Raw genomic sequence first — 54,043 nt, 5'->3', positions numbered from 1 at the left:
ACCTCACCGAGCTGTCCGGCGAGTCCGCCGCCTGGATGCGGCCGAACTTCTTCGCCAACACCCCGGACATCCTGCACGCCTACCTCCAGCACGGCAGCCGCCCCGCCTTCGAGGTCCGCGCCGTCCTGGCCGCCACCCTCTCCCCCACCTGGGGCATCTACAGCGGCTACGAACTCTGCGAGAACACCCCCCTCAAAGAGGGCGGCGAGGAATACCTCGACTCCGAGAAGTACCAGCTCAAACCCCGCGACTGGACCCGCGCCGACACCGAGGGCATCGCCCCCCTCATCACCCGCCTCAACACCGTCCGACGCCGGCACCCCGCGCTCCAGCAGCTGCGCAACCTGAGCTTCCACCACACGGACAACGACTCCGTCATCGCGTACAGCAAGCGTGCCGGGGCGGACACGGTCCTGGTGGTCGTCAACCTTGATCCGCACCACACCCAGGAGGCCACGGTCTCGTTGGACATGCCACGACTCGGCCTGGACAGCGACTCCGCCCTGTCCATGCGGGACGAACTGACAGGTGAGACCTACTCGTGGGGCAGGACCGACTATGTACGTCTCACACCGGGCCGGGCGCCGGCGCATGTGTTCCAGGTAGGGCGACCGACACCAGCGAACGGAGGGCCCAGCGCGCCATGACTGTCAACGACCCCGTCCAGGACACCTTCGAGGACACGCCTGCCAAGGACCGGGACCCGGAGTGGTTCAAACGGGCCGTCTTCTACGAGGTCCTCGTCCGTTCTTTCCAGGACAGCGACGGTGACGGCATCGGCGACCTGAAGGGTCTGACCGCGAAGCTCGACTATCTGCAGTGGCTGGGCGTCGACTGCCTCTGGCTGCCGCCCTTCTTCAAGTCCCCGCTGCGGGACGGCGGTTACGACGTCTCCGACTACACCGCGGTACTCCCCGAGTTCGGTGACCTCGCCGACTTCGTGGAGTTCGTCGACGCGGCCCACCAGCGCGGCATGCGCGTGATCATCGACTTCGTCATGAACCACACCAGCGACCAGCACCCGTGGTTCCAGGAGTCCCGGACGAACCCCGACGGGCCGTACGGCGACTTCTACATGTGGGCCGACGACGACAAGCAGTACCAGGACGCGCGGATCATCTTCGTCGACACCGAGGTCTCCAACTGGACCTTCGATCCGGTGCGCGGCCAGTACTACTTCCATCGCTTCTTCTCGCACCAGCCGGACCTCAACTACGAGAACCCGGCGGTGCAGGAGGAGGTCCTGGCCGCGCTGCGGTTCTGGCTGGACCTGGGCATCGACGGCTTCCGGCTGGACGCGGTGCCGTACCTGTACGCGGAAGAGGGCACCAACTGCGAGAACCTGCCGCCCACCCATGAGTTCCTGAGGCGGGTCCGGCGGGAGATCGACGCGATGTATCCGGACACCGTGCTGCTGGCGGAGGCGAACCAGTGGCCGGAGGACGTCGTCGACTACTTCGGCGACTACGAAAAGGGCGGCGACGAATGCCACATGGCGTTCCACTTCCCGGTGATGCCCCGCATCTTCATGGCGGTGCGCCGGGAATCCCGCTACCCCGTCTCGGAGATCCTCGCCAAGACCCCCGCGATCCCCTCCGGCTGCCAGTGGGGCATCTTCCTGCGCAACCACGACGAGCTGACCCTCGAAATGGTCACCGACGAGGAACGCGACTACATGTGGGCCGAGTACGCGAAGGACCCGCGGATGCGCGCCAACATCGGCATCCGCAGGCGGCTCGCCCCTCTTCTCGACAACGACCGCAACCAGATCGAGCTGTTCACCGCCCTGCTGCTCTCCCTCCCCGGCTCGCCGATCCTCTACTACGGCGACGAGATCGGCATGGGCGACAACATCTGGCTCGGCGACCGGGACGCCGTCCGCACCCCCATGCAGTGGACCCCCGACCGCAACGCCGGCTTCTCCTCCTGCGACCCGGGCCGGCTCTACCTGCCGACCATCATGGATCCGGTCTACGGCTACCAGGTCACCAACGTCGAGGCCTCGATGTCCTCGCCCTCCTCGCTGCTGCACTGGACGCGCCGGATGATCGAGATCCGCAAGCAGAACCCCGCGTTCGGGCTCGGCACGTTCACGGAGTTGCAGTCGTCGAACCCGGCGGTGATCGCCTTCCTGCGCGAGTACGAAGACGACCTGGTCCTCTGTGTGCACAACTTCTCCCGGTTCGCCCAGCCCACCGAACTCGATCTGCGGGTCTACGACGGCCGGCATCCGGTCGAGCTGATCGGCGGGGTGCGCTTCCCCGCCATCGGTGAACTGCCCTACCTGCTCACCCTCGCGGGGCACGGCTTCTACTGGTTCCGGCTCTCCCGAGTCGCCTCCCGCATCGGCCGTCGGCGCTGAGCGTGCGGAGCCGAGGAAAGGACGCGTCACGATGACGAAGACCGTTGCCCTCCCCCGGAGCGCGGCAGCCACCGGCCTCGACCGGCCGCTGGCCTCGCTCGGCGGGCTGCTGCGCGACTGGCTGCCGCGGCAGCGCTGGTTCGCGGGCAAGGACCGGCCCGTCACGGATCTCTCCGTACTGTCCCTGACCGAGCTCTTTCCCGGCTGTCTGCATCTGCTCGTCCACGCCGACCACTCCCCCGGCGGGGACGGCGCCCCGTCCGGCGACTGCTACCAACTCCTGCTCGGCGTACGCGAACACCGCACGCCCCGGCTGGAGCGGGCGTACATCGGCCGCGCCGAGGAGGGCCCGCTGGCCGGACTCGCGGTGTACGACGCCCTGCAGGACCCCCGTGCGGCCGAACTGCTCCTTGACCGGCTGCGGATGCCCGGCACGGTCGGCCCGCTGCGTTTCGAGAGCGCCCCGCGGACCCGGATACCCGGTGGACTGGCGCCCCGCCTGCTGGCCGCCGAGCAGTCCAACTCCTCGCTGGTGTACGGCGATTCCTACATCCTGAAGGTGTTCCGGCGGATCCAGCCCGGCGTCAACCCGGACCTGGAGGTGCCCGGGGCGCTGGCCGCGCAGGGCTGTGCGCGGGTGCCCGCGCCGGTGGCCTGGTTCCGCACCACCGAGCCGAGTCCGGCGACCCTCGGGGTGCTGCAGCCCTTCCTGCCGGACGCGGCCGACGGCTGGACCCTCGCCCTGCGCGCGCTCGCGGCCGGGGACGACTTCGCCACCGAGGCACACGAGCTCGGCCGGGCCACCGCGGACGTGCACCTCGCGCTCGCCGCCGCGTTCCCGTCCGCGGTCCACGACGAGCACGGCCGTACCGCGGAGGCCATGTCGGCGCGGCTGGAGGCGGCCGCGCACGCGGTGCCGGCGCTGCGGCCGTACGTGCCGGGGCTGCGGGGCGCCTTCGACGCGCTCGCCAGCTGCGACGCGGGACCGCACGCCCAGCGGATCCACGGCGATCTGCATCTCGGGCAGGTGCTGCGGGCGGACCGCGAGTGGTTCGTCATCGACTTCGAGGGCGAGCCGTCCCGGCCGCTCGCCGAGCGGCGCAGCACCCAGTCCCCGGTACGGGACGTGGCCGGCATGCTGCGGTCCTTCGACTACGCGGCCCGGCAGCGCCGCCCCTGGCGCCCCGAGTGGGCCCGCCGCTGCCGGGAGGCCTACTGCGCGGGTTACGCTGCCCGCGCCGGCTGGGACCCGCGGAAGAAGCACGCGTTGCTGCGCGCCCACGAGACGGACCGCGCGGTGTACGAAGTGGTGTACGAAGCCCGGCACCGGCCGGCCTGGCTTCCGGTTCCGATGGCCGCGATCGAGCGGCTCGCCCGCTGGGGAGGCTGACCTCATGGCACTGCGCGACTCTTCGCTTCCTGAGCCCTCCGGGCCGTCCCGTCCCACGGCCCCGCCGCTGGACGCCGACGACCGCGGCCGGCTGCTCTCGGGCGCCCACCACGATCCGCACGCCGTGCTCGGCGCCCACCCGGTGGACGGCGGCACCCTCGTCCGCGCGCTGCGTCCGCACGCACGTGCCGTGAGCGTGCTCGTCGACGGGGCGCGCGTCCCCCTGACGTCCGAGGACGACGGTTTCTTCGCGGCCGTACTCCCGTACGCCGAACTCCCGTCGTACACCCTGCTCGTCACGTACGAGGACGGCGACGGCGACGGCGATGAGCAGGAAGTGCACGACCCGTACCGCTTCCTGCCCGCGCTCGGTGAGTTCGACCTGCATCTGATCCGTGAGGGACGGCACGAGCAGCTGTGGAAGGCGCTCGGTGCCGAGCCGATGACCCACGAAGGGGTGACCGGAACCCGGTTCACGGTGTGGGCGCCGAACGCGCGAGGCGTCCGGGTGGCCGGGGACTTCACCTGCTGGGACGGCACGCAGTACCCGATGCGCTCGCTCGGCGCGGCCGGGGTGTGGGAGCTGTTCCTGCCGGGTGTGGGCGAGGGTGCCCGGTACAAGTTCGAGATCACCTCCCGGTACGGCGGCCGGTTCCTCAAGGCCGACCCGATGGCCCGCCGTACCGAGGTGCCGCCCGCGACCGCGTCGATCGTGGCGGTCTCCCGCCACGAGTGGAGTGACGCGGAGTGGATGGCGCACCGGGGCGACACTCCCGTGCACGAGGCCCCGTTCTCGGTGTACGAGGTGCATCTGCCGTCCTGGCGGCCGGGATCGACCTACCGGCAGCTGGCCGAGGAACTCCCCGCGTACGTCAACGACCTGGGCTTCACGCACGTCGAGTTCATGCCGGTCGCCGAGCACCCCTTCGGCGGCTCCTGGGGCTACCAGGTCACCGGCTTCTACGCGCCGACCTCGCGGCTCGGCTCCCCCGACGACTTCAAGCACCTGATCGACGCCCTGCACCGGGCCGGCATCGGCGTGATCATGGACTGGGTGCCGGCCCACTTCCCCAAGGACGACTGGGCACTGGCCCGCTTCGACGGGGACCCGCTGTACGAGCCCGGGGACGAGCGGCGGGCCGAGCATCCGGACTGGGGGACCTACGAGTTCGACCTGGGCCGGGTGGAGGTCCGCAACTTCCTGGTCGCCAACGCGGTGTACTGGTGCGAGGAGTTCCACATCGACGGGCTCCGGGTGGACGCGGTCGCCTCGATGCTCTATCTCGACTACTCGCGGGACTCCGGGCAGTGGACACCGAACGTGTTCGGCGGGCGTGAGGACCTGGACGCGGTGGCGTTCCTCCAGGAGATGAACGCGACCGTGTACCGGCGTGCGCCGGGCGTGGTGACCATCGCCGAGGAGTCCACCGCGTGGGACGGGGTGACCCGGCCGACCGACGGCGGCGGGCTGGGGTTCGGGCTGAAGTGGAACATGGGCTGGATGCACGACTCGCTGGAGTACATCCGGCACGAGCCGGTCCACCGCAAGTACCACCACGACGAGATGACGTTCTCGATGGTGTACGCGTACAGCGAGAACTACGTGCTGCCCATCTCCCACGACGAAGTCGTGCACGGCAAGCGGTCGCTGGTCTCCAAGATGCCCGGCGACTGGTGGCAGCAACGCGCCAATCACCGCGCCTATCTGGGCTTCATGTGGGCCCATCCCGGCAAACAGCTGCTCTTCATGGGACAGGAGTTCGCCCAGGGCGCGGAGTGGTCGGAGGCCCACGGCCCCGACTGGTGGCTGCTCGACCCGGAGTACGGCGCCGAGGCCGATCACCGGGGTGTCCAAAATCTGGTCCGCGATCTCAATTCCGTGTACCGCACGCACCCCGCCCTGTGGCAGCGGGACACCGATCCGGCGGGTTTCCAGTGGGTCCTGGGGGACGCGGCCGAGGACAACGTCTTCGCCTTCCTGAGGTTCGACGCCGAGGCCCGGCCGTTGCTGGCGGTGTCCAACCTCTCCCCCGTGGTCCGTCCCGACTACCGGCTGAACGTGCCGGGGAGGGCCGCCGTCTGGCGCGAGATCCTCAACACCGACAGCGCGCGGTACGGCGGCGGGGACGTCGTCAGCCGGGGGCCGCTGCTGACCGACGAGGGCGCCGTGCGGCTGACGCTGCCGCCGCTAGGCACGGTGTGGCTGGAGCCCGTCGCCCCGTAGGCCGCCGAGGACGCCGTCACGTGTTCGGGCAGCCGGGCCGGGGCAGTTCGGGATGAAAGACCCCGCCGCGCCCGGTCGCGGCCCGGCCGGAGGGCGGTCCTCGGTGCTGCGTACCGTCGGAGTGGAGGAAGAACTTCTGCTGGTCCACCCGGACAGCGGGGAGCCGATGCCCCAGTCGGCCGCCGTCCTCGACCGTGCCGCGTTGGACGATCCCGGGCAGGCCGTGTTCCAGAAGGAACTGTTCGGGCAGATGCTGGAGCTGGCCACCAGTCCGCAGCTGCGCATGGCGGACCTCGGCGCCGAGATCGCGCGCTGCCGCAAGGAGGCGGCCCGGCTCGCCGGGGAGATCGGCTGCGCGGTGGCGGCGCTCGCCACCTGCCCGCTGCCGGTCACGCCCGCGCTCACCGCCCACGAGCGGTACCGGTGGATGGCCGGGCGGTTCGGCAGCGCCACGCTGGACCAGTTCGTGTGCGGCTGCCATGTGCATGTGTCGGTGGAGTCCGACGAGGAGGGGGTCGCCGTCCTGGACCGGCTGCGGCCGTGGCTTCCGGTGCTGCGCGCGCTGAGCGCCAACTCGCCGTTCTGGCAGGGCCGGGACTCCGGTTACGCCAGTTTCCGCAGCCGGCTGTGGGCGCGCGGCCCGTCGGCGGGACCGACCGAGCTGTTCGGCTCGGCCGAGGGGTACCGGCAACGGGTCGCGGACATGGTGGCCAGCGGGGTCATCCTCGACGCGGGGATGGTGTACTTCGACGCCCGGCTGGCCGTGCACTACCCGACGGTGGAGATCCGGGTGGCCGACGTGTGCCTGCGGGCCGACACCACCGTCCTCGTCGCCACCCTGGCCCGTGCCCTGGTGGAGACGGCCGCCCGCGACTGGCGGGCCGGCCGGCCACCGCTCGACCACAGTGTGAGCATCCTCCGGCTGGCCTCCTGGCAGGCCGCCCGCTCCGGCCTGGACCAGGAGCTGCTCGATCCGGCGACCATGCGGCCCCGGCCGGCCGTCGAGGTGGTGCGCGCCCTGCTGGCGCACACCGAGGAGGCGCTCACCGGCAGCGGTGACGCCGGCGGTGTCGAGGAGGCCGTCGCACAGGTGCTGCACAGGGGTACCGGAGCCCGCGAGCAGCGATCGTTCCTGGAGCGCACCGGCAGTCTGCGGGATGTCGTCGTCGAGTGTGTGCGCCGTACCCAGGGCTGAGCTCTGGTCACCAGGCGGAAACTAGTTGACCATTCCCGACACAGGCCGCGCTCCCCTGGGCTAGATTCGACCCGCGTCGACAACAGTACCGATCGGTGGGGTCACCCTCCGTACAACCAGGAGCAGCGCATGCGCGACTACGCCCTCGCTCCGACTACCGCTTCGACCCTGACCGGCGGGCTCGCCGACAGCATCTTCGAGACGGCGGACCGGAACCCGACCCTGCCGGTGCTGGCGCGCCGGCCCGATGCAGCCGCCGCGGGCTGGGAGGAGACCACCGCGGTCGAACTGCGTGACGAAGTGGTCGACCTTGCCAAGGGTCTGATCGCGTCGGGTATCTCGCCCGGTCATCGGGTGGCCATGATGGCGCGGACGCGCTACGAGTGGACGGTGTTCTGCCTCGCGCTGTGGTCGGTGGGCGCGGAGGTGGTGCCGATCCATCCGACGTCCGCCCGGGACCAGGTCGAATGGATCCTGCGGGACGCCCGCTGTGTGGCCGTGGTGGTCGAGGACGAGCTGGCGGTGATGACCGTCGGCACGGTGTGCGAGAGCCTGCCCGGGCTCAAGCATGTCTGGCAGCTGGACGCGGGGGCGCTGGCCGACCTGGTGCAGCAGGGCGTGTACGTCCCGCTGACCACGGTGGAGTCGCTGCGCCGGATCGTGATGCCGGACTCCACGGCGGCGATCACCTACACCTCCGGCACCTCGGGCCGTCCGCTGGGCTGCGCGCTCAGCCACCGCGGTCTGGCGTACCCGTGCGACACCCTGCTCGCGGGCTGGGGGCACACCGCCGCGCGTTCCGGCGAACAGGCCTCCGTGCTCGCCTACTTGCCGTTCTCGCACGTGTACGGACTGATGGTGATGGTCCTTTGTCTGCGCGGCGGGATCCTGATGGGCCACGAGCCGGAGATGTCGGAGATCGCGCTGGCGTCGGCGCTCGGCACCTTCAGACCGACCTACCTGTACGCCGTGCCGTCGGTGCTGGAGAGGCTGTACAAGACGTTCCTGCGCACCGCCCAGCAGACGGGCCGGGGGACCCTGTTCGAGCGGGCCGCGGAGACCGCGCGGGACTTCGCCGCCGCACAGGAGCGGGGCCGGCTGGGCACCGGGGCGGGTCCGGGTTTCGATCTGCGGCTGCAACACGCCCTGTACGAGCGGACGGTGTACCGCAGACTGCGGGCGGCGCTCGGCGGCCGGGTGCTGAGGGCCACCTCCGGCGGCTCCTCGCTCAGCCGTGAACTCACCCTGTTCTACGAGGGTATCGGCGTTCCCGTGCACGACGGCTACGGGCTGACCGAGTCCAGCGGCGGGATCACCATGCAGCCGCTGGGCCGGGAGAAGTCCGGCACGGTCGGCCAGGCCCTGCCGGGCACCCAGATCCAGGTCGCCGACGACGGCGAGATCCTGGTGCGCGGGCCGTCCGTGTTCCAGGGGTACGTCGGTGACAACTACGCGACCCGGGCCGCGCTGCGCGGCGGCTGGCTGGCCACCGGGGACATCGGGCGGCTCGACTCCGAGGGCTATCTGACCATCACGGGCCGCAAGAAGGACATCATCATCACCAGCAGCGGCAAGAGCGTGGCCCCGGCCCCGCTGGAGCAGCGGCTGCGGATGCATCCGCTCGTGCACCAGGCGGTGGTCGTCGGCGACGACCGGCCCTGTGTGGGCGCGCTGATCACCCTGGACCCCGACTTCCTGGCGCACTGGCGGGGCGCCCTGTCGCTGCCGGGCGACTCGCCCGGGCGGGAGGCGCGCGAGGAGAACGCGCTGCGTGAGGAGATCGCCCGGGCCATCGCGTCCGCCAACAGTGTGGTGTCCCGTTCCGAGTCGATCCGGGTCTACCGGGTGATCCAGGAACCGTTCGCCCCGGGCAACGGCATGCTCACGCCGTCGATGAAGCTGCGCCGGGACGCCATAGCGCGCCACTACGCGGCCGAGATCGATGCCATGTACCAGGCCCGCTCGCGCGCCGTACGCCGGCCGGGCACGGCGGAGCCGGCCGAATGGGAGGACTCGGACGACGTGTTCCGCTGAGTAGGGCACGCTTAGCCGGTGCGGCAGTGGGAACTCGCCGCGAGGGGAGAGATCCGAAAGAGAGCACGGCCCTGAGATCCCCCGGGGCCGGGAGAGACGACATGTCGACCGGGCCACGGCGCGACCGCGGACGCTCCACGGAGGAGACCCTTGAACGCACGGTCTCCTTCGCCGGTGAGCTGCGCAATGTCACCGGCGCCCGGCTTGCCGCGGACGGCTACCTCGCCGATCTCGCCCGCACCTCGCCGCCCACCGCCCCCGAGTGCTGGGACGACATCCTGCTGGTGGTGACGGAGCTGGCCGCCAATGTCGTCCAGTACGCGCCGGGGCCGTTCCAGCTGCGCATGCGGCGCACGTACGACGGTGTGCACATCACCATGCACGACACCAGCCGGGTCCAGCCCGAGCCGCGCCCGTTCCATCCGCGGCACGGCGGGGGCGGCGTCGGCTGGCACCTGCTGCACACCCTGTGCGACCAGGTCAGCGTGGTCGTCACCGAGACCGGCAAGGACATTCACGTCTTCCTGCCGTGGTGAGCGGCGGATTCCGGCCCCGGTGAGCGGCGGGCGCGGTCACTCGGGACGGTGTGCGACCACCCCGAACATCGTCACCGACATGTGCAGCGCCCCCTGCTCGGCGGCCTCGGTGAGGTCGGCGTACAGGGTGTCCCGCTGTTCCTCGGTGAGGGCGCCGCTGCGCACGGCGGACTCACCGAGCATGCGGATCAGCGGCCAGGCGACCGTACGGTGGTCCTGGAGCAGAGCCTGCGAGCCGCGGTCGTCCACCACGAACCCGGCCGCGCTGAGCTGGCCGACCAGGCGGCGCCCGGAGTAGGGGTTGGCGCCGTTGAGGGCGGCCGCCATCAGCGCCCGCACGACCGCCGGGTCGCCGGGGTGCAGCAGAGTGGTCCCCCAGTCGGTGTCCAGCAGCGCCACCCGGCCGCCGGGCCGCAGCACCCGGGCCATCTCGGCGACGGCCCGGTCGGGGTCGGTGAGGTGCTGGAGCACCCGCTCGCACCACACCAGGTCCATCGAGCCGTCGGGGACGGGCAGCTCGGCCGCCTCGCCGTGGACGAAGCGGGCCCGGCTGCCCGGGGACCGCTCCTCGGCGACCGCACGCAGACTCGGGTTGGGCTCTACACCGATCGCGACGCCGTCCGGGCCGACGGCCGCGGCCAGCGTCCGGGTCTGCGAGCCGGTGCCGGAGCCGACGTCGAGGAGCCGCTCGCCGAGCCGCACCGCCAGCGCCTCCTCGGCCCAGGCGCGCAGCCTTCGTACGCCCGGATTGGCGTCCTGGGAGTCCAGGGCGCCCACCAGCGGGGCCACGCGGTCGGGGTCGATGTGCCGCTGCTGGAAGCCCGTTCCGGGCTGGGTGTGCGCCATGGCGGGCACTCTACTGGCGTACGTGATCGCCGTGGACGACCTTGTACCGGACGGAAGTCCGGCGCATATCTGTGCGACAGCCGGTTACTCCTCTTGATCGAGGGGCATGCTGGAGCCCATGCGTTCGTCTGCCTGCGCCGCCCGGCTGGCGGAACGGCGTCGGGCACGGTGGGATCGAACTGGTGCGAAGCAAGCGTTCCAGGGCATGCGTACGGCGTGACCCGGGCCCCTGGAGCAGCGGAAAGGGATGGACACCGTGACACGACCCAGGATCCTGGTGGTGGGCGCAGGCTTCGCCGGAGTGGAATGCGTCCGCCGCCTGGAGCGGAAACTCGCCCCCGACGAGGCCGACGTCACCCTGGTGGCGCCCTTCGCCTACCAGCTCTACCTGCCTCTGCTGCCACAGGTCGCCTCGGGCGTACTGACGCCCCAGTCGATCGCGGTCTCGCTGCGCCGCAGCAAGAAGTACCGCACCCGGATCATCCCGGGCGGCGCGATCGGCGTGGACCTCAAGTCCAAGGTGTGCGTGGTGCGCACCATCACCGACCAGCTGGTGAACGAGCGGTACGACTACATCGTGCTGGCCCCGGGCAGCGTCACCCGCACCTTCGACATTCCGGGGCTGACGGAGCACGCCTTCGGCATGAAGACCCTGGCCGAGGCCGCCTACATCCGCGACCACGTCATCTCCCAGCTCGACCTGGCCGACGCCAGCGACGACCCCGTGGAGCGGGCCGCGCGGCTGCAGTTCGTGGTGGTCGGCGGCGGATACGCGGGCACCGAGACCGCGGCCTGTCTGCAGCGGCTCACGCACGCGGCGCTGCACCGCTACCCGAACCTGGACCCGAAGCTGATCAAGTGGCATCTGATCGACATCGCGCCGAAGCTGATGCCGGAACTGGGCGACAAGCTCGGCCGCAGCGCCCAGGAGATCCTGAGCCGCCGCGGCATCGACATCTCCCTCGGGGTGTCGATCGAGAAGGCGGGCCCCGAGGAGGTCACCTTCACCGACGGCCGGGTGGTGCCCACCCACACCCTGATCTGGACGGCCGGTGTGGTCGCCAGCCCGCTGATCGCCACCCTGGGCGCGGAGACGGTCCGGGGGCGGCTCGCGGTCGACGCCGAGATGACCCTGCCGGGCCAGGACGGGGTGTTCGCGCTCGGCGACGCGGCCGCCGTACCCGACAAGGCGAAGGACGAGGCGGGCGCGGTCTGCCCGCCGACCGCGCAGCACGCCATGCGGCAGGGCAAGGTGGTCGCCGACAACGTCATCGCGACCCTGCGCAACCAGCCGCTGCGCCCGTACGTGCACAAGGACCTGGGGCTGGTGGTGGACCTCGGCGGCAAGGACGCCGTCTCCAAGCCGCTGGGCATCGAACTGCGCGGGCTGCCCGCCCAGGCGGTGGCCCGCGGCTACCACTGGTCGGCGCTGCGCACCAACGTGGCCAAGACCCGGGTGGCGACCAACTGGCTGCTGAACGCGGTGGCCGGCGACGATTTCGTCCGTACCGGCTTCCAGTCCCGCAAGCCCGCCACGCTCAAGGACTTCGAGTACACGAACTCCTATCTGACCCCGGAGCAGGTCCGAGCCCGCGCCGAGGGCCCCGGCGAAGCCACTGCCTGACGCAGAGCGCGGCCAAGTGAGCACAGCGGGGCGGTCGGTGCGGGCGGAGGTGCGGGGACGGCTCGCGGCGGCCGACCCCGGGCTGCTCCGTTTCACCGCCGCCCTGCGGACGGTCCTGTCCATCGCGCTCACGCTCGCCGTGCTGGCGGCCCTGCGGCTCGACGTGTCCCATCTGGTGGCGGGGGCCATCGCGGCGATGGTCGCCACCTTCGCGATCCGTGAGAAGGGGCGCTCCCAGCAGGCCGTCACGCTCGCCCTGGGGCTGCCGGTGGCGCTGGTCTCGATGTCCCTGGGGGCGCTGCTCAACCAGCGGGTCGTGATCGGTGACCTGTTCTTCGTGGCGCTCATCTTCTGCGCGGTGTACAGCAGGCGGTTCGGCGACCGGGGCACGGCGCTGGGGCTGATCGGCTTCCAGATCTACTTCGCCTCGCTGTTCGTGCACGCGACCGGCCCCGCACTGCCCGGCCTGTACGTCGTGATCGCGGTCGCCTTCGGCAGCGCGGCCCTGGCGCGCTTCGTGCTCGTGCCGCAGACTCCGGCGGGCATCCTCGGCCGGCTGCGGCGGGCCTTCCGGGGCCGGTTCGCCCAGCTGGTGGCCGCGCAGGCGGAGTTGCTCGACGCCGGGCCGGACGAGCTGGACAAGGCGGTGGAGGAGGTCCGGGTCAGGACCGCCCGGCTGCACGAGACGGCGCTGCTGATCCAGGGGCGGCTCCCGGACGGCACCTCCGACGAGGCGGTGGCCCGGCTGGTGCAGCGCCGGATCGCGGACGCCGAGATCGCCGCCGAGCGGCTCGGCCTGATGCTGCTCACCGCGCGCGGCGCCCGGCGGGCGGACACCCTCACCCTGCATCTTCCCGGTGCCCACCTGCCCTCGGCGCCCCCGCTGCCGGCCCGGGACGAGGCGCTGGAGCAGCTGCGGCTGGACCTGGAGGCGCTGCGGCTGCTGGTGCTGCGGCCGGCCGGGCCACAGCCGGGGACCGCGCTGTCCCGGCTGCGCAACCGGCTCCTCGGCTACCGCGAGGAGGAGAACCTGCCGCCCGCCGACCCCGCGGTGCAGGACGTCTTCCGGGGGATCGGCGAGGCAGCCCGGGCGGTCATGGGGCTGCGGATCGCGCTGGACGGGCCGCAGGACGAGTCCGACGACACCCCCGCCACGTCCCGGTCCCGCGAGGAACTGGACGCCGAGGACGCGGCCATCGAGGTCGCCGAGGTGGAGGAAGGCGAGACCGAGGAGGTTACGGGGCTGCGCCGGCCCACCACGCGGGCGGCGGTGCAGGTGGCCGTCGGGTCGTCGCTGGCCATCGTGGGCGGCGAGTTCCTGTCCGCCCAGCGCTGGTACTGGGCCGTGCTGACCTGCTGGATCGTGTTCCTCAACACCGCGTCGACCGGCGAGATCCTGGTGAAGGGCTACCGGCGGCTGCTGGGCACGGTCCTCGGCGTGGTGGCCGGCATCGGGCTGGCGGGGCTGGTCGGGCACCACACCTGGACGGCGTTCGGGCTGGTACTGGTGTTCGTCTTCGCGATGTTCTACTCGGCGCCGCTGTCGTACACCCTGATGTCGTTCTTCGTGACGGCGATGCTGGGCCTGCTGTACACGCTGCTCAACACCTACAGCCTGGACGTCCTGGTGCTGCGGATCGGGGAGACGGCGCTCGGCGCGGTGTGCGGGGTGATCGCGGCCGCGGTGGTGCTGCCGGTGCACACCGACCGCCGTACCGACGAACTGCTCGTCACGACGCTGGACCGGCTGGCCGACGTCACCCGGGCCGCCGCCGACCAGTTGAGCGGGGCGCCGCCGGCCGACCTGGTGGAGAAGGCCCGGGACCTGGACCAGGCACTGGCCGATCTGCGGGCGGCGGTGCAGCCGTTGACGCATCCGATCACCCCGCTGCGGTCCCGCCGGGACACCGCGCGCTATGTGGTGGCGCTCCTCGAGACGTGCGCCTATCACGCGCGGTCGCTGGCGGCGACGGCCGAGCTGCTGCCCACCCATCCGGCGATCGCGGCGGATCCCCGGCTGCGCGGGGCGGGGCAGCGGATCGTGCACAACATCGAGGCGATCGCCGCCCAGGTCGACGACCGGCGGCCCGCCGCCGAGATCGAGACGGGCCCCAGCATCGCGGCGATGCTGGAGCCGGGCACCCTGCGCGCTCCGCGCTACGGCCGGGTGACCGACCGCGTGCTGCGGCATCTGCAACGCCTCGACGAGGCCGTCGCGGGCCTGGCCCGGCCCCTGAAGGTGCCGGTCCGGGCGCGCGCCGCCTGACGGGAGGTCACTGCCGGCTGCCGAGGGCCTCGGCCCGGACGCGGGCGCAGCTGCGGCTGATGAGGCGGGAGACGTGCATCTGGGAGATGCCCAGGCTTTCGGCGATCCGGCTCTGCGTCATGTCCTCGAAGAAGCGCATGTAGAGGATGGCCCGCTCGCGTTCGGGCAGTCGGCGCAGTCCCTCCTTGGCCGCCTCCCGGTCGACGACGATGTCGTAGGAGCCGTCGGCTTCCCCGAGGGTGTCGGCGAGGCTGTAACCGTCCTCGCCGGCGGCGAGTTCGGCGTCCAGGGACAGGGTGCTGAAGCTCTCCAGCGCCTCCATGCCCGCGTTGACCTCGTCCTCGGTCAGGCCGGTGTGGGCGGCGACGGCGGCGACCGAGGGCTCCGGGCTGCCGGGGTTCTCGGTGAGTTCGCGGCGGGCCACGCGTACCCGGTTGCGCAGTTCCTGTACCCGGCGGGGCACCCGCAGCGCCCACATCCGGTCGCGGAAGTGCCGCTTGACCTCGCCGGTGATGGTGGGCACCGCGTAGCTCTCGAAGGCGCCGCGCGAGGGGTCGTAGCGGTCCACGGCCTTGACCAGGCCGAGTGCGGCGACCTGGCGCAGGTCCTCGACGGACTCGCCGCGGTCGCGGAAACGGCCGGCGATGCGGTGGGCCATGGGCAGCCAGGCGGCCACCAGTTCGTCGCGCAGGGCGTCCCGCTCGGGGCCGTCGCCGAGGGCGGCGAGCCGGGCGAAGAGGGGCGCGGTGTCGGGGGCGTCGTCGTGCGAGCGCCGGGGCGGGGCCTGGGTGGTCTGGCCGGGCGTGCTGGGGCGGCTGTGCGACAAGTCGGTGAGCATGCGGACTCGCTCCTGAGCTGTGGGTTCCAGGGCATCACCGGAACGTGGTTCCGGGACTCGACCCGAACTGCGGTGTCAGAGTCGCCGCGGGAGCACCGCCCGGACCGCTCTGCGGGCCCGGGGCGACATGATCGCTCCCACTGGCGCGCGCCTCCGGTCCGAAGCACGAAACTCCGCCTGCCCCTTCGATCCGGGCACAAACACTGTCAGGAGAACTTCGGTTCGCCGGCTCGCCTCAGGGACACGACAGCGGTGATCCGCTTGCCCCCGCGGGGCAGCTCGGCGACCTCCACGTCCCGGGCCAGCCGGCAGACGATGGGCCAGCCCCGGCCGCCGAGCCGGCCGCGGTCGCGCCCGTCCGGGGCCGATTCGGCCACCGGTACCGCGGCGCTGCGGTCGCTCACCGACACGCGAACCGCGCAGCCGTCGACGTCCACGTCGAAGCCGGTGATCCCGCCGCCGTGCACGATCGCGTTGGTGGTCAGTTCCGAGGTGACGAGGAGGGCGTCGTTCAGCGCGTCGGCGGCGCATGGCACGGCCTGCCGGGCGACCGCGCCGCGGACCGCTCTGCGGGCGTCGGCCGGCCACAGCGACGGCCGGCGGGAGTCGGTCGGTACCACTGTCGATTCGGTCCGGTACGTCTGGCGCATCCCTTCGCTCCCTGAGTGGTGGGCCGGTTGGGACTGACGGGCCCGTCCGCGCGGGCCTCTCCCTGTTCGGCTCACCGGTCGGGGCGCCGACAAACACGTCCGGGGGCAGCAAGGGCTTCCCCTGAGTGAAACGGGTCACGTAGCCTGTTCCCGGGTACCCGAAACAGCCCTGGATGGTTTAGCGTTCATCCATAAGTGGTCGAGGAGTCGACGTCTGGTCCTCCCGCGCCACCGCTTGACGGCCCTGGCTGGCCTCCCCCGTCCAGCCAGGGCTTTTTTACGCCCGGACGGCTCCGGGCAGGCGATTCTCACCTCCTTCGAGGTGCCCGGTGCGGCGGCAGCGGCTGAAATGGGCGTAGGCAAAGCCCCCGTACCCTCGCCGGCGAGGAGCCCCGCGCCATGACCAAAGCCATCAAACTGCTGACCGCCCTTCCGCAGGCGCAGCGTGAGCGCCTCATGGAACTGGCGCAGGAGGTCTCCTTCCCCGAGGACGCCCGTATCTTCGAGGCCGGCGGCACCGCGGACCGCTTCTGGGTGATCCGCTCGGGGGCGGTCAACCTGGACCAGGAGGTGACGTCCCACAAACGGGTCACCGTCGCCAGCCTGGGCGCCGGTGACCTGCTCGGCTGGTCATGGCTGTTCCCGCCGTACACCTGGGACTTCGGGGCGGTGGCCTTCAGCCAGGTGCGGGCCTACGAGTACGACGCCGCGGCCGTGCTGGCGCTGTGCGTGGAGGATCCACTGCTGGGGCTGTCGCTGGTGCGGACCGTCGCCGAGATCCTCGCCAGCCGGCTGGAGGTCACCCGGGGCAAGCTGCTGGACGCGTACGTGGGACGGCGGCCCGCGTAGCGGTCAGATGCGGTAGCGGCGCAGGGCCGGCACGGCGGCGGCCAGGGTCAGCATCACGGCCACGACCAGCAGCCCGCCGCCCGTGACGGCCGCGCGCGGGCCGAACACGGAGCCCATGGTGCCGTGCAGGACGTCGGCCAGCCGCGGGCCGCCCGCGACCACCACCGTGAACACTCCCTGCATCCGGCCGCGCATCTCGTCGGTCGCGGCGGACAGCAGGATGGCGCCCCGGAAGACCATCGAGACCATGTCGGCGACCCCGGCGGCGGCCAGGAAGGCGACCGCCACCCAGAGGTTGCGGCTGAGCCCGGACCCGGCGACGGCGGCGCCCCAGCCGACGACCGCGCCGATCACCATCCAGCCGTGCCGGCGGGCCCGCGAGAACGTGCCGGAGAAGAGCCCGCCGAGCACCGCGCCGACGGGGATCGCCGCGAACAGCAGGCCGAGCGCCAGCCCCTCGCCGTAGGAGCCGTAGGTCTCGGCGGCCAGCTGCGGGAACAGGGCACGGGGCATGCCGAAGACCATCGCGATGATGTCGGCCAGGAACGACAGCAGCAGCACCTTGTGCATGGAGATGTAGCGGAACCCGGCCACGATCTCCCGCAGCCCGGCCCGGCGGGCCACCGCACGCGCCAGCGGCGGCAGCGCGGGCAGGCGGTAGACCGCCCACACCGTCACGCACAGCGCCAGCGCGTCGATCAGATACAGCTCGGGCAGGCCGATGACGGGAATCAGGGCACCGGCCAGCAGCGGGCCGATCACCTGCCCGGTCTGCATGACCGTCGACCCGAGGGCGTTGGCCGCCGGCAGCTGGCCCTCGGGGACGAGCCGGGCGATGGAGGCGGTACGGGCGGGGGCGTTCAGCCCCCAGAACGCCTGCTGCAGGGCGAGCAGGACCATCAGCGCGGCCACGGATTCGAGGCCGGTGACGGCCTGGAGCCAGAACAGCAGCGAGGTGACGGCGATACCGCAGTTGGTGATCAGCAGCAGCTTGCGGCGGTCCATGGCGTCGGCGACCGCGCCGCCCCACAGCGCGAACACGACGAGCGGCAGCAGTCCGGCGAGGCTCGCGGCGCCGACCCAGGCCGAGGATCCGGTGATGTCGTAGATCTGCTTGGGGACGGCCACCGCGGTGAGCTGGCTGCCGACCGAGGTGACGATCGTCGAGGTCCACAGCCGGCGGTAGGCCGGAACGGCCAGCGGGCGGGTGTCCATCGCCCAGCGGCGCCAGCCTCGCCGGGGCGGGGGCAGGGGCGCCGTGGTGTCTTCGGGGGGCTGTATGCCGGACTGGGTGCCGCTCTCGCTGGTGTCCACGGAGTTCCTGGTGTCCTGGTCCTCTTGGTGCTCGCTACATCTTTCGATCGCAGGATCACTATCCCAGCTACTTCTGTGACCGCCGAACCGGTTGTCTCAGGATGCGGCCGCACCAGGGTCCCGGGGCGTCAGGAACCCGCCACGAGCATCAGACCGAGTCCGATCATGGTCAGGGCCACCAGTCCGTCCAGCACCCGCCAGGCGGCCGGCTTGGCGAGGTACCGGCCGAGCAGCCGGGCGCCGAAGCCGAGCGCGGCGAACCAGCACAGGCTGGCCAGCGCGGCACCGAGCCCGAAGGTCCAGCGCAGGTCGCCCCGGTCGGCGGCGAGCGAGCCGAGCAGGAACACGGTGTCCAGGTAGACATGCGGGTTCAGCCAGGTCATGGCGAGGCAGGTGAGCACGGCCCGCCGCCGTGAACCGGCCGCCGCGCCCTCGGTGCGCAGGCCGCCGGTGCCGGGCCGCAGGACCCGGCGGGCGGCCAGGGCTCCGTAGCAGAGCAGGAAGGCGCCGCCGACCAGACCGACCGCCCGCACCGCGCCCGGCCAGGCCACCACCAGTGCGCCCACCCCGCCGACGCCGAGCGCGATGAGGGCCGCGTCGGACAGGGCGCAGATGCCGACGACCGCGAGGACCGCGTCCCGGCGGACGCCCTGGCGCAGGACGAAGGCGTTCTGGGCGCCGATGGCCACGATGAGCGAGAGGCCGCTGCCGAAACCTGCGGCGGCGGCGGCGGCGAGAGAGCTGGACATGCTCTCGACGGTAGGGAAGCGATCTCTGGACGTACAGCTAAAGATTTTTACGTACCCTTAGCGCAGCTGTAGACGGGAGTGAAACGGTGGAGCTTCCCCTCGACCAGGTCCGGACACTGCTGGCGGTGGTGGACGAGGGCACGTTCGACGCGGCGGCCGCGGCCCTGCATGTGACGCCGTCGGCGGTCAGCCAGCGGGTGAAGGCGCTGGAGCAGCGGACCGGCCGGGTCCTGCTCCAGCGCACCAAGCCGGTACGGCCGACGGAGTCGGGAGAGGTCCTGGTGCGGTTCGCCCGGCAGCTGGCCCGGCTGGAACGCGACGCGCGCGGCGAGCTGGGCATGAGCGGTGCCGGGGAGCCGACCCGGGTGTCGGTCGCGGTCAACGCGGACTCGCTGGCGACGTGGTTCCTGCGGGCGCTGACCGGTCTCCCGCGTGTCTTCGTCGAACTGCGCCGGGAGGACGAGGACCACACGGCCGCGCTGCTGCGGGAGGGGCTGGTGATGGCGGCGGTGACCTCGTCGGCGGACGCGGTACCGGGGTGTTCGGTCCGGGCGCTGGGGCGGATGCGGTACCTGCCGGTGGCCGCGCCGGAGTTCGCGGCGGCGCATCTCACCGGGCCGCTACGGGATGCGCTGGCCGAGGCGCCGGTGATCGTGTTCGACCGGCGGGACGACTTCCAGGACGGGTTCGTACGGCGACTGGGGCGGGGTGGGGCCGGTTCGCTACGGCATTACGTGCCTACCTCGGAGGGGTTCGTGGACTCGGTGACGGCGGGGCTGGGGTGGGGGATGGTGCCGGAGGTGCAGGCGGAGCCGCGGTTGCGGGAGGGGCGGCTGGTGCGGCTCGGGGGGCCGGAGCTGTGGGTGGACATGCCGTTGTACTGGCAGCAGTGGAAGCTGGATTCGCCGGCGTTGGGGGCGGTGGCGGAAGCGGTGGTGAGGACGGCGGGTAGCGCGTTGCGTCAGCCGTAGGGGGGCCGCCGGTGGTCGTGCGAGTGCGGGTGGGTGTGGGCTGGTCACGCCGTTCCCCGCGCCCCTTCCAGGGGCGTCCGGTTCAAGGCGTTTACAAGTACCGTTCTGCGCTGCCCAGGAGCATGTCCAGTGCCGTCGGATAGGCACTCGTCACCATCCGCTTCGCCAGCAGCCCAGCCGCTTCCGCGATGCGCGGGTGGGTGGTGGCGGGCAGGCGGGCGTACGTCGAGTTCCACTTGGCCTCGTCCGCTCGCTGGGAGTCCTGCGGCAGGGCGAGGGACGCCGCGTCCAGAGCGGCGAAGGCCAGGGTCTGGTCGATGAAGGCGTGGTAGATGCGGACGGTCTCCGGCAGGGGGAAGCCCGCTGTGCGCAGGACGTCCAGGATCGCCTCGTCCGCTGCCAGCTCCTGCGCCCGGCCCGTCACCCGGTTCGCCGTCAGCAGGGCCGCCTGCGGATGGGCCACGTACTCCGCGTGGATGCGCAGACCGATCGTGCGCAGATCGGTACGCCACTCCCCCGTCGGCACCCAGCCCGCCAGCGCCTGGCCGATCAGCGCGTCGCCGATCGCCAGGGTCAGGTCGTCCATGCCCCGGAAGTAGCGGTACAGCGTGCTGGGGTCGCAGTCGAGGGCCAGGCCCAGGCGGCGGGCGGTGAGGCCCGCGCTGCCGTGTTCGCGCAGCAGACGCAGGGCGGTCGCCACGATCAGCCGCTCGGACAGCACCGTGCCGCCGCGGGTGGGCCGGCGCCGGCGGCGCTTCTCCTCCGGTACGACCGGTTTGGGCATCGGGCCCTCCCCTGAGGTTCTTGGTGATGCCGATGAGGTTCTCATGCCGAGGTTCTTATGCCAACGCCATTGACCTTACGGCAGGGTCCGGCGTTTGATTCCCGCCGGGCGCCCCCGTACTCGACCTCGCACACTGTTCGAGAAGGAGATTCCGCCATGCGTGTACTGCTCGTGGGAGCCGGTGGTGTGGGCACCGCCGTCACCCGGATCGCGGCCCGCCGCCCGTTCTTCGAGGCGATGGTGGTCGCCGACTACGACCCGGCCCGCGCCGAGGCGGCCGTGGCCGCCGTCGGCGACGACCGGTTCCTCGCCGAGCGGATCGACGCCGGTGACGAGGCGGCCGTGGCCGGGCTGCTGGCCCGGCACCGCTGCGACGTGCTGCTCAACGCCACCGACCCGCGCTTTGTGATGCCGCTGTTCCGGGCCGCCCGCAAGGCCGGCGCCGGCTACCTCGACATGGCGATGTCGCTGTCCCGGCCGCACGCCGAGCGGCCCTACGAGGAGTGCGGGGTGAAGCTCGGCGACGAGCAGTTCGCGCTGGCGGAGGAGTGGGCGACGGCGGGCGCGCTGGCGCTCGTCGGGATGGGCGTGGAACCGGGGCTCTCGGATGTGTTCGCCCGCTACGCGGCCGACGAGCTCTTCGACGAGATCGAGGAGATCGGCATCCGCGACGGCGCGGATCTGACGGTGGACGGTTACGACTTCGCGCCCTCCTTCAGCATCTGGACCACCATCGAGGAGTGCCTCAACCCGCCCGTCGTCTACGAGAAGGAGCGCGGCTGGTTCACCACCGCCCCCTTCAGCGAGCCGGAGGTGTTCGACTTCCCTGAGGGCATCGGGCCGGTCGAGTGCGTCAACGTGGAGCACGAGGAGGTTCTGCTCGTGCCCCGCTGGGTGGAGGCGCGCCGGGTCACCTTCAAGTACGGGCTCGGCCGCGAGTTCATCGAGACGCTCAAGACGCTGCACCTGCTCGGGCTGGACAGGACCACCCCGGTGACCGTGCCCGGCGCCGACGGCCCGGTCGCGGTCTCGCCGCGGGACGTGGTCGCCGCCTCGCTGCCCGACCCGGCGACGCTGGGCGACCGGATGCGCGGCAAGACCTGTGCGGGCACATGGGTGCGCGGGGTCAAGGACGGGCAGCCGCGCGAGGTGTATCTCTACCACGTTGTCGACAACGAGTGGTCCATGGCGGAGTACGGTTGTCAGGCCGTGGTGTGGCAGACGGCCCTCAACCCGGTCGTCGCCCTCGAACTCCTGGCCACCGACGCGTGGTCGGGCTCGGGCGTCCTCGGCCCGGAGGCGTTCCCGGCCCGCCCGTTCCTCGACCTGCTGACCGAGTACGGCTCGCCCTGGGGCCTGCGCGAGCAGTGACCGCCCGCGAATTCCAGGGGCCTTGGCCGTTTCGGACGCGCCTACTCCGGTGACCCGAAGTCGAGTACGCACATGAAACGGCAGAATCGACTTGGATCGCAGGTGACTTCGATGGACGACTGGCGAGACCACGCCGAGTGCCGCGAGGAGGATCCCGACCTCTTCTTCCCGATCGGCACCACCGGGCCTTCGCTGCACCAGACGCGGCGTGCGAAGGCCGTCTGTGAGCGTTGTCCGGTCCAGGATCAGTGCCTGGACTGGGCGATGGACACCGGGCAGACCGTAGGCATCTGGGGCGGTACGACCGAGGCCGAGCGCCGGCTGCTGACCCGGCGCCGGCAGCGGGCCGCGCGCCGGTTCAGCTGACGTCGGCCGGGGCCTCGGCGGCCGGCAGCCGCAGGGTGAACTCGGCCCCCTTGCCGGGTTCGCTCGCGGCTTCGACGGTCCCGTCGTGGGCGGCGACCAGGTGGCGCACGATCGGCAGACCGAGCCCACTGCCCCCGGTGCGGCGGCTGCGGGACTTCTCCGCGCGCCAGAACCGCTCGAAGACGTGCGGCAGATCGTCGGGGGCGATGCCCTTGCCGGTGTCGGTGACGGTGAGCACGACTGCGTCGCCGTCCCGGCGGGCGGCCAGGGTCACCGTTCCGTCGGCGGGGGTGTGCCGGATCGCGTTGGAGACCAGGTTGCCCAGCGCCTGCCGCATCCGCACCGGGTCGGCGTCGAGCCAGGCCGTGCCGTCGACGTCGGTCAGCAGCGTGACCCCGGCCGCGTCGGCGGCCACCCGGTGGGCGGCGGCGACCTGGTCGAACAGGTCGGCGGCGCGGACCGGTTCGCGGTGCATGCGCAGGGTGCCGGCGTCGGCGGCCGCCAGGTCCTGGAGGTCGTCGATGATCCGCTGGAGGAGCAGCGCCTCCTCGTGCAGCGATGCCAGAAGGGCCGGGTCGGGGTCGACCACGCCGTCCCGGGTCACCTCCAGCCAGCCCCGGATGTTGGTGAGCGGGCTGCGCAGTTCGTGGGCGATGTCGCTGACCATCGCCTTGCGCTGCTCCTCCAGGCGTTCCCGGCGCTCGGTGAGGTCGTTGAACGCCTCGGCCAGCAGCCCGGTCTCGTCCCGGGTCCGTACCGGCGCCCGCGCGTGCAGTTCGGGCGGCTGGCGCACGGTGACCGTCAGCGCGCGCAGCGGTCGGACGAGTCGGGTGGCGACCACGGCGGTGACGGCGACCGTGAAGGCGAGGACCAGTCCGGCCGCGCCGACGATCTTCGCCTTGTTGGCCCGGGACATGTCGAACCGGGGCACGGTCTGGTCGCCCAGGCCGAGGAAGAGTTCGGCGGCCGGGGCGGCATACGGTTCGAGTTGGGTGCGGCGGGCGCCGGTGATGCAGTTCTTCGCGATCTGGTCCACCTGTGCCTGGTCGCTCGCGGCCTTCTTGGCGGTGATGAGGAAGCCACCGGTGACCGGGTTGCGTCCGGTCTGGTCATAGGTGAGGTACAGCGGCCCCTCAAGGTCAAGGTCCTTGCCCTGGAGACAGGGGCGGACCAGGTTCGTCAGCGTGGCGAGGGCCTTCGTCTCGGTGCGGGTGGCGCCGACGATCCCCTTCTTCGCCATCGTGAGGGGGTCGCCCAGCCCGCTGTCGCAACCGATCGAGCGGAAGCCCGAGGCGTCCGTGCCGTCGTCGTCGACGAGGTAGGGCCGCCCGCTCGGGGTGTGGGCGACGGTGGTCTGGATGCCGTAGGTGTTGTAGCAGTACCGCTCCTTCTCCGCCACCATGTCCAGTTCTCCGCGCTCCTTCGCCGTCAGCCGGTACGGGCCGACCACCCGCGGGTCGATGCCGCTGAGCTGGGCGCCGGACCGGGTGTAGGTGTCGGTGTGCAGCGGGTCGATGGCGGCGGCCGGCCGGGGTGGCAGTGCGGTGCCCGGTGCCGCCGAGTCGGCGATCAGGGTGCGGTCGGCGGTGGTCAGCGCGATCCTGCGGCCGGTCTGCGCGGCCAGCGCGCGCACCGTGTGCCGCACCCCGGTCCAGTCGGGGTGGTCCGCCGCGTACCCGCTGAGCTGGGCGAGGATCTTGTTGTCGGCCGCGAGGTCCTGGCCCTGCTCCTCCTCCAGCGCGCTGGTGGTGGTCGTCACCGCGAGCCAGGCGGTGGCGGCCACCGAGCACGCGGCGATCAGCACCGAGGCGAACAGCAGCCGGACGAGCAGCCGTTTGCGCCACGGTATCCGGGCCCTCACGGACGGCCGCCGCTCAGCTTGTAGCCGACGCCGAACACGGTCAGCAGCCGCACCGGCCGCCGGGGATCGGCCTCGATCTTCCGACGCAGGTTCATCACATGGACGTCGACGGCGCGTTCGGTGGAGGCGCGGTCGAAGCCGCGGGTGCACTGGAGCAGCTGCCGCCGGGTGAACACCCGGTCGGGCTCCCCGGCCATGGCGAGCAGGATCTGGAACTCGGCCGGGGTCACCTCCACCGGCACCCCGTCGCAGCGCACCTCGTGCCGCACCGGATCCACACTGATCCCGGCGGCGATCACGGCAGGCTCCTCCCGCACCGCTGCCGTCCGCCCGCTGCGCCGCAGAATCGTCCTGATCCGGGCCATCAACTCCCGTGGACTGTACGGCTTGGTCATGTAGTCGTCGGCGCCCAGCTCCAGGCCGAGCAGCACGTCGTCCTCCTCGGACCGGGCCGTGAGCATCAGCACCGGGATCTCCGGGTCGCCGCCGCGCAGCACCCGGCACACGCCGAAGCCGTCGATCACCGGGAGCATCAGGTCGAGGACGACGAGATCGGGCCCGAGCCGCCGGGCCGCGTCCAGCGCGGCGGCCCCGTCGTGGACCACGGTCGCGGTATGGCCCTCGGCCAGCAGGGACCGCCGGATCAGCTCGGCCTGCATCTCGTCGTCCTCGGCGACCAGCACATGTGCGCACACAGGTTCGGATCCTAAGCGGTGTTCCGGCGGCCTACTGGGCGAGCCAGTCGGCGTACCCCATGACGACGGCCGGATGCCGGTCGGGGTCCAGGGTGCGCAGCAGTTCCCTCATGTGCGCCTTGGCGACGCTGACACAGGCGTGTGTCGGACCGCCGTGGTCGACATGCAGCCAGATGCCGCCGCCGCGCTTCACGCCCATGGGGCGGGTCCAGTCCAGGGGCGAAGTGCCCGGCTGCCGGTTGTAGTTGATGGCGACGACATAGTCGAAGGAGCCTTCCAGCGGCTCGCCCTCGAAGCCGGTGCCGGGCGAGTGGAAGCCGTACGACTGGTGGTAGGGCAGCTTGCTCCCCGGGTCCGCGAGCAGGCCTCCGGCGTCGGTGAGCCCGTACACGCCGACGGGCGAGCGCAGGTCTCCGGCCATGTGGCGCTCGCTCCAGCCGTCCCTGCCGTTGTGCGCGGGCCAACTGGCGCCGGGCTGCCAGACACTGTCGTCGCGCTCGTACAGGACGACGGTGGAGAGGGGCGAGTCCTTGCCCCGCCCTCTGGCGACGACGACCTGCTCCGCCCGCTCGGGTATCGCGGCCGCGGTCCGCGGCCCCAGCCCGGGTATGCCGGTGGGCTGCGGGCTGCTGCTCTCGGGTGTGGGGGCAGCCGACGTCCGCGCCGGCCGGTCGTCGTCCGACCGGCTCGACGCGGCCTCGGCGCCACCCCCGCACCCCGAGAGCAGGAGGGGGGAGGCGAGGAGGGCGACAGCTGTTCTGCGATGGATCATGAGACAGACCTTGGCCGACGGATGTAAGAAACTCGTCAGCTTTTGACGCCCGTTGACGGCAGCGCGCCCCTTCAGGGGCGCTGGGGGTCCCCCCGGCCGAAGGCTGGGGGAGGAACTGCGCGAGCAACCCCCACCGGCCCGCACCCGAACCGCTACGGCTTGCCCTTCTTGTACAACCACGTCTGGAACAACGAACCGAGATCCTGTCCCGACTGCCCTTCCGCGAGCTTCACAAACTCCGCGGTGGTCCCGTGCCCGTACCGGTGCTCCGCAGCCCACGCCCGCAGAATCCGGAAGAACACCGGGTCCCCGACCGCCTTCCGCAGCTCGTGCAGAGCCATCGCCCCCCGCGCGTAGACGGGCGTGCCGAAGATGTTCGCACCGCTCCCCGGATCCCCCGGCGGATACGCCCACAACTCGTTGCTCGCCGGCTTGGCGTACAGCGCGTCGAAGGACTTCTGCGCGCTGTCGCCCCCGTGCTGCTCGCTGTAGAGCCACTCGGCGTACGTCGCGAAGCCCTCGTTGAGCCAGATGTCCTTCCAGGCGGTGAGGGAGACGGAGTCGCCGAACCACTGGTGGGCGCTTTCGTGCACCAGTGTGCCGAGGTCGGGCGCGGAGTCGTAGATCGGCCGGCTCTGTGTCTCCAGGGCGTAGCCGACGTTCGGCGCGTGGTCGACGATCGCGCCGGCCGCGCGGAACGGGTACGGCCCGAACAGCTTGCTCTCCCAGTCGAGGACCGACGGCAGCTTCTTCAGTACGGCCGCGGAACCGCTCGCCTCGCGTGGGTCGACCGCGTTGTACACCTTGATCCCGTTCCGGGTGGTGTACTGCTCGACCTTGAACGTGCCGACCGTCGCGGTGGCCAGGTACGCGGCCATCGGCTCGCTCTGCCGCCAGCGGAAGGTGGTGCGGCCGCCGGCGGTGTGCTGCCCGAGGAGGACGCCGTTGGCGACGGCGGTGCGTCCCTTGGGGACGGTGATCGTGAAGTCGTACGACGCCTTGTCCTTGGGGTGGCTGTTCGCCGGGAACCAGGTCATCGCGCCCTGCGGCTCGCCGGCGACGAACGCGCCGTCGTCGGTGCGGATCCAGCCGTCCGGCGAGCCGTCGGGGTCGGTGACCTGCTTGGGGGCGCCGTTGTAGGTGACGGCGACCCGGAACTCCCGGCCCTTGGCGAGCGTGTGCGACGGCGTGACGACGAGCTCCTGACCGCTGCGGCTGAAGCGGGCGGTCCGGCCGTCGACCGTCACCCGGGTGACCTTCAGGCCGTTGAGGTCGAGGTCGAAGCGGGTGAGCTTCTGGGTGGCGCGGGCGGTGAGGACGGCCTTGCCGTCGAGGTGGCGGGAGGCGGTGTCGTAGCGGAGCGTCAGATCGTAGTGGCCGACGTGGTAGCCGCCGTTGCCGCTGAGCGGGAAATACGGGTCGCCCGCGCCCGCGGCGCCGATCGTGCTCGCCGAGGCCGTTCCGGCGGCGGCGAGCAGGGCCGCCACGGCGACCGGGACGGTGGCGAGGACGGCCTCGCGGCGGAGGACTGCGGTACGTCTGCTTGCGCCCTGCACATGTGCTCCTTCAGGGGGGGGGTGGCCGATGATCAATGGCCCACAGACTAGGCGCGCGGGCGTCCGCGTTTCCCCCTCATTCTGGTCAAGCTGTGCCCGTCGGCGGCCGGTGTTCCGGCCGCGCCGCATACGCTCACGGTACCGACACCGAGCCGAGAGGTGCCCGACCGTGAGCGTGCGCGTCCGCAGGATCTACGAACCGCCCGAGCCGGATGACGGTGTGCGGGTCCTGGTGGACCGGCTGTGGCCGCGCGGGCTGTCGAAGGCGGACGCGCGGGTGGACGAGTGGCCCAAGGGGCTGACGCCGTCGAACGAGCTGCGCCGGTGGTTCCACGACGGCGGTTCGTACGAGGAGTTCACCCGCCGCTACGAGGCGGAGCTGGACGCCCCCGAGGCCGCCGAACTCCTCGACGGCCTGCGGGAGTCGGCGAGCAAGGGTCAGGTGACCCTGCTCACCGCGTCCAAGTCCCCGGACCAGAGCCACGCCACGGTACTGGCGCGGCTCCTCTCCGCCTAGGCGGTCTGCCTGGCCGCCGCGCGTCCAGCCGCCCGGCCCGAGAACAGGCAGCCGCCGAGGAAGGTGCCCTCCAGCGCGTTGTAGCCGTGCACACCGCCGCCGCCGAAGCCGGCCACCTCACCGGCCGCGTAGAGGCCGTCGATCGGCTGCCCGTCGGCGTCCAGGGCGCGGGAGTCCAGGTCGGTCTGGATGCCGCCGAGGGTCTTGCGGGTGAGCACGTGCAGCTTGACGCCGATCAGCGGCCCGGCGGCCGGGTCGAGGATGCGGTGCGGGGCGGCGACCCGGCCGAGGCGGTCGCCGATGTAGCGGCGGGCGTTGTGGATGCCCTGGATCTGGGAGTCCTTGCTGTAGGAGTTGTTGATCTGCAGGTCGCGGGCGACGATCTGGCGGCGCACCTCGGCCGCGTCCAGGAGCGCCTTGTCGGTGAGCTGGTTCATCTTCTCGACGAGCTGGTCCAGGGAGTTCGCGGTCACGAAGTCGGCGCCCTTGTCGACGAAGGCCTGCACCGGGCCCGGTGCGCCCTTGCCGAGCAGCCGGTCGCGCAGCACGGCCTTGCGGTCCTTGGCGGTGATGTCGGGGTTCTGCTCGGAGCCGGAGAGCGCGAACTCCTTCTCGATGATCTTCCGGGTGAGGACGAACCAGGAGTGGTCATGTCCGGCGATGTCCTCGGTGGTGCGCAGGTACTTGAGGGTGCTGAGGGTGTCGTAGCCCGGCAGGCAGGGGTCGGGCAGCCGGCGGCCGAGGGCGTCCAGCCAGATCGAGGACGGGCCGGGCAGGATGCGGATGCCGTGGCCGGGCCAGACGGGGTTCCAGTTCTGGATGCCCTCGGTGTAGTGCCACATGCGGTCGCGGTTGACCAGGCGTACGCCCGCTTCCGCGCTGATGTCGAGCATGCGGCCGTCCACGTAGGCGGGGACGCCGGTGACCATCTCGGCGGGGGGTGTGCCGAGGCGCTCGGGCCAGTAGCGGCGGACGATGTCGTGGTTGGCGCCGATGCCTCCGGTGGTGACGACGACGGCCTGGGCGGTGAGTTCGAAGTCGCCGATGCGGTCACGGCTGGAGGCGACTCCGCGCGGCGAGTCGTCGGGGGCGAGGACCGTGCCGCGCACGCCGCGTGCCGCGCCGTCCTCGATGACGAGTTCGTCGACCTGGTGGCGGTGGTGGAAGGTGAGCAGTCCGTCGCGGGAGGCCTGCCTGGCGTACCGGACGAAGGGTTCGACGACGCCGGTTCCGGTGCCCCAGGCGATGTGGAAGCGGGGCACGGAGTTGCCGTGCCCGGTAGCGCGCAGGTCGCCGCGCTCGGCCCAGCCGACGGTCGGCAGCAGGCTGATGCCGTGGCTCTGCAGCCAGGGCCGCTTCTCCCCGGCCGCGAACTCGACATAGGCCCGCGCCCAGCGCACCGCCCAGGAGTCCTCGTCGTCCTTGCGGTCGAACTGGGCGCTGCCCTGCCAGTCGTTCCAGGCCAGGTCGAGGGAGTCCTTGATGCCGAGGCGGCGCTGCTCGGGCGAGTCGACGAGGAAGAGCCCGCCGAAGGACCAGAACGCCTGGCCGCCGAGGTTGGCGGCGTTCTCCTGGTCGACCAGGGCGACCCGGCGGCCCTTGCTGGTGAGTTCGTGCGCCGCGACCAGGCCGGCGAGGCCCGCTCCGACGACGATGACGTCCGCGTCCATGGCGACCGTTGCCTCTCTTGTCCGAAGGTCTTATCCGAAGGTCTTGTCCGAAGGGGTGCTGCCGTCGGTCAGCAGCGCGGTGAGCAGTTGCTGGAGCCAGGCGCGGGCCCGGTCGATGTCCTTGTCGAGGAGCAGCTGGGTGGTCACGCCGTCGTACGCGGCGACCACCGCGTGGGCGGCGCCGTCCACGCCGCCGAGGACCGCGGGGATCGGGGCGTGGCCGCGGGCCCGGAAGAGCCGGTCGGCGATGGCCTGCCGCAGCCGGGCGCGGTGGTCGAGGAGCGCCTCGGCGACGGCCGGGTCCCGGGCGGCGTGCACCAGGAAGTCGGTCTTCACCAGCAGCCAGTCCACGTCCAGGAGCAGCACGTCGGTGACCCGGTCCACGGAGGCCGGTACGTCCAGGTCGGGGCGGTCCAGGGCGAGGGCGTCGGCGACCTGCCGGGCGATGAGGTCGGCGCGGTCCCGGTAGAGGGCGAAGAACAGCTCGTCGAGGGTGGCGAAGTTGGAGTAGAAGGCGCCCCGGCTGAACCCGGCGGCCTCGCAGACCTCCTCGATGGAGACGCGCCCGAATCCCTTGGCCGCGAACACGGTGAACGCGGCGTCGAGCAGCCGGGCCCGGGTCTGCACCCGGCGCTGGGTGACCCGCTTCGTCGCGCCGTCGACGTCCATGTCCCTACCTCCGTTCCATACATGAACGTATCCGATACATGAATGTATCGAAAGACCTCGGCGCGAGGTCGTCCTCGCGAGGCCGCCATGATCGAATGGGAACATACTTTCGATTAAGGAGTACGCTGACTCCATGGCCACGCACCTCCAGGGCTCCCTGTTCGACCAGACCGACGAGCTGCGGCTCGGCTCCCTCGACGGCGCCGGCCGGACCGAGCTGGGGTCCGGCGCCTGGATCGACGTGCTGCCCGGCTGGCTGAGCGGCGCCGACGCCCTGTTCGAACAGCTGGCGGCAGACGTCCCCTGGCACGCCGAGCGCCGCACGATGTACGACAGCGTCGTGGACGTACCGCGGCTGCTCGCCTTCTACGGGGCGGGCGACCCGCTCCCGCACTCCGTGCTCGCCGAGGCGCGCGAGGCACTCACCCGGCACTACGCCGACGAGCTGCGCGAGCCGTTCACCACGGCGGGGCTCTGCTACTACCGCGACGGCCGGGACAGCGTCGCCTGGCACGGCGACCGGATCGGCCGGGGCGCGCGGGAGGACACCATGGTCGCGATCCTCTCCGTGGGCGCACCCCGGGACCTGCTGCTGCGCCCGCTGCGCGGCGGCCCCTCGGTCCGGCGCCCGCTGGGCCACGGCGACCTGATCGTGATGGGCGGCTCCTGTCAGCGGACCTGGGAGCACTGCGTACCGAAGACGGCACGGGCCGCCGGTCCGCGGATCAGCGTCCAGTTCCGACCACACGGGGTGCGGTGACCCGGATCCCCGTTGACAGGTGTCCCGCGCCATCTGGTTGGCTGTGCTCCGGTTCGGTCGGCAAGCTGCGGGAACGTCGGAGAGATCATGCGCGCAGAGGTACACGAAGTCGGCAAGGGCATCTATCTGGTGCACGGGCAGCACACCAACTGGGTGATCCTCAAGGACGGTGACGCCGTCACCCTGGTGGACACCGGCTACCCCGGGGACCGGCCGGGGCTGCTCGACTCCCTGGCTGAGGTGGGCAGTTCACCCGAGGCCGTCGCGGCCGTCCTGATCACCCACGCGCACAACGACCACCTCGGCTCTGCCGAGTACCTGCGCGACACCCACGGCACCCCGGTCTATCTGCACGAGGCCGAAGTACCGCACGCGCGGCGGGAGTTCCTCCAGCAGGTCTCGGTGGGGGCGGTGCTGAAGAACGCCTGGCGGCCGGGTGTGGTGCCGTGGCTGGTGCACGTCCTGCGGGTCGGCGGCACCGAGCAGCACCCGGTCGGTACGCCCGAGGCGTTCCCGGTCGCCGACGGCCCGCTCGACCTGCCGGGCCGGCCCGTCCCGGTGCACACGCCCGGCCACACCGACGGGCACACCGTCTACCACCTGCCCGAGGCCGGGATCGTGATCTCCGGCGACGCCCTGGTCAGCGGCCACCGCACCTCGCGCGTCAGCGGCCCGCAGCTGCTGCCCGACATGTTCCACCACGAGCGTTCCCGGGCGGTGGACTCACTCGGCATCATCGAGGCGCTCGACGCCGACGTGCTGCTGCCCGGCCACGGCCCCGTGCACCGGGGATCCGTCGAGGCGGCCGCCCAGCAGGCCCGCGAACGCGCCCTCTAGGGTCGGGTCATGGCATTGCAGATCAGCGCCACCAACCCGGAGCACCCCGCTCTCCTGCTCGAACTCCCCTGGGACGTCCCGCTGGAGGAGTGGCCCGAGGACTACCTCGTGCCACTCCCCCGCGGTATCTCCCGGCACGTGGTGCGCTACGCCCGGGCCGGCAGCGAGGTCATCGCGGTCAAGGAGCTGGCGGAGCGCCCGGCGCTGCGCGAGTACGAGCTGCTGCGCGACCTGGACCGGCTCGCCATCCCCGCGGTCGACCCGCTCGCGGTGATCACCGGCCGTACCGACACGGCGGGCGAACCTCTGGAGTCGGTGCTGGTCACCCGGCACCTGGGCGGCTCGATGCCGTACCGCTCGATGTTCGAGACGACCATGCGGCCGGCCACCATGCATCGCCTCATGGACGCCCTCGCCGTACTGCTCGTACGACTGCACCTGGCCGGGTTCGCCTGGGGCGACTGCTCGCTGTCGAACACGCTGTTCCGCCGGGACGCGGGCGCGTACGCGGCGTACCTGGTGGACGCCGAGACCGGCGACCTGCATCCGCAGCTGAGCAACGGGCAGCGGGAGTACGATCTCGATCTGGCCCGGGTCAACATCAGCGGCGAGCTGCTCGACCTGGAGGCCTCGGGGGCGCTGCACCCCTCGCTGGACCCGATCGAGTTCGGCTTCGAGATCTGCACCCGCTACGGCGAGCTGTGGGAGGAGCTGACCCGCACCTCGGTGTATCCGGCGGGCAAGTACCACTACATCGAGCGCCGGATCCGACGGCTCAACGAGCTGGGCTTCGACGTGGCCGAGATGCAGATCCAGCACTCCTCCAACGGCGACACCGTCACCTTCGTGCCGAAGGTCGTCGACGCCGGGCACCACCAGCGCCAGCTGCTCCGGCTGACCGGCCTGGACGCCGAGGAGAACCAGGCCCGGCGGCTGCTGAACGACCTGGAGAGCTGGATGGCCACCCAGGACGACTACGCCCCCGGCGACCCCCTCGCCGCCCGGCCCGAGGTGCTGGCCCACCGGTGGGTGCGGGACGTCTTCCGCCCCACCGTGCGGGCCGTGCCGCTGGAACTGCGCGGCTCCATGGACCCGGCCGAGATCTACCACGAGCTGCTCGAACACCGCTGGTACCTGTCCGAGCGGGCGCAGCACGACATAGGCCTGGAGATCGCGGTCGAGGACTACATCAAGAAGGTGCTGCCCAAGGCACGGGAGACCCTGGAGCCGGTCGCTCCCGAATGACTCAGTCGTGCGGCACCACGGCCACCGGGCAGTCGGCGTGGTGCAGCACCCCGTGCGCGACGGAGCCGATACGGGCGCCGACCGCCGTCCGGTGTGCGCGCCGCCCCACGACCATCAACTGGGCCCGTCCGGCCACCGAGAGCAGCACCTGGCCGGCGCTGCCCATCTCCACGTGCTCGGCCACCGGCACGTCCGGGAACCGATCCCGCAGCGGACGTACCGCCTCGGACAGGGCCTTCTTCTCGAAGGGCTCCAGGCCGCCGGTCTCGTCCAGCAGCTTCAGCGACCCCGGGCTGTAGGCGAAGACCGGCGGCAGGGTCCAGGCCCGGACCACGCGGACCGTCGCGCCACGGGCCGCCGCCGTCTCGAACGCGAACTCCAGCACGGCCGCGCTGTCCTCCGCACCGCCCTGCTGACCCACGACGACCTCCCGCCCGGCGGCCTCGGCCGCGGGCCGGTCCCCGGCGCGCACCAGCACGACGGGCCGGGCGGCCTCGGCGATCACCTGCTGCCCGACGGAGCCGAGCAGGAACCCGACGACCCGCCCGTGCCCGCGCGAGCCCAGCGCCAGCAGCTCCGCTCCGGCGGCCGCCTCGACCAGCACCTCGACCGGGTCGCCCGCCACGACGTCGACGCTCACCGCGAGCTCCGGATACCGCCCGGTGACGGTACGCACCGACTCGGTCACCCCGTCGGACACCCACCCGTACTGGGTCTCCCGGTCGCCGCCGAGCGCCGCCTGCTCCTCGTAGCGCCAGGCGTGCACCGCCCGCAGCGGCAGACCGCGCCGCACCGCCTCCCGGGCCGCCCAGTCCAGAGCCGCGAGGCTCTCCTCCGTACCGTCGACCCCTGCCGTGATCGGGCGTGTCATGCACCGGCCTCCTCGTCGGTTCCGTGTATACGCGATCAGTCTTCCGCACGGACGGGTGCCCGCTCCGCACCGGCGTACCAGAGCGAAGGCGGGCGATCGAACATACGATGGGCGGGTGCGGTGGCCGCGCTCCGCCCGGAGGGGCCGCCGTACCGAGGAACCAACGGCTCGGGGTGGGAGACGTATGGCACAGGCTGCCGACGCAGCACGGACCGTCATCATGACCGTGGACGACGACCCGGGAGTCTCCCGTGCCGTCGCCCGGGATCTGCGGCGCCGCTACGGCGCGTCGTACCGTATCGTGCGTGCGGAGTCCGGTGAGTCCGCGCTGGACGCGCTGCGGGAGCTGAAGCTGCGCGGCGACCTGGTGGCGGTGATCCTGGCCGACTACCGGATGCCACAGATGAACGGCATCGAGTTCCTGGAACAGGCCCTGGACGTGTACCCGGGCGCCCGGCGCGTGCTGCTGACCGCGTACGCGGACACCAACGCGGCGATCGACGCGATCAACGTCGTCGATCTGGACCACTATCTGCTCAAGCCCTGGGATCCGCCCGAGGAGAAGCTGTACCCGGTCCTCGACGACCTGCTGGACTCGTGGCGGTGCAGCGAGTACAAACCGGTACCGGCCACCAAGGTCGTAGGGCACCGCTGGTCGGCCAGGTCCTCGGACGTGCGCGAGTTCCTGGCCCGCAACCAGGTGCCCTACCGCTGGTACTCGGTCGAGGAACCCGAGGGCCGGCGGCTGCTGGCGGCGGCCGGGGTGGACGGGCAGCGGCTGCCGCTGGTGATCACGCCGGACGGCACGCCCCTGGTCGAGCCGGAGGCGCCCGAACTGGCGGCGCGGGTGGGGCTCGCGACCACGCCCACGGCGGACTTCTACGACCTGATCGTCATCGGCGGCGGCCCGGCCGGGCTCGGCTCGGCGGTGTACGGGGCGTCGGAGGGGCTGCGGACCGTGCTCGTGGAGCGCGCGGCGACCGGCGGGCAGGCCGGGCAGAGCTCCCGGATCGAGAACTACCTCGGCTTCCCCGACGGGGTGTCGGGGGCTCAGCTCACCGACCGGGCCCGGCGGCAGGCCGCCAAGTTCGGCGCGGAGGTGCTGACCGCCCGCGAGGTCACGGCCCTGGAGGTCAACGGGGCCGCGCGGGTGGTGCGGTTCGCGGACGGCTCGACGATCGCGGCGCACAGTGTGATCCTGGCGACCGGTGTGCAGTACCGGCAGTTGGAGGCCGCCGGGTGCCTCGACCTGACCGGCTGCGGGGTGTTCTACGGCTCCGCACTGACCGAGGCCACCTCCTGCCAGGGCCACGACGTGTACATCGTCGGCGGCGCCAACTCGGCGGGCCAGGCGGCCATGTACCTGTCCCGGTTCGCCAAGTCGGTGACACTGCTGGTGCGCGGCGCCGACCTGGCGGCCTCGATGTCGTACTACCTGATCCAGCAGATCAACGAGGCCCCGAACATCTCGGTACGCAGCCATACGGTGGTCGACTCCGCGCACGGGACCGACCGGCTGGAGCGGCTGACGCTCCGTCACTCGGTGAGCGGCGAGACCGAGTCGGTAGAGGCGCAGTGGATGTTCGTGTTCATCGGCGCGGCCCCGCTGACCGACTGGCTCGGCGACACCGTGCTGCGCGACGGGCGCGGGTTCATCCTGGCCGGACCCGATCTGACGGTCGACGGACGGCCGCCGACGGCCTGGGAGCTGGACCGGCCGCCGTACCACCTGGAGACCAGCGTGCCCGGAGTGTTCGTGGCGGGCGACGCGCGTGCCGAGTCCGCCAAACGTGTCGCGTCCGCCGTCGGAGAAGGAGCCATGGCAGTGATGCTCGTCCACCGTTATCTGGAGCAGTCATGAGCGGGCAGCTGTGCCCGTGCAGCCCGAAGGAGATCGGCGCGCTCTTCCTCTTCGAGAAACTGGAGCCGGAGCAGCTGGCGCGACTGTGCGCCGCGGGCCGGGTGGAGCGGTTCGAGCCCGGTCCGGTCTACACCGAGGGCGAGCCGGCGACCTGCTTCTACGTGATGATCGAGGGCACCGTGGTGCTCTCCCGGCAGGTCGGCGGGGACGACGTCGAGGTGACCCGGACCTCGCAGTCCGGGGTGTACGCGGGCGCCATGCAGGCGTACCTCGGAGACCGGGTGCGGCAGGCCTACAACAACTCGATGCGGGTGACCGAACCGACGCGGTTCTTCGTGCTGCCCGCGGACACCTTCTCGGACATCATGCGCGAGTGGTTCCCGATGGCCGTACATCTGCTGGAGGGCCTGTTCTTCGGTTCGAAGAGCACCCAGGCGGCGATCGGGCAGCGCGAACGGCTGCTGGCGCTTGGCTCGTTGTCCGCCGGACTCACCCACGAGCTCAACAACCCGGCCGCGGCGGCCGTCCGGGCCACGTCCACGCTGCGCGAGCGGATCGCGAAGATGCGGCACAAGCTCGCGGTGATCGCCGAAGGGCCGTTCTCCCGGGAGCAGTTGGCCGGTCTGATCGAGATCCAGGAGCGCACCGCCGAGCGGGTCGCCAAGGCCCCGGCGATGAGTCCGCTGGAGGCCACCGACCGCGAGGACGCGCTCTCCGACTGGCTCGACGACCACGGCATCGACTACGGCTGGCAGCTGGCGCCGACCTTCGTGCAGGCCGGCCTGGATATCGACTGGCTGGAGCAGGTCTCGGCGGCGGTGGACGAGGAGATCCTGCCGAACGCGGTCGGCTGGCTCAACTACACCATCGAGACCGAGCTGTTGATGAACGAGATCGACGACTCCACCACCCGGATCTCGCACCTCGTCGACGCGGCCAAGCAGTACAGCCAGCTGGACCGGGCGCCCTACCGGGTCGTGGACGTGCACGAACTCCTCGACAGCACCCTGCTGATGCTGTCCGCCAAGATCGGGCAGGACATCCAGGTGGTCAAGGAGTACGACCGTACGGTCCCGCCGGTCCCCGCCTACCCCGCCGAGCTCAACCAGGTGTGGACCAACCTCGTCGACAACGCGGTCTGCGCGATGAAGGACGACGACGGCGTCGGACAGGGCACGCTGACCGTGCGGACCGCACTCGACCACGAGCAGCTGCTGGTCGAGTTCCGGGACACCGGGACCGGGATCGCGCCGGAGATCAAGGACCGGATCTTCGACCCCTTCTTCACGACGAAGCCCGTGGGGCAGGGCACGGGTCTCGGTCTGGACATCTCGTGGCGGATCGTCGTCAACAAGCATCACGGCACCATGCGGGTGGAGTCGGTGCCCGGGGACACCCGGTTCCAGGTACTGCTTCCGCTGACCGCCGAAGCGCCCGAGGCAGAGGCGCCCGACATATCCGAGGAGACGGTATGAGTGACGACACCGCGATCGACCCGAACGTTCCGCCGAGCGGTGCCGGGTGTACCGAGTGCGACAAGGCGGGGGGCTGGTGGTTCCATCTGCGGCGGTGTACGCAGTGCGGGAACATCGGGTGCTGCGACGACTCGCCCGCGAAGCACGCGACGGCACACTTCCGTGACACGGGGCATCCGATCATCCGTAGTTACGAACCGGGCGAGGGGTGGTTCTGGAACTTCGAGACGGAGGAATTGTTCGAGGCGGGGCCGGAGTTGGCGCCACCGGTGAGCCATCCCTCGGATCAGTCGGTGCCGGGTCCCGCGGAGCGGGTGCCGGAGAACTGGGCGCAGGTTCTGCGGGGTTGAGCGTCCAAGGGGGCCGGGGTTCGGTGCGCTCGGCGGGTGCTCGGCGGGTGCGGGTTCACGGTGGCTTGTCGCGCAGTTCCCCGCGCCCCTGAGGTGTCTCTCGTCGTCCCTCTCACAAGGGAACTGTCGGCACTGCGTGTGAGGATGGGGGCGTGTCGCAGAGATCCTTTTCCACTCCACTGATCGGGCGCGACGGCGAACTGGCCCGCCTCGCCCGGGCGCTTGACCGGGCCCGGCACGGCAGTGGGCAGGCCGTGGTCGTCGCCGGGGACGCCGGGGTCGGGAAGACACGGCTGCTGGACGAGGTGGCCGACCGGGCGGCTGCCGCCGGGGCCACCGTCGTCACCGGCCACTGTGTCGATCTCGGTGATGTGGGGCTGCCGTACCTGCCCTTCACGGAGATCCTCGGGGTGCTCGCCGCCGACACCCGGTTCTCCCCCGTCGTCTCCGCCCATCCCGTGGTGGGCCGGCTGCTCGGCGCCGGGTCGGACTCCGCCCGGGACGCGGACGCCCGGCTGCGGCTCTTCGAGGGGGTCGCCGGGCTGTTCGCGGACCTCGCCGCGACCGCGCCGCTCCTGCTGGTCCTGGAGGACCTGCACTGGGCGGACCAGTCCTCCCGGGATCTGCTGCGGTTTCTGCTCAGCCGGGCCGGACTCGCCCGGGGGCTCACCGTACTGGCCTCCTATCGCGCGGACGACCTGCACCGCCGGCATCCGCTGCGGCCGCTCCTCGCCGAGCTGGTGCGGCTGCCCGCGGTGGAGCGTCTTGAGCTGCGGCCGCTCGCCGATGCCGAGGTGACGCGGCTGGTGCGGGCCCTGACGGAAAGACCGCTGTCGGACGCGGCCGTGCGGGACATCGTCGACCGGGCCGAGGGCAACGCCTTCTACACGGAGGAGCTGGTGGCCGCCGCCGACGCGGAGGGGATGCCGACCGGGCTCGCCGATCTGCTGCTCATCCGGGTCGAGCAGTTGCCGGAGACGGCCCAGCGCGTGCTGCGTACGGCCGCGGTCGCCGGGCGCCGGGTGGGGCACGACCTGCTGCGGGACGCGGTCGGGCTGCCGGAGGAGGAGCTGGAGTCGGCGCTGCGCGAGGCCGTCGGACGGCAGTTGCTGGTCCCGGGTGACGGGGACACGTACGCCTTCCGGCACGCCCTCGCACGGGAGGCGGTCTACGCCGATCTGCTGCCGGGGCAGCGCTCGCGGCTGCACGGCACGTTCGCGAGACTGCTCGCCGCGGGCGGGGGCGGCGCGGCGACGGCGGCCGAGCGGGCCCATCACTACCGGGAGAGCCACGATCTGCCGGAGGCGCTGGCCGCGTCCCTGGAAGCGGCCGACCACGCCCGGCGGGTGGGTGCCCCGGCGGAGGAGCTACGGCAGCTGGAGACGGCCCTGGACCTGTGGCCGGCCGTGCCGTGCGAGGCGCGGCCCACGGGTGAGGGGCTCGACCGGGTGACCTTGACGCTGCGGGCCTCGGCGGCGGCCGCGCACGCCGGTGACGCGCACCGGGCGGTGTCCCTGACCCGGGCCGCGCTGGCCGGCACCGGACAGGACGCGGATCCCGAACTCGCCGCCCGGGTGCGCTACACGCTCGCCGGGAACCTGATGACCGTCGACCACCTCGCCGCCGCGTTCGCTTACAGCAGCGAGGCGCTCGCGATGATCCCCGCAGATCCGCCCTCGCGGACCTGGGTGTGGGCGGCGGCCACCCACGTGATGGCGGCCCGCCAGATCGGCGACGACGACACCGCGCTGCGGGTGGCCCGGCAGGCCCTGGAGGTGGCCGAGCGGATCGGCGCCACCGCGGCCCGCGCCGACCTGCTGATCTCCCTGGCCCGCCTCGAAGGCGGCGGCCGCCGCAGCCTGGAGGGGCGTGCACTGCTCCGGGAGGCCCGAGAGCTGGCCCGGTCGGCCGGGGACGCGCCGGTGGAGATACGGGCGCTGTTCTCCCTGGCCATCAGCTGCTTCGAGGCGGGCGAGTTCCAGGAGTGCCTGCCGTGGATCACCGAGGGACTCGACCGGGCCCGGCGCTCGGGGCTGCTGTCCTCGCCGTATGCCTCGGAGATGCGGTATCTGCGACTGCTGGTGCTGTACACGCTGGGGCACTGGGACGAGTGCGTGCGCTCGGCCGACGCCGACCCGGTGCCCGGCTTTGCCGGGGGGCCCACCCTGTATGTGGCGCTGGCCCGCGGCGAGCCGGACGTCGTGGAGCGGGGCCGGGCCCTGCTCGGGGAGCCCTTCGACTGGATGGGCCGGCTCGTCGGGGGCATCGTGCTCACCGACGCGGCCGCGTTGCGAGGCGACGCGGAGGAGGCGGTGGCGTGGATGCGGGACTCGGTCACGGCCCTGACCGACGAGTCGGGGCGGCCGCCGTACGTGACGGTCCGGCTGGCCGCGCTGGCGCTGGCGGCGGTCTCGGACCGGGCGACCGAAGTGCGCGGCACCGGGGACGAGGGCCGCTGGACGGACCTCGCCGGCGAGCTGGTGGAGTGGGCCCGGGGCTCGGCCGCGCGGCAGGGGCCGGAGGGGCAGGCCTGGCTGGCGCGCGCGGAGGCCGAGTGGACCCGTGCCGTGTCCGGACCGGACGCGGCGGCCTGGGAGAAGACGGTCGCCGCGTTCGCACCCGCCGATGTCTACGAACTGGCTCGGGTCCGGCTCCGGTACGCCGAGGCCCTGTCGGCCGGCGGCCGGCGTGCGGAGGCCGAGGAGCAGGCGCGGGCGGCCCGGGAGACGGCCGTGGCGCTGCGTGCCGCGCCGCTGCTGGAGCGGCTGGACGCGCTCCCCGGCCGGGCCGCGGAGGTCCGCCTCTCCCCGCTGACCGCCCGGGAACAGGAGGTGCTGCGGCTGCTGGCGCTCGGCCGCAGCAACCGGCAGATCGGCGAGGAGCTGTTCATCACCGGCAAGACGGCGAGCGTCCATGTCTCCAACATCCTCGCCAAGCTGGGTGCGGCGAGCCGTACGGAGGCGGTGGCGATCGCCTACCGGGAAAGCCTGATCACCCCCGAGCCGACGGCCCGGGGGTGATCAGACGGGGGGTGGTTCAGCGGTTGCAGTCGAGGCTCGCCAGGTCGACGGAGTCGGCCATGGCCTGCATTCCCTTGTCGTTGGGGTGGATGTGGTCGCCGCTGTCGAGGAACGGCAGCATCCGCGCCTGGTCGTAGGGGCTGCGCAGGATCCGGTCGAAGTCGGCGGTCCCGTCGAACTCCCCGCTGGTGCGGATGTACTGGTTGACCTCCTGCCGTACGGCCTCGCCCGCCGGGTCCCACTCCGACCAGCCCTCGAACGGCCCGACGGTCGAGGCGACCACGCACATGCCGGCCGCGTGCGCCCGCCGGACGATCTCCTGGTATCCGGCGATCAGGTCGGCCGCGGTGACCCCGGTGTGGGCCTTGATGTCGTTGACCCCTTCGAAGAGGAAGACGGTACGGACGCCCGGCTGGCTGAGGACGTCGCGGTCCAGCCGGTGCAGGGCCGCCTGCCCGGCGCCGTCGGCGAGGACCTGGTTGCCGGAGATCCCCTCGTCGGCCACGCCCTTGACGTCGGTGTCCGCCTTCTGGAGACGGCGGGCGAGATAGTCCGGCCAGCGGCGGTTGAGGTCGGTGGTGGACGCCCAGCCGTCGGTGATGGAATCGCCGAGCGCGACGACGGCCCCGGTGGCCGGGTTCGACGGCCGTACGGAGACCGAGTCCAGGTACCACCAGGAGCTGGTGGTCTCCGTCCAGTTGGCGGCGCTCTCCTCGGCGGTGTGGTCGCCCTGGGTGGCGTAGGAGGTCTGCATCGCCATCCAGTGGCCGGTGGCCGGGCCGGCCGCGTCCGGGCTGTGCAGGCTGACGACCAGGTTGCTGCCGGCGGGCAGGCTGCCGGGCAGCGGGTCGCTCCACGCGGTGGCACCCGCGGGCACGGTGACCGTGCGGGCGCCGTCGAAGGTCAGCCGCTTGTTGCTGCCCGGCTTGAGGGCGGCGCCCTGGCTCTGGAGTCCCGCGTAGACGCTGTCCAGGGTCAGGGGCCGGTCACCGAAGGCGTTGGACAGCCGCACCCGCAGATCGCCGCCTGCGGCGCTGGTGTGCACGACCAGCCGGTAGCCGCGGTCGGCGGTGCCCTGGCCCATCCGGTCGGCGCTGGCACCCCAGGTGACGACGTCGTGCCGGGCGGTGGCGGTGTGCACGGGGGGCTCCCAAACAGGTGCGGCCTGGGCGGGCCCGGTCTGGCAGGCGACCGTCGCCAGTAATACGGAGGCGAGGCCGAGGAGCCGCGCGAACCGGCCGGTCACCGCGCGAGGTCCTTCAGCGTGACGGACGCGCCGGGCTTCAGCGTGACCGTCCGTGTCTTCCCGCCGTAGGAGACCGTCGTCGTACGGCCCCCGACGCTGCGGATGCGGGCCTCCGTCGGCTTGCCGTCGCGCCAGCTCAGGTCGACGACGAAGCCGCCGCGCGCACCCGCCCCGGTGACCTTGCCGGAGGCGGCCCAGGCGTCAGGAAGGGCCGGCAGGAGTTCCAGGTGGCCGGGGCGGGAGTACAGCAGCATCTCCAGGATCGCGGCCGGGGTGCCGAAGTTGGCCTCGATCTGGAAGATGCCCCGGCCCTCCTCGACCTGGTAGATGTCGAAGAGGTTGGGTGAGGTGCCGTTGCTGCCGTTGTCGGAGGGGCGGAGGTTCCTGACGACGAGCTGGTAGGCCTTGTCGGCGTCCTTCAGCCGGGACCAGCACAGCGAGCGCCAGGCGTTGGCCCAGCCGAAGCTGTCCATGCCGCGTGCGGTGAGCAGGGCGGTGGCGCCCTCGACGATGTCGGCGGGGGTGGAGCCGTCGGGGCGAATCCGGTCGCCGGGGAAGAGGTTGATCAGCGGCGAGAGGTGGCGGTGGGTGGTCTCGCCGAGGTTGTCCGGGGACATCCACTCCTCCAGCCAGCCGGTCTTGGGGCTCACCACCGGCAGGTAGAGGCGGTCACGGAGCTTGCCGATGGTACCCGCGTATCCAGCATCCCTCTTCAGCTCGGCGGCCGCAGTCCGGAAGTTGCCGAACAGCATCCACACCTGTTCCTGGGCGTAGGTGATGCCCTTGGCGTCCAGCGGCCCCTGCTCCGGGGACCAGTCGCTGTCCGCGATCAGCACCTCCCTGCCGTCGTCCAGGGTGGTGGTGAGCAGCCGCGCCTCCCAGAACTCGCAGGCGCCCTTGAGGAGAGGGTAGATCTTCTCCAGGTGGGCGCGGTCCTGGGTGAACTCGTAGTGCTCCCACAGGCTCTGGCAGAGCCAGGCGTTGCCCGCCGGGTGCCACCACCAGCCGCCTCCGCCGAAGGGGTTGGTGGAGATGGCGACGGTCCAGCCGGCCACCTTGCCGCTGGAGTTGCGGTAGCGGTTGCGGGAGTCCTGGAAGAGCCGCTGGGTGAGGTCCGTCCAGGACGGGAGCTGGTCGACGCAGTAGTCGGTGTAGGCGTCGAAGCACTGGGACAGGCCCAGCCGGTCGGACATCCAGTAGTTCATCTGGATGTTGATGTCGGTGTGGTAGTCGCCCATCCAGTCCGGGTCGTTGCCGTCCAGCCAGAGGCCCTGGAGGCCCATCGGCAGACTGTCACGCGACCCGGCGATCATCAGGTAGCGGCCGAACTGGGCGTAGGCGGCCTCCAGTTCCGGGTCGGGGTCACCGGTGTCGGCGCGGGCCTGGATACGCGCCCAGGTGTCGAGTTCGCGCTGGTCTGCCGTCGAGGTGCCGAGCGACAGGTCGAACTGCCCGAACAGTGCCCGGTGGTCGGCGGCGTGGGTGCGCAGCAGCGAGTCCGCCGAGTGCCGGGCGGCGGTCCTGACCTTGGTGCGGGCCAGCGCCCGCGGGTCGAGGGACGGGTCGCGGTAGCCGGCGGCGGCGTCCGGCGCGTAGTTCGTACCACCGCTGACTACGACCGTCAGCTCCCGGCAGTTGGTGAAGGTGATGTGCGAGCCGCTCACCCGCACGCTGCCACCGCTGCCGTACGCGTTGACGGCGGCCCCGTACTTCAGCCCGTTGGCGAAGGACCCGGCGAACGACTCGGCCGTGCCGCCGGTCTCGCCGTGGGTGCCCTCGAAGGTGAGGGTGCCGGTGTAGCGCCCGCCGCCGTCCTGGCTGAAGTGCGCCACGATCACGTCGTCGGGGCGGCTGGCGAAGATCTGCCGCCGGTAGGTCACCCCGGAGCGGACGTACGACGCCGAGACGACGCCGTTGTCGAGGTCGAGGGTGCGGCGGTAGTCGGAGACGGCGCCCAGGTCGTGGTCGGGTATCTCGACGACGAGCCGGGCCAGCAGGGTGAGCGAACCGAAGTCGGCGCGGCCGTAGGGGAACTGGCCGTCGGAGTCGAGGGTGTCGTTGAGACCGCCGGTCCACAGGGTGGCGTCGGTGATCAGGAGGAGTTCACGACCGGAGTCGTTGCTCGCGAGGGCACCGAGCCGGCCGTTGCCGACGGGCAGACCCTGCGTGATCATCGACCCGTCGTCGGCGGGCGCCTGCCACCAGAGCTGGTGGCGGGCGGAGGCGAGCGGCTCGGAGGACCGCAGCGGGGCGGCGGAAGCGGTGAAGGAGGGAAGCCCGGCGAGGGCTCCGGTGGCCGCGGCGAGGGCGAGGAAGCTTCGTCTGCTGGGCTGGTTGTTCTGCATGACTGGTTCCTTTGAAGTCAGGCGGGGGAACAACGCGCCCCGTCAGGGGCGCGGGGAACTGCGCGACCGGCCCCCACCGGCCCGCAGTTCCCGACGACGCACTTACCGAGGCGACTTACCGGGGCGACTTGGGAACGTCGATCCGGTCGACGTCCGGCGCGTAGCCCGACCCGCTGTCGAAGCTGATCGTGTTCGTACCGGCCTTCAGAGTCACCGGCACACTCACCGTCGAAACGGTCCCCCAGTCCCCGGTGGACGGGAACTTGTGACTCGTACCGCCCCCGGAGTTGGCCGAGATCGTGGCCGGCCGCGAGTCACCGCTGACGTACGCGACCTTCACCAGGTACGTCCCGGCCTTGTCGACCACCACGTTGTTGAAGGTCAACTTGCCGCCCTGGTACAGGTTTCCGACCTTCTTCTGCCCGGAGCACGCATCGCAACCGGCCACCGAGGCGTTGCCGCTGAGTGTGTTGGCGCTCGCCTCGGCCTCGTATCCGGTGGAGGCCAGGGCACTGCCCTTCGGTGTCACGGTGAAGAGACGCGAGCCGTGCGCCGGCAGCGCCTCGGTGATCTTGCTCGTGTACGAGCCGAGGTCCTCGCGGTTCCACAGATCCCGCACCGACGCCTTGCCGCTGAAGCCGAGGGCCGTCCAGTCGGCGGTGACCGCCGCGGGCGAGTCCGCGAGGTTGAACAGGGCGACCGTGTACGTGCCGTCGGCGTTCTTCGCCGCCCAGACCTGCTGCGGGTCGGACGGGGTGATCGGCCGGGCCGGCGGGTTGTCGCTCTGGTCGATCGCGATGACGTCGCGGTTGGTCAGCAGGGAGACGCCGTAGTCGTCGAGCTTGGTGATGTCGTCGCCGGTGAACAGCGGCGACTTGGCGATGGCCCACAGCGTGGCGTAGCTCTGCCGTTCGGCCTTGGTGAGGCCGTCCATCGCGCCGTTGCCGACATCGAGGGAGTCGAGGTCGTTCCAGCCGCCGGGGCCCGCCTTGCCGGTCCAGGCCGGAGTGTCGTCCCAGCGGTCGTCGACCGAGTTCTCCCAGCTGACCAGGGTGTTGCAGTAGCACTCGACGTCGGTGTCGATCCGCCAGCCGTTGGTGTACTTCTGCCAGTCGGCGGCATGCCCGAAGTCCAGGGACCAGGAGGCCTCCAGGTGGATCGGGCGGCCGGTGGCGGTGATCGCCTTGTTCCAGGCGGCCACGTCGGCGACGTTGTTGTACTGGTCGCCGCTCTTGCCGGAGCCCGGACCCACGCCGTCGAGCTTGAGGAAGTCATAGCCCCAGCCGGCGATCAGCTGGGCCTGGGAGTCTATGTACTTCTGCGCGCACGGCTTGTCGAAGTCGATCTTGTACGCGCTGTCCCAGCCGTTGGTGGTGCGCAGGTCGTCGTAGACGATGTCGGCGGTGGTGCAGCCGTCGGCGTTCCAGACCGGCGTCTTGCCGTCGCCGTAGGCACCCTTCTCCAGGCCGGCCGGGAGGTAGATGCCGGCCTTGAGGCCCTTGGCGTGGATGTGGTCGGCGACGGCCTTCATGCCGCTGGGGAAGCGGGCGGAGTCGGCTTTCTGGCGGCCGTACTGGTCGTAGCCGGACTTCCAGTTCCAGTCCATCCACCAGCCGGCGTCGATGTTGACGTATTCGTAGCCGTACTTCTTCAGCTTGCTCGCCATGGCGTCGGTCTGCTTGAGGACGTTCGCCTCGGTGAGATAGCTGTAGTCGCCCTGGTCGTTCAGGCCGGGGTACTTGGACGACTGCATGCTCCAACTCGACCAGCCCATGTAGGGCTTGGCGGCGATCGGGGCGGGCGTCTGGGCCTGGGCGGCCGGCACGGCGGCCGCGAAGGCCGCGGTGAGTGCCAGCACCAGAACGGTTCTGAGCCCGCGTGCGGGCAGGACGGAGTACGAAGGTGACCGCATGGGCCCTCCTGGGGTCGGGGTCTTGGGCGGCTCAGCCCTTGCCCATTGGGGTGGGAGACGAGGTGATGAAGGACTGGATCGCGGCGGCCGCGGCCCCGCGCGCCCACTCCTCGAACGGGAGTGGACGGGTCTGTACGTCGCACTGCGCGGCGGAGCCGAAGGCGGCCGCGGTGAACGAGTCGAGGATCTGCTCGGCGAAGAGGTCGTAGGCGGCGAGTCCCTCGCCGGAGATGATCACGCGCTCGGGGCCGAAGAGGTTGGCCACGGTGGCGATGCCCCGGCCGATGGCCTCGCCGGCGCGGGCGTACACCTCCCGCGCTCCGGGCACGCCTTCGTGGGCCAGGTCCACCGCCTCGGCGGAGTCGGCCACTTGGCGGCCCGTCACCTCACGCATGCGGGTGACGATCGCGGCGTCCCCGGCGATCGCCTCCACGCAGCCGCGGTTGCCGCAGTGGCACAGGGGCCCGGCCGGGTCGATGGCCACGTGGCCGATCTCCCCCGCCACCCCGTGCGCGCCCGCGACCAGCCGGCCGTGGATCACCAGTGCGCAGCCGATGCCGGCGCCGACGGTGACCACGGCGAAGTCGGAGAGCCCGACCCCGGCGCCGAACCACTGTTCGGCGACGGCCAGGGCACGTACGTCGTTGTCGACGACGACCGGCAACCCCGTGGTCATGGCGGCGAGTTCGGCGAGGGCCACGTCCCGCCAGTCGAGGAAGGGCGAGTAGCGCACGACCCCTTCGGCGCGGTCCACGTCGCCGGAGACGGCGATGCCGAGGCCGAGGACGGGGACGCCGACGTCCTCGGCCTCGGTGCGCAGTTCGTGGGTCAGGTCGGCGATGGAGGTCAGGACGGCCCTGGCGGCACGGTCCCTGACCGGCAGCCGGCGGGCCAGGCGGATCCGGCAGCACAGGTCGGTGAGGACCGCGATGACTTCGTCTCCGGTCACCTTGACCCCGATGAACAGCGCGCGCCCGCCGTCGACCCGCACCAGGTTGGCGGGGCGCCCGAGGGCCGGCCGGGCCTCTCCGTCGGCGTCCTCCGCCAGATATCCGGCCGCCAGCAGCGGCCGGACGGCCTTGGTCACGGCCGCCGCCGACAGGCCGGCCCGGCGGGCCGCCTCCAGCCGGGTGAGCGGGCCGTGGGACAGGACCGTGGTGAAGATCTGCGAGGCGGCCGGCGTGTGGGCCGGGAACGTCTCGGCACGGGAGGTGGAGCGCATGGCCGGGAACTTAGGTGGCTTATTTTCCGCTGTCAATAAAAGAAACAGGAATCACCTGAAGGTTGACTGTGAGGCTGCAGTGGCCTTCAAATAGCGGGTGGTGTGGGGGCGTTGACGCGTGTTCCACCGGTGACTTCGATCCGGTTCCACCAGTGGGGGTGATCCGGGTGCCCGGCCCCCCGACAGGGCACCCGGATCAGCGGTGTGGCGTGCCCGTCAGTGGCGGGCGGCCGGCTTGTCGGCCTCGGTGACGTTCACCGCGGCCCAGGCCTGGTCGACCGTGCGGTACTCGACGCCGCTCGCGCCGTAGAGGTCCTCGGCCGCCTTCAGCGTCGCGACCCGCGCGTCGTGGAAGTCGGTCGAGGAGACCATGTACCGGGTCAGGGCGCGGTAGAAGATCGCCGTCGCCTTGGCGCGGCCGATCCCGGTGACCGTGGACCCGTCGTAGGTCGGCGAGTCGTAGGTGGTGGCGCCGATCTTCTTGCGGCCGCTGCCCTCGGCGAGCAGGTAGTACGCGTGCGAGGAGACACCGGAGCCGGCGTGCACCTCGGCGTCCGCCACCTCGGGCGACCAGTAGTCGACCGTGCCTTCGAGGCGGTCGAGTGAGGGGTGGTCGAGGCGGCGCAGGAACTTCTGCTGCAGGCCGAGCTTCTCGCCGAGCAGGTAGTTCGGCGGGTTCTTCGGGTTGTTGGCGGAGAACTCGACGTTCGAGCCGAAGACATCGGCCAGCGACTCGTTCAGCGCGCCGGGTTCCCCGAACTGGTTGCCGTCGTTGTCGATGGACGTCGGTTCGAGCTTGGCGGTCGCGTCCACCACGCCGTGGGTCAGCTCGTGGCCGGTGACGTCGAGGACGACCAGGGGCTTCTTGATCTCCTGCCCGTCGCCGTCGCCGTACAGCATGCAGCCGCAGTCCGAGTCCCAGAAGGCGTTGCCGACCTTCTTGCCCCAGTGGACCATGGCGCGGGCGGGCTTGGAGTTGTTCGCTATGCCCTTGCGGCCGAAGGTCTTCTTGTAGAAGTCCAGGGTCTTGGTGATGCCGTACTGGGCGTCGGCCGCGGCGCTGCCCCGGCTGCTGGTGGCGCCGTTGCCCCAGCTGTCGGTGGTGCTGGTGAACTTGGTGCCCTGGGCGAAGCTCTCGGTCTCCTTGCCCTTGGCGTCCCGGGTCTCGGTGCCGTAGCGGGTGGGGTCCTTGAGCAGGAAGCTCTTGCGGGCGGTCTGGGTGGTGGTGAGCGGGACCTTGCCGACGAAGAGCGACCTGCCGGAGCCGTGCGCGGTCGCCGGGTAGCGGGCGGCGGCGGAGACGGACGTGCCGGCGAAGGCGCCGGTGTGAGAGGCGATGCCGGTGGCCGGGTCGAGGGTCTCGCCGCGCTTGCGGAGGGTGTCCAGCACCTTGGGCGAGAGGAACTCGTCGTTGTCCGGCGTGTTGCTGCGCACCGTGCCGGTGAGGGCGTCGACGACGACCGTACGGGAGCCGTCCGGGCCGTCGACCGGCACCTGGTAGGCGAGGGCGGAGGCATCGCCGCGGGCGTCCACCACGAGTGCGGCGGTGCCGGCGTCGCCGTCGGCGGCCGAGGCGGCCTTCTCCTCGGCCTGGCGGGCCGTCAGCTTCGCCTCGGTGGTGGCGGGCCGGACCGTGTGGTCGGCCGCTCGGGTGACGCCGGTGTAGGCCAACCGACGGGAAAGATGGACGACGAGATCGCCGCCGAGCACCGGCATGCCCCGGTGGGTGCGGACGAAGCGGACATGACGCGCCCCCTCGGGGTCGATCATCACGTCCTGTGCCTGGAGTTCGTCCCCCGCGCCGACTCCGGTGGCCGAGGCATGGGCGAAGGCCGCGGTCCGTGCCGCGGTCACCACCTGCGCGGCCGTCGTGGCGGCGGCGGTGGCCTGCTGTTCCGCCCCCGTGGCGGGACCCGCGAAGGCCGTACCGGCCAGGCCTGTGGCGGCCGTCGTCACGGCGACGGCGACGGCCACGCTGCGTATGTGCGCGCTACGCACTGATCAGGGTTCCTTACGTTCGAAGACGGCCGGCATCCCTCACCGATCGCCTTGCGGCACAGCGCCGTTGAGGCGCCAAGGGGCTGGTCGGGCCCCCGGCCGCAACCCTTTCGGACTAGTCATGTCCATGTAAAGCACAATTCGTCGCTTTTCTTGCGTTTCGTGGCAATACTTTGCGATTCCGCACCGCGTGGTGATCACAGAGTGACCAACTGTGCGTCGACTGTGGAGATGTGACGGGATGCGAGAGGGTTCCCTGAATCGAATGTGACCCATCTCGCATCGAAAACAGACAGAGAGGAGCGAGGTTCGGATGGTTTCGGCAAAGGTGAGCAGAAGCGCGGTGCTCGGAGCGGTGGCGTTGTCGCTGCTCGCGGTACCGGCCCAGGCGGCGCCCATGAAGGCGGGAGCGGAGCCCCGGCCGGCCGCCGCCCTGCCGGCGCCGGACACCGCGGGCATGGCCGCGGTGCTGAACTCGGTGGTGGCGAAGGGCGCGCCCGGCGCGATGGCCCGGATCGACGACGGTACGACGGTCCACAAGACCACGCGGGGCGTCGCCGACCGGACCACCGGGCGCGTCATCACCACCGGCGACCGGTTCCGCGTGGGCAGTGTCACCAAGACGTTCTCGGCGGTCGTCCTGCTGCAACTGGTGGACGAGGGCAAGCTCGCCCTGGACGCACCGGTCAACCGCTATCTTCCGGGGCTGCTGCCAGACGACCGCATCACCGTGCGGCACGTGCTCAGCCACCGCAGTGGTCTGTACGACTACACCAACGACATGTTCGCCAGCAGCGTGTCGGGCTTCGAGGCGGTGCGGAACAAGGTCTTCACCTACCGCCAGCTGGTGAACCTCTCCCTGAAGAAGCCGCGCACGAACGCTCCGGGGGCCGCCTACTCCTACTCCAACACCAACTTCGTGGTCGCCGGGATGCTGATCGAGAAGCTCACCGGGCACAGCGTGCGGACCGAATACGAGAACCGCCTCTTCAAGCCGCTGAAGCTGCGTGACACCTTCTACGTCCACCCCGACACGAAGATCCCCGGGCAGCACGCCAACGGCTACCTCACCGCGGACGAGGCGGGCGCCAAGCCGGTCGACGCGACGGACCAGACGGTGTCCTGGGCACAGAGTGCGGGTGCCATCGTCTCCACCGCCCAGGACCTCGACACCTTCTACTCGGCGCTGGTCCGGGGCAAGCTGACGTCCGCCGCACGCCTCGCGGAGATGGAGCGCTTCACCCGGGTCAACGCCACGACCTCCTACGGCCTGGGGCTGCGCCGCCGCGATCTGTCGTGCGGGATCTCGGTGTACGGCCACACGGGCGCCGTGCAGGGCTACTACACGTACGCGTTCACCACGAAGGACGGCAAGCGCAGCCTCACCGTGCTGGCCAACGCCTCCAACAACTCGGCCGTGCTCAACACGCTGGCGGGCGCACTGGAGCCGGCGTTCTGCGGCAAGCGCGCGGCGACGCGCGCCGGGACACCGCTCGAACGAGAGGACATCGCACCGGCCGCGCCCCGGGAGCAGTAACGGCGGCGCCTCGCGCACCTTGGGAGCAGTAGCTGCGGGACGTTGCTCAGCGCGGGAGGGGTGACTCCTGCCTCCGCCGTGGGAGCGGTGGCGCGTGCCTCCGCCGTGGGAGCGGTGGCGCGTGCCTCCGCCGTGGGAGCAGGGGCACCTGCCTCCGCTGCGGGAGCACCAGCCGCGGGTGCGGCCGGCGTACCGCCTCGCCCCGTCGAGGGAACCTCGCGCCCGGGCCGGACGTTCTACCGGCGACTTCCCCACCGGGCGCGATGTTCGGCCCCTGACCTCCCAGAGGCGGTGCGATGAGCGAGCTGGTCCCCGGGGGCAATCTTCCCCTTCCGGACGGCGCGCTGACGCTGCGGGTGCCCGGCCCCTTCGACGTCTCCGCGCTGATCACCGACGGGAGCGGCAAGGTCGGCGGCGACAGCGACTTCGTCTTCTACAACCAGCCGGACGCGCCCGGCGTCCGGCTGCGCGGTGACACACTGACCGTCGAGCCGGCCCGGCTGCGGACCGGCGCCCAGCGCGTCACCCTCACGGTCACCGCCACCAAGCCGGGCACCCCGCTCGGCCGGCTGCCCGCCTCCGCACTGCATGTCACCGACCGCCTCGGCCGGCCGGTGGCCCGGTTCGCACCGCCGCGCCCGCAGACGGAGACCCTCCTGCTGCTCGCCGAGATATACCGCCGGGGCACCGGCTGGAAGCTGCGCGCCGTCGGACAGGGATACGCCGACGGACTGGCGGGGCTGGCCCGGGACTTCGGGGTCGACGTCGTCGAGGACCGGCAGCCGGCTCCGGCGTCGCGGCCCACGATCCCCACCCAGCGCACGGCGGCCGCACCGCCCCGGCCTTCGGTGGCCGCGCTCCCGGACCCGGACGGCCTGCTGGGCCTGGTCAACTCCGCCCGGGCTCAGGCCGGCCGGCCACCCGTGGCCCCGGACGCCCGGCTCACCTCCGCCGCCCTCGCCCACGCCACCGCGATGGCCGACGCCGGCCGGCTGGCCACCGAGAGCCTCGACGGCGTCTCGCTCCACCAGCGGATCGACCGCACCGGATTCGCGTATGTCACGGTCGGCGAGCATCTCGTGTCGGGCCCGCGCACCCCGGCCGAGTTCGTCGACTACTGCCTGCGCACCGAGGGCGCCCGGCGCACCCTGCTCGACCCGGCCTTCACCCACGCCGGCCTGGCCCACGTGGACGGCCCGCGGGACGGGGACACCTACTGGACCGCGCTGTGGGCCAGGCCCCTCACCCCGGCCGAACTGACCCGCACCCGCGCCGAGGTCGTCGACCTCACCAACCGGGAGCGCGCCCGGGCCGGGCTGCGGCCGCTCGCGGTGGATCCGCACCTGGCCACGGCCGCGCAGGCGTACAGCACGGACATGGCGACCCGGGACTTCTACTCGCACACCTCACCCGAGGGGACCCAGCCCTGGGACCGGGCCGCCGCCGCGGGCTCCCGGCGACGCACCATCGGCGAGAACATCGCCTGCGGCCAGCGCTCGGCCGCCGAGGTGGTGGACGGCTGGATGAACAGCCCCGGCCACCGGGCGAACATCCTCAAACCGGACTTCACCCACATCGGCATCGGCTTCGCGGGCGGCGGCCGGGCGGGCACGTACTGGACCCAGCTGTTCGGTGCCTGAACCGATACGGTCCGCGATCTTGGCGGAACGGGTCCGTCCGGGACACCATGCCCGGCATGAAGGGTGATCTCTTTTCCAGTCAGCACATGGTGGAGCCGGCCGTCGGGCCGGGCATGACGATCGAGAACGCGAAGTGCGTCAGGTACGCCGTGAACGGCGAGATGTACGCCCGCCAGGGCGCGATGATCGCACACCGCGGTAGTCTGAGGTTCGAGCGCAAGGGCCAGGGCGTGGGCGGGATGCTCAAACGAGCGGTCACCGGCGAGGGGTTGCCCCTGATGTCCGTTCAGGGCCAGGGCGAGGCCTGGTTCGCGCACGAGGCACAGAACTGTTTCATCGTCGAGGTCGAGCCGGGCGACCAGTTCACGGTCAACGGCCGCAACGTCCTTTGTTTCGACGCCTCGCTGTCGTACGAGATCAAGACCGTGAAGGGGTCCGGCATCGCCGGCGGCGGTCTGTTCAACAGCGTGTTCACCGGGCAGGGCAGGCTGGGGCTGATCTGCGACGGCAACCCGCTGGTCATCCCGGTCTCGCCGCAGGCGCCGGTGTACGTCGACACGGACGCGGTGGTGGGCTGGACCACGCAGTTGCAGACCTCGCTGCACCGCTCGCAGTCCATCGGCTCGATGCTGCGGGGCGGTTCGGGGGAAGCGGTCCAGCTGATGCTCCAGGGTGACGGGTTCGTCGTGGTACGGCCGAGCGAGGTGACCCCGCAGAAGGCTCAGCAGCACTGACGCAGGGCGACTACACGGCCGTGGGGCGGCTGCACGAGCAACTGCTCGCCGAGGCCCGTCGGCACACCGCCCGGGCCGCGGCGCTGCTCGCCGGGCTGCCGCTCACGTCGGCGGAGCTGCGCGGCCCGCTGGACCTCCTGGTGCGCCGGGACCTCTGAGACGGTTCGGCCGGCCCCGTCCGCCCCGCATACCGGGCGCCTCGGAGCAGGCCGGCCAGCGGACCGCAGCCGGTCTTTTACCGTCGGTTACCCGCAGGTCGGGGCCCGGTCATTCGCCGTTTTCCTCAAGTCCCTGATGGGGGACGCTGTTTGAATAAAAGGCAAGAAGGGGCTTGGAGTTGCAGATTCTTTGAACAAACCGGGGCGCGTCCCGCGTACCTCTGGTTAAGAAGAGGCAGGGGTTTCAGCGAGGGATGACGATGGTCAAGGCGCATGTCTCCGCACAACAGTTGGTCGCTGGAAGGTACCGGCTCATTGAGGTCGCCGACCGCGAGCCGAACCGCATCAGCTGGTACGCGGAGGACGTGCAGGCCGAACGTCCCCGGCTGGTGACCCAGATCGTGCTTCCCGACGCCCTCACCGACGACGTGGTACGCCGGACCACCTCCCGGATCCTGCGCACCTCCGAGGTCATGGGCGCGCTGCGGCCCGGCCGGGTCGCCATGGTGATCGACGCCTTCGAGGAGGCGGGCACGCTGTGGACGGTCACGGAGCTGATCGACGGCACGCCGCTCAGCGAACTCCTGGTCCAGCGGACCATGTTCGACTTCGTGCAGGCCGCCCGGATCGGCCTCGAGGTGCTCGACGTGCTGGACGGCGCGCATGGCGAGGGCTACACGCACGGCGAGCTCAGCCCCGGCCAGATCTTCGTCCGCGACAAGG

At 71.6% G+C, this 54,043-nt stretch carries 44 protein-coding genes (1 of these 44 only partly in view); 26 read left to right on the top strand and 18 right to left on the bottom strand.

Translation table 11 applies throughout. The features are described 5' to 3' along the window. The 7 genes from ACZ5K7_RS26755 to ACZ5K7_RS26725 form a co-directional block, all read left to right on the top strand. The coding region (locus ACZ5K7_RS26755) for an alpha-glucosidase C-terminal domain-containing protein (RefSeq protein ID WP_468916929.1) at positions 1-647 on the top strand (647 nt) is incomplete at its 5' end. Further along, positions 644-2,362, top strand: coding sequence for a maltose alpha-D-glucosyltransferase (gene treS / locus ACZ5K7_RS26750; protein WP_468916926.1), 1,719 nt, complete (start codon positions 644-646; stop codon positions 2,360-2,362). The genes ACZ5K7_RS26755 and treS, both read left to right, overlap by 4 nt. A 31-nt stretch (positions 2,363-2,393) precedes the next feature. Further along, complete coding sequence (locus ACZ5K7_RS26745) at positions 2,394-3,752, top strand: maltokinase N-terminal cap-like domain-containing protein (protein ID WP_351707878.1); 1,359 nt, start codon at positions 2,394-2,396, stop codon at positions 3,750-3,752. A gap of 4 nt (positions 3,753-3,756) precedes the next feature. Then, positions 3,757-5,976 (top strand): 1,4-alpha-glucan branching enzyme, encoded by a 2,220-nt coding sequence (gene glgB / locus ACZ5K7_RS26740; RefSeq protein ID WP_468916923.1) that lies wholly within the window; start codon positions 3,757-3,759, stop codon positions 5,974-5,976. 106 nt (positions 5,977-6,082) lie between these two features. Continuing rightward, on the top strand, positions 6,083-7,171 hold the full coding sequence (locus ACZ5K7_RS26735; protein ID WP_351707893.1) for a glutamate--cysteine ligase 2: 1,089 nt from the start codon (positions 6,083-6,085) through the stop codon (positions 7,169-7,171). Between the two features lie 129 nt (positions 7,172-7,300). Next, a complete protein-coding gene (locus ACZ5K7_RS26730; protein WP_468916920.1) occupies positions 7,301-9,205 on the top strand; it encodes an AMP-dependent synthetase/ligase in 1,905 nt (634 codons plus the stop codon). A 101-nt stretch (positions 9,206-9,306) separates the two neighbouring features. Further along, positions 9,307-9,741, top strand: coding sequence for an ATP-binding protein (locus tag ACZ5K7_RS26725; RefSeq protein WP_351707869.1), 435 nt, complete (start codon positions 9,307-9,309; stop codon positions 9,739-9,741). 36 nt (positions 9,742-9,777) lie between these two features. Here the strand turns inward: ACZ5K7_RS26725 and ACZ5K7_RS26720 are convergent, their stop codons facing one another. After that, positions 9,778-10,587: a methyltransferase domain-containing protein gene (locus ACZ5K7_RS26720; RefSeq protein WP_351707866.1), complete on the bottom strand. Its 810-nt coding sequence runs from the start codon at positions 10,585-10,587 to the stop codon at positions 9,778-9,780. A gap of 247 nt (positions 10,588-10,834) precedes the next feature. Between ACZ5K7_RS26720 and ACZ5K7_RS26715 the strand changes: the two genes are divergently transcribed. Together ACZ5K7_RS26715 and ACZ5K7_RS26710 are read left to right on the top strand one after the other, a co-directional pair. Continuing rightward, positions 10,835-12,211: an NAD(P)/FAD-dependent oxidoreductase gene (locus ACZ5K7_RS26715; RefSeq protein WP_351707863.1), complete on the top strand. Its 1,377-nt coding sequence runs from the start codon at positions 10,835-10,837 to the stop codon at positions 12,209-12,211. Between the two features lie 16 nt (positions 12,212-12,227). Further along, positions 12,228-14,477, top strand: a complete 2,250-nt coding sequence (locus ACZ5K7_RS26710) for an FUSC family protein (protein WP_351707861.1) — start codon at positions 12,228-12,230, stop codon at positions 14,475-14,477. Positions 14,478-14,484: 7 nt separating this feature from the next. Here the strand turns inward: ACZ5K7_RS26710 and ACZ5K7_RS26705 are convergent, their stop codons facing one another. Further along, complete coding sequence (locus tag ACZ5K7_RS26705) at positions 14,485-15,315, bottom strand: SigB/SigF/SigG family RNA polymerase sigma factor (RefSeq protein WP_468916915.1); 831 nt, start codon at positions 15,313-15,315, stop codon at positions 14,485-14,487. A 206-nt stretch (positions 15,316-15,521) separates the two neighbouring features. Then, entirely contained in the window at positions 15,522-15,965 is a 444-nt protein-coding gene (locus ACZ5K7_RS26700) for an ATP-binding protein (protein ID WP_468916913.1), read from the bottom strand. Positions 15,966-16,364: 399 nt separating this feature from the next. Between ACZ5K7_RS26700 and ACZ5K7_RS26695 the strand changes: the two genes are divergently transcribed. Further along, complete coding sequence (locus ACZ5K7_RS26695; RefSeq protein ID WP_351707852.1) at positions 16,365-16,814, top strand: cyclic nucleotide-binding domain-containing protein; 450 nt, start codon at positions 16,365-16,367, stop codon at positions 16,812-16,814. A 3-nt stretch (positions 16,815-16,817) separates the two neighbouring features. Here ACZ5K7_RS26695 and ACZ5K7_RS26690 read toward each other — a convergent pair whose 3' ends face one another. Together ACZ5K7_RS26690 and ACZ5K7_RS26685 are read right to left on the bottom strand one after the other, a co-directional pair. Further along, positions 16,818-18,128 (bottom strand): MFS transporter, encoded by a 1,311-nt coding sequence (locus ACZ5K7_RS26690; RefSeq protein WP_351707849.1) that lies wholly within the window; start codon positions 18,126-18,128, stop codon positions 16,818-16,820. Positions 18,129-18,256: 128 nt separating this feature from the next. Continuing rightward, positions 18,257-18,877 carry a LysE/ArgO family amino acid transporter gene (locus tag ACZ5K7_RS26685; protein WP_468916909.1) on the bottom strand — a complete coding sequence of 207 codons (621 nt, stop codon included), beginning with the start codon at positions 18,875-18,877 and terminating at the stop codon, positions 18,257-18,259. A gap of 86 nt (positions 18,878-18,963) precedes the next feature. Here ACZ5K7_RS26685 and ACZ5K7_RS26680 point away from each other — a divergent pair, with 86 nt between their 5' ends. Beyond that, on the top strand, positions 18,964-19,848 hold the full coding sequence (locus tag ACZ5K7_RS26680; RefSeq protein ID WP_468916906.1) for a LysR family transcriptional regulator ArgP: 885 nt from the start codon (positions 18,964-18,966) through the stop codon (positions 19,846-19,848). A gap of 91 nt (positions 19,849-19,939) precedes the next feature. Here the strand turns inward: ACZ5K7_RS26680 and ACZ5K7_RS26675 are convergent, their stop codons facing one another. Continuing rightward, positions 19,940-20,632, bottom strand: coding sequence for a TetR/AcrR family transcriptional regulator (locus ACZ5K7_RS26675; protein ID WP_468916903.1), 693 nt, complete (start codon positions 20,630-20,632; stop codon positions 19,940-19,942). 156 nt (positions 20,633-20,788) lie between these two features. On the opposite strand from ACZ5K7_RS26675, the gene ACZ5K7_RS26670 reads away from it, so the two are divergent. Beyond that, positions 20,789-22,003, top strand: coding sequence for a saccharopine dehydrogenase family protein (locus ACZ5K7_RS26670; RefSeq protein WP_468916900.1), 1,215 nt, complete (start codon positions 20,789-20,791; stop codon positions 22,001-22,003). 111 nt (positions 22,004-22,114) lie between these two features. Next, positions 22,115-22,369 (top strand): WhiB family transcriptional regulator, encoded by a 255-nt coding sequence (locus tag ACZ5K7_RS26665; RefSeq protein ID WP_351707834.1) that lies wholly within the window; start codon positions 22,115-22,117, stop codon positions 22,367-22,369. Here ACZ5K7_RS26665 and ACZ5K7_RS26660 read toward each other — a convergent pair. From ACZ5K7_RS26660 to ACZ5K7_RS26645, 4 genes are all read right to left on the bottom strand, one after another. Further along, positions 22,362-24,230 (bottom strand): sensor histidine kinase, encoded by a 1,869-nt coding sequence (locus tag ACZ5K7_RS26660; RefSeq protein WP_468916897.1) that lies wholly within the window; start codon positions 24,228-24,230, stop codon positions 22,362-22,364. The genes ACZ5K7_RS26665 and ACZ5K7_RS26660 overlap by 8 nt on opposite strands. Further along, on the bottom strand, positions 24,227-24,925 hold the full coding sequence (locus ACZ5K7_RS26655; protein ID WP_351707828.1) for a response regulator transcription factor: 699 nt from the start codon (positions 24,923-24,925) through the stop codon (positions 24,227-24,229). Before ACZ5K7_RS26655 ends, ACZ5K7_RS26660 begins: the two co-directional genes overlap by 4 nt. Positions 24,926-24,956: 31 nt before the next feature. After that, positions 24,957-25,697 carry a hypothetical protein gene (locus tag ACZ5K7_RS26650; protein ID WP_468916895.1) on the bottom strand — a complete coding sequence of 247 codons (741 nt, stop codon included), beginning with the start codon at positions 25,695-25,697 and terminating at the stop codon, positions 24,957-24,959. 152 nt (positions 25,698-25,849) lie between these two features. Continuing rightward, the gene (locus tag ACZ5K7_RS26645) at positions 25,850-27,253 is read right to left on the bottom strand and encodes a M1 family metallopeptidase (RefSeq protein ID WP_351707822.1); all 1,404 of its coding nucleotides are present in this window, start codon (positions 27,251-27,253) and stop codon (positions 25,850-25,852) included. A gap of 169 nt (positions 27,254-27,422) precedes the next feature. Here ACZ5K7_RS26645 and ACZ5K7_RS26640 point away from each other — a divergent pair, with 169 nt between their 5' ends. Next, positions 27,423-27,770: a DUF488 domain-containing protein gene (locus ACZ5K7_RS26640; RefSeq protein WP_351707819.1), complete on the top strand. Its 348-nt coding sequence runs from the start codon at positions 27,423-27,425 to the stop codon at positions 27,768-27,770. On the opposite strand, the gene ACZ5K7_RS26635 is transcribed toward ACZ5K7_RS26640, so the two are convergent. Beyond that, positions 27,767-29,440, bottom strand: a complete 1,674-nt coding sequence (locus tag ACZ5K7_RS26635) for an FAD-binding dehydrogenase (RefSeq protein WP_351707816.1) — start codon at positions 29,438-29,440, stop codon at positions 27,767-27,769. The two genes, ACZ5K7_RS26640 and ACZ5K7_RS26635, sit on opposite strands and share 4 nt — an antisense overlap. A gap of 30 nt (positions 29,441-29,470) precedes the next feature. Further along, on the bottom strand, positions 29,471-30,109 hold the full coding sequence (locus tag ACZ5K7_RS26630; RefSeq protein ID WP_468916892.1) for a TetR/AcrR family transcriptional regulator: 639 nt from the start codon (positions 30,107-30,109) through the stop codon (positions 29,471-29,473). 133 nt (positions 30,110-30,242) lie between these two features. Between ACZ5K7_RS26630 and ACZ5K7_RS26625 the strand changes: the two genes are divergently transcribed. The 3 genes from ACZ5K7_RS26625 to ACZ5K7_RS26615 all read left to right on the top strand — a co-directional run bounded on the left by ACZ5K7_RS26625 (position 30,243) and on the right by ACZ5K7_RS26615 (position 32,951). Continuing rightward, a complete protein-coding gene (locus tag ACZ5K7_RS26625; protein WP_468916890.1) occupies positions 30,243-30,869 on the top strand; it encodes an alpha-ketoglutarate-dependent dioxygenase AlkB in 627 nt (208 codons plus the stop codon). A gap of 87 nt (positions 30,870-30,956) precedes the next feature. Beyond that, complete coding sequence (locus ACZ5K7_RS26620; protein ID WP_468916888.1) at positions 30,957-31,706, top strand: MBL fold metallo-hydrolase; 750 nt, start codon at positions 30,957-30,959, stop codon at positions 31,704-31,706. Positions 31,707-31,715: 9 nt separating this feature from the next. Continuing rightward, the gene (locus ACZ5K7_RS26615; protein WP_351707804.1) at positions 31,716-32,951 is read left to right on the top strand and encodes a DUF4032 domain-containing protein; all 1,236 of its coding nucleotides are present in this window, start codon (positions 31,716-31,718) and stop codon (positions 32,949-32,951) included. Between the two features lies 1 nt (position 32,952). On the opposite strand, the gene ACZ5K7_RS26610 is transcribed toward ACZ5K7_RS26615, so the two are convergent. After that, complete coding sequence (locus ACZ5K7_RS26610; protein WP_468916887.1) at positions 32,953-33,822, bottom strand: universal stress protein; 870 nt, start codon at positions 33,820-33,822, stop codon at positions 32,953-32,955. Between the two features lie 184 nt (positions 33,823-34,006). Between ACZ5K7_RS26610 and ACZ5K7_RS26605 the strand changes: the two genes are divergently transcribed. The 4 genes from ACZ5K7_RS26605 (at position 34,007) to ACZ5K7_RS26590 (ending at position 40,528) form a co-directional block, all read left to right on the top strand. Further along, entirely contained in the window at positions 34,007-35,683 is a 1,677-nt protein-coding gene (locus ACZ5K7_RS26605; RefSeq protein WP_351707798.1) for an NAD(P)/FAD-dependent oxidoreductase, read from the top strand. Further along, positions 35,680-37,158: an ATP-binding protein gene (locus ACZ5K7_RS26600; RefSeq protein ID WP_351707795.1), complete on the top strand. Its 1,479-nt coding sequence runs from the start codon at positions 35,680-35,682 to the stop codon at positions 37,156-37,158. The genes ACZ5K7_RS26605 and ACZ5K7_RS26600 overlap by 4 nt, the downstream gene beginning before the upstream one ends. Then, positions 37,155-37,508, top strand: coding sequence for a UBP-type zinc finger domain-containing protein (locus ACZ5K7_RS26595; protein WP_351737568.1), 354 nt, complete (start codon positions 37,155-37,157; stop codon positions 37,506-37,508). The genes ACZ5K7_RS26600 and ACZ5K7_RS26595 overlap by 4 nt, the downstream gene beginning before the upstream one ends. Before the next feature lie 152 nt (positions 37,509-37,660). Next, positions 37,661-40,528: a helix-turn-helix transcriptional regulator gene (locus tag ACZ5K7_RS26590; RefSeq protein WP_468916885.1), complete on the top strand. Its 2,868-nt coding sequence runs from the start codon at positions 37,661-37,663 to the stop codon at positions 40,526-40,528. Between the two features lie 16 nt (positions 40,529-40,544). Here the strand turns inward: ACZ5K7_RS26590 and ACZ5K7_RS26585 are convergent, their stop codons facing one another. The 5 genes from ACZ5K7_RS26585 to ACZ5K7_RS26565 form a co-directional block, all read right to left on the bottom strand. Next, positions 40,545-41,774 carry an SGNH/GDSL hydrolase family protein gene (locus tag ACZ5K7_RS26585; protein ID WP_468916883.1) on the bottom strand — a complete coding sequence of 410 codons (1,230 nt, stop codon included), beginning with the start codon at positions 41,772-41,774 and terminating at the stop codon, positions 40,545-40,547. Beyond that, positions 41,771-44,119, bottom strand: a complete 2,349-nt coding sequence (locus tag ACZ5K7_RS26580; RefSeq protein ID WP_468916881.1) for a glycosyl hydrolase family 95 catalytic domain-containing protein — start codon at positions 44,117-44,119, stop codon at positions 41,771-41,773. The genes ACZ5K7_RS26585 and ACZ5K7_RS26580 overlap by 4 nt, the downstream gene beginning before the upstream one ends. A gap of 115 nt (positions 44,120-44,234) precedes the next feature. After that, positions 44,235-46,031 (bottom strand): alpha-galactosidase D, encoded by a 1,797-nt coding sequence (locus ACZ5K7_RS26575; RefSeq protein ID WP_468916878.1) that lies wholly within the window; start codon positions 46,029-46,031, stop codon positions 44,235-44,237. A 31-nt stretch (positions 46,032-46,062) separates the two neighbouring features. Continuing rightward, positions 46,063-47,253, bottom strand: a complete 1,191-nt coding sequence (locus ACZ5K7_RS26570; protein WP_351707777.1) for an ROK family transcriptional regulator — start codon at positions 47,251-47,253, stop codon at positions 46,063-46,065. 216 nt (positions 47,254-47,469) lie between these two features. Beyond that, positions 47,470-49,251, bottom strand: a complete 1,782-nt coding sequence (locus ACZ5K7_RS26565; protein WP_468916876.1) for a M4 family metallopeptidase — start codon at positions 49,249-49,251, stop codon at positions 47,470-47,472. 313 nt (positions 49,252-49,564) lie between these two features. On the opposite strand from ACZ5K7_RS26565, the gene ACZ5K7_RS26560 reads away from it, so the two are divergent. The 5 genes from ACZ5K7_RS26560 to ACZ5K7_RS26540 all read left to right on the top strand — a co-directional run. Continuing rightward, positions 49,565-50,788: a serine hydrolase domain-containing protein gene (locus ACZ5K7_RS26560; protein ID WP_351707771.1), complete on the top strand. Its 1,224-nt coding sequence runs from the start codon at positions 49,565-49,567 to the stop codon at positions 50,786-50,788. 296 nt (positions 50,789-51,084) lie between these two features. After that, the gene (locus ACZ5K7_RS26555; protein WP_468916875.1) at positions 51,085-52,428 is read left to right on the top strand and encodes a CAP domain-containing protein; all 1,344 of its coding nucleotides are present in this window, start codon (positions 51,085-51,087) and stop codon (positions 52,426-52,428) included. Positions 52,429-52,484: 56 nt separating this feature from the next. Further along, complete coding sequence (locus ACZ5K7_RS26550; protein ID WP_468916873.1) at positions 52,485-53,162, top strand: AIM24 family protein; 678 nt, start codon at positions 52,485-52,487, stop codon at positions 53,160-53,162. Positions 53,163-53,182: 20 nt separating this feature from the next. Then, on the top strand, positions 53,183-53,320 hold the full coding sequence (locus ACZ5K7_RS26545) for a hypothetical protein (RefSeq protein ID WP_468916871.1): 138 nt from the start codon (positions 53,183-53,185) through the stop codon (positions 53,318-53,320). 254 nt (positions 53,321-53,574) lie between these two features. Beyond that, on the top strand, positions 53,575-54,043 hold the 5' portion of the coding sequence (locus ACZ5K7_RS26540) for a serine/threonine protein kinase (RefSeq protein WP_468916869.1). Its footprint extends 1,184 nt past the window's final position; the window shows 469 of its 1,653 coding nt (coding positions 1-469); the start codon lies at positions 53,575-53,577; its stop codon lies beyond the right edge, outside the window.

The organism is Streptomyces sp. NPDC031497 (assembly GCF_055580905.1).
This window is presented reverse-complemented; position numbering and strand designations above follow the sequence as displayed.

What these genes read in the sequence shown, in the direction of transcription:
- treS (WP_468916926.1), top strand. Translation starts at nt 644, where the DNA reads ATGACTGTCAACGACCCCGTCCAGGACACCTTCGAGGACACGCCTGCC.
- ACZ5K7_RS26745 (WP_351707878.1), top strand. Translation starts at nt 2,394, where the DNA reads ATGACGAAGACCGTTGCCCTCCCCCGGAGCGCGGCAGCCACCGGCCTC.
- glgB (WP_468916923.1), top strand. Translation starts at nt 3,757, where the DNA reads ATGGCACTGCGCGACTCTTCGCTTCCTGAGCCCTCCGGGCCGTCCCGT.
- ACZ5K7_RS26730 (WP_468916920.1), top strand. Translation starts at nt 7,301, where the DNA reads ATGCGCGACTACGCCCTCGCTCCGACTACCGCTTCGACCCTGACCGGC.
- ACZ5K7_RS26725 (WP_351707869.1), top strand. Translation starts at nt 9,307, where the DNA reads ATGTCGACCGGGCCACGGCGCGACCGCGGACGCTCCACGGAGGAGACC.
- ACZ5K7_RS26720 (WP_351707866.1), bottom strand. Translation starts at nt 10,587, where the DNA reads ATGGCGCACACCCAGCCCGGAACGGGCTTCCAGCAGCGGCACATCGAC.
- ACZ5K7_RS26715 (WP_351707863.1), top strand. Translation starts at nt 10,835, where the DNA reads ATGGACACCGTGACACGACCCAGGATCCTGGTGGTGGGCGCAGGCTTC.
- ACZ5K7_RS26705 (WP_468916915.1), bottom strand. Translation starts at nt 15,315, where the DNA reads ATGCTCACCGACTTGTCGCACAGCCGCCCCAGCACGCCCGGCCAGACC.
- ACZ5K7_RS26700 (WP_468916913.1), bottom strand. Translation starts at nt 15,965, where the DNA reads ATGCGCCAGACGTACCGGACCGAATCGACAGTGGTACCGACCGACTCC.
- ACZ5K7_RS26695 (WP_351707852.1), top strand. Translation starts at nt 16,365, where the DNA reads ATGACCAAAGCCATCAAACTGCTGACCGCCCTTCCGCAGGCGCAGCGT.
- ACZ5K7_RS26685 (WP_468916909.1), bottom strand. Translation starts at nt 18,877, where the DNA reads ATGTCCAGCTCTCTCGCCGCCGCCGCCGCCGCAGGTTTCGGCAGCGGC.
- ACZ5K7_RS26675 (WP_468916903.1), bottom strand. Translation starts at nt 20,632, where the DNA reads ATGCCCAAACCGGTCGTACCGGAGGAGAAGCGCCGCCGGCGCCGGCCC.
- ACZ5K7_RS26670 (WP_468916900.1), top strand. Translation starts at nt 20,789, where the DNA reads ATGCGTGTACTGCTCGTGGGAGCCGGTGGTGTGGGCACCGCCGTCACC.
- ACZ5K7_RS26665 (WP_351707834.1), top strand. Translation starts at nt 22,115, where the DNA reads ATGGACGACTGGCGAGACCACGCCGAGTGCCGCGAGGAGGATCCCGAC.
- ACZ5K7_RS26650 (WP_468916895.1), bottom strand. Translation starts at nt 25,697, where the DNA reads ATGATCCATCGCAGAACAGCTGTCGCCCTCCTCGCCTCCCCCCTCCTG.
- ACZ5K7_RS26635 (WP_351707816.1), bottom strand. Translation starts at nt 29,440, where the DNA reads ATGGACGCGGACGTCATCGTCGTCGGAGCGGGCCTCGCCGGCCTGGTC.
- ACZ5K7_RS26630 (WP_468916892.1), bottom strand. Translation starts at nt 30,109, where the DNA reads ATGGACGTCGACGGCGCGACGAAGCGGGTCACCCAGCGCCGGGTGCAG.
- ACZ5K7_RS26625 (WP_468916890.1), top strand. Translation starts at nt 30,243, where the DNA reads ATGGCCACGCACCTCCAGGGCTCCCTGTTCGACCAGACCGACGAGCTG.
- ACZ5K7_RS26620 (WP_468916888.1), top strand. Translation starts at nt 30,957, where the DNA reads ATGCGCGCAGAGGTACACGAAGTCGGCAAGGGCATCTATCTGGTGCAC.
- ACZ5K7_RS26615 (WP_351707804.1), top strand. Translation starts at nt 31,716, where the DNA reads ATGGCATTGCAGATCAGCGCCACCAACCCGGAGCACCCCGCTCTCCTG.
- ACZ5K7_RS26610 (WP_468916887.1), bottom strand. Translation starts at nt 33,822, where the DNA reads ATGACACGCCCGATCACGGCAGGGGTCGACGGTACGGAGGAGAGCCTC.
- ACZ5K7_RS26605 (WP_351707798.1), top strand. Translation starts at nt 34,007, where the DNA reads ATGGCACAGGCTGCCGACGCAGCACGGACCGTCATCATGACCGTGGAC.
- ACZ5K7_RS26600 (WP_351707795.1), top strand. Translation starts at nt 35,680, where the DNA reads ATGAGCGGGCAGCTGTGCCCGTGCAGCCCGAAGGAGATCGGCGCGCTC.
- ACZ5K7_RS26595 (WP_351737568.1), top strand. Translation starts at nt 37,155, where the DNA reads ATGAGTGACGACACCGCGATCGACCCGAACGTTCCGCCGAGCGGTGCC.
- ACZ5K7_RS26580 (WP_468916881.1), bottom strand. Translation starts at nt 44,119, where the DNA reads ATGCAGAACAACCAGCCCAGCAGACGAAGCTTCCTCGCCCTCGCCGCG.
- ACZ5K7_RS26575 (WP_468916878.1), bottom strand. Translation starts at nt 46,031, where the DNA reads ATGCGGTCACCTTCGTACTCCGTCCTGCCCGCACGCGGGCTCAGAACC.
- ACZ5K7_RS26570 (WP_351707777.1), bottom strand. Translation starts at nt 47,253, where the DNA reads ATGCGCTCCACCTCCCGTGCCGAGACGTTCCCGGCCCACACGCCGGCC.
- ACZ5K7_RS26560 (WP_351707771.1), top strand. Translation starts at nt 49,565, where the DNA reads ATGGTTTCGGCAAAGGTGAGCAGAAGCGCGGTGCTCGGAGCGGTGGCG.
- ACZ5K7_RS26555 (WP_468916875.1), top strand. Translation starts at nt 51,085, where the DNA reads ATGAGCGAGCTGGTCCCCGGGGGCAATCTTCCCCTTCCGGACGGCGCG.
- ACZ5K7_RS26550 (WP_468916873.1), top strand. Translation starts at nt 52,485, where the DNA reads ATGAAGGGTGATCTCTTTTCCAGTCAGCACATGGTGGAGCCGGCCGTC.